Annotated in this window: 53 protein-coding genes and 1 other RNA gene (2 of these 54 cut by a window edge); 27 read left to right on the forward strand and 27 right to left on the reverse strand. The window is 53.7% G+C overall.

The features are described from left to right. Together COO92_RS07205 and nudC are read right to left on the reverse strand one after the other, a co-directional pair. A protein-coding gene (locus COO92_RS07205) for a transporter substrate-binding domain-containing protein (RefSeq protein WP_101301050.1) crosses the window boundary here: on the reverse strand, positions 1 to 746 show its 5' portion. Its footprint begins 19 nt before the window's first position; 746 of the gene's 765 nt are visible here — the first part of the coding sequence; the start codon lies at positions 744 to 746; its stop codon lies beyond the left edge, outside the window. A 127-nt stretch (positions 747 to 873) separates the two neighbouring features. After that, the gene (gene nudC / locus COO92_RS07210; RefSeq protein WP_101301052.1) at positions 874 to 1,800 is read right to left on the reverse strand and encodes an NAD(+) diphosphatase; all 927 of its coding nucleotides are present in this window, start codon (positions 1,798 to 1,800) and stop codon (positions 874 to 876) included. Positions 1,801 to 1,993: 193 nt separating this feature from the next. On the opposite strand from nudC, the gene ffs reads away from it, so the two are divergent. From ffs to recR, 4 genes are all read left to right on the forward strand, one after another. Continuing rightward, positions 1,994 to 2,088, forward strand: an RNA gene (ffs, locus tag COO92_RS07215) — signal recognition particle sRNA small type. A gap of 157 nt (positions 2,089 to 2,245) precedes the next feature. After that, entirely contained in the window at positions 2,246 to 4,144 is a 1,899-nt protein-coding gene (locus COO92_RS07220; protein WP_101301054.1) for a DNA polymerase III subunit gamma/tau, read from the forward strand. Next, positions 4,141 to 4,464 carry a YbaB/EbfC family nucleoid-associated protein gene (locus tag COO92_RS07225; RefSeq protein ID WP_101301056.1) on the forward strand — a complete coding sequence of 108 codons (324 nt, stop codon included), beginning with the start codon at positions 4,141 to 4,143 and terminating at the stop codon, positions 4,462 to 4,464. The genes COO92_RS07220 and COO92_RS07225 overlap by 4 nt, the downstream gene beginning before the upstream one ends. A 118-nt stretch (positions 4,465 to 4,582) precedes the next feature. Next, the gene (recR, locus tag COO92_RS07230; RefSeq protein WP_101301057.1) at positions 4,583 to 5,176 is read left to right on the forward strand and encodes a recombination mediator RecR; all 594 of its coding nucleotides are present in this window, start codon (positions 4,583 to 4,585) and stop codon (positions 5,174 to 5,176) included. 115 nt (positions 5,177 to 5,291) lie between these two features. Here recR and aroQ read toward each other — a convergent pair whose 3' ends face one another. The 7 genes from aroQ to COO92_RS07265 all read right to left on the reverse strand — a co-directional run bounded on the left by aroQ (position 5,292) and on the right by COO92_RS07265 (position 12,141). Continuing rightward, positions 5,292 to 5,744: a type II 3-dehydroquinate dehydratase gene (aroQ, locus tag COO92_RS07235; protein ID WP_101301058.1), complete on the reverse strand. Its 453-nt coding sequence runs from the start codon at positions 5,742 to 5,744 to the stop codon at positions 5,292 to 5,294. A gap of 23 nt (positions 5,745 to 5,767) precedes the next feature. Continuing rightward, positions 5,768 to 7,645: a bifunctional sugar phosphate isomerase/epimerase/4-hydroxyphenylpyruvate dioxygenase family protein gene (locus COO92_RS07240; protein WP_101301060.1), complete on the reverse strand. Its 1,878-nt coding sequence runs from the start codon at positions 7,643 to 7,645 to the stop codon at positions 5,768 to 5,770. Between the two features lie 88 nt (positions 7,646 to 7,733). After that, on the reverse strand, positions 7,734 to 8,387 hold the full coding sequence (locus COO92_RS07245; RefSeq protein ID WP_101301062.1) for a GntR family transcriptional regulator: 654 nt from the start codon (positions 8,385 to 8,387) through the stop codon (positions 7,734 to 7,736). A 9-nt stretch (positions 8,388 to 8,396) separates the two neighbouring features. Continuing rightward, the gene (locus tag COO92_RS07250; RefSeq protein WP_101301063.1) at positions 8,397 to 9,245 is read right to left on the reverse strand and encodes a shikimate dehydrogenase family protein; all 849 of its coding nucleotides are present in this window, start codon (positions 9,243 to 9,245) and stop codon (positions 8,397 to 8,399) included. An 11-nt stretch (positions 9,246 to 9,256) separates the two neighbouring features. Beyond that, the gene (locus COO92_RS07255) at positions 9,257 to 10,525 is read right to left on the reverse strand and encodes a TRAP transporter large permease (RefSeq protein WP_022733882.1); all 1,269 of its coding nucleotides are present in this window, start codon (positions 10,523 to 10,525) and stop codon (positions 9,257 to 9,259) included. Then, positions 10,522 to 11,004, reverse strand: coding sequence for a TRAP transporter small permease (locus COO92_RS07260; RefSeq protein WP_101301065.1), 483 nt, complete (start codon positions 11,002 to 11,004; stop codon positions 10,522 to 10,524). The genes COO92_RS07255 and COO92_RS07260 overlap by 4 nt, the downstream gene beginning before the upstream one ends. A gap of 111 nt (positions 11,005 to 11,115) precedes the next feature. Further along, positions 11,116 to 12,141: a DctP family TRAP transporter solute-binding subunit gene (locus tag COO92_RS07265; RefSeq protein WP_101301066.1), complete on the reverse strand. Its 1,026-nt coding sequence runs from the start codon at positions 12,139 to 12,141 to the stop codon at positions 11,116 to 11,118. 387 nt (positions 12,142 to 12,528) lie between these two features. Between COO92_RS07265 and COO92_RS07270 the strand changes: the two genes are divergently transcribed. The 4 genes from COO92_RS07270 (at position 12,529) to COO92_RS07285 (ending at position 16,916) form a co-directional block, all read left to right on the forward strand. Then, positions 12,529 to 13,263: a Crp/Fnr family transcriptional regulator gene (locus COO92_RS07270; protein ID WP_101301067.1), complete on the forward strand. Its 735-nt coding sequence runs from the start codon at positions 12,529 to 12,531 to the stop codon at positions 13,261 to 13,263. Next, on the forward strand, positions 13,247 to 14,620 hold the full coding sequence (locus tag COO92_RS07275) for an adenylate/guanylate cyclase domain-containing protein (protein ID WP_101301068.1): 1,374 nt from the start codon (positions 13,247 to 13,249) through the stop codon (positions 14,618 to 14,620). The genes COO92_RS07270 and COO92_RS07275 overlap by 17 nt, the downstream gene beginning before the upstream one ends. A gap of 110 nt (positions 14,621 to 14,730) precedes the next feature. After that, positions 14,731 to 15,219: a flagellar assembly protein FliW gene (gene fliW / locus COO92_RS07280; protein ID WP_101301070.1), complete on the forward strand. Its 489-nt coding sequence runs from the start codon at positions 14,731 to 14,733 to the stop codon at positions 15,217 to 15,219. A 215-nt stretch (positions 15,220 to 15,434) separates the two neighbouring features. After that, positions 15,435 to 16,916, forward strand: coding sequence for a DUF4139 domain-containing protein (locus COO92_RS07285; protein WP_101301072.1), 1,482 nt, complete (start codon positions 15,435 to 15,437; stop codon positions 16,914 to 16,916). A gap of 65 nt (positions 16,917 to 16,981) precedes the next feature. On the opposite strand, the gene COO92_RS07290 is transcribed toward COO92_RS07285, so the two are convergent. Beyond that, positions 16,982 to 17,611, reverse strand: a complete 630-nt coding sequence (locus tag COO92_RS07290; RefSeq protein ID WP_101301073.1) for a hypothetical protein — start codon at positions 17,609 to 17,611, stop codon at positions 16,982 to 16,984. A 193-nt stretch (positions 17,612 to 17,804) separates the two neighbouring features. On the opposite strand from COO92_RS07290, the gene COO92_RS07295 reads away from it, so the two are divergent. Together COO92_RS07295 and COO92_RS07300 are read left to right on the forward strand one after the other, a co-directional pair. Continuing rightward, positions 17,805 to 18,380, forward strand: coding sequence for a hypothetical protein (locus tag COO92_RS07295; RefSeq protein WP_101301075.1), 576 nt, complete (start codon positions 17,805 to 17,807; stop codon positions 18,378 to 18,380). A 45-nt stretch (positions 18,381 to 18,425) separates the two neighbouring features. Further along, positions 18,426 to 19,382 carry a 2-hydroxyacid dehydrogenase gene (locus tag COO92_RS07300; protein ID WP_101301077.1) on the forward strand — a complete coding sequence of 319 codons (957 nt, stop codon included), beginning with the start codon at positions 18,426 to 18,428 and terminating at the stop codon, positions 19,380 to 19,382. A 119-nt stretch (positions 19,383 to 19,501) separates the two neighbouring features. On the opposite strand, the gene COO92_RS07305 is transcribed toward COO92_RS07300, so the two are convergent. Next, entirely contained in the window at positions 19,502 to 22,048 is a 2,547-nt protein-coding gene (locus COO92_RS07305) for a sensor histidine kinase (protein ID WP_240626355.1), read from the reverse strand. A gap of 76 nt (positions 22,049 to 22,124) precedes the next feature. On the opposite strand from COO92_RS07305, the gene COO92_RS07310 reads away from it, so the two are divergent. Next, positions 22,125 to 23,570, forward strand: coding sequence for an HD domain-containing protein (locus tag COO92_RS07310; protein ID WP_240626356.1), 1,446 nt, complete (start codon positions 22,125 to 22,127; stop codon positions 23,568 to 23,570). 38 nt (positions 23,571 to 23,608) lie between these two features. Here the strand turns inward: COO92_RS07310 and COO92_RS07315 are convergent, their stop codons facing one another. Then, the gene (locus COO92_RS07315) at positions 23,609 to 24,493 is read right to left on the reverse strand and encodes a GntR family transcriptional regulator (protein WP_133125051.1); all 885 of its coding nucleotides are present in this window, start codon (positions 24,491 to 24,493) and stop codon (positions 23,609 to 23,611) included. A 122-nt stretch (positions 24,494 to 24,615) separates the two neighbouring features. On the opposite strand from COO92_RS07315, the gene COO92_RS07320 reads away from it, so the two are divergent. From COO92_RS07320 to COO92_RS07345, 6 genes are all read left to right on the forward strand, one after another. Then, positions 24,616 to 25,608 carry a sialic acid TRAP transporter substrate-binding protein SiaP gene (locus tag COO92_RS07320; RefSeq protein ID WP_101301081.1) on the forward strand — a complete coding sequence of 331 codons (993 nt, stop codon included), beginning with the start codon at positions 24,616 to 24,618 and terminating at the stop codon, positions 25,606 to 25,608. 85 nt (positions 25,609 to 25,693) lie between these two features. Continuing rightward, positions 25,694 to 26,206, forward strand: a complete 513-nt coding sequence (locus COO92_RS07325) for a TRAP transporter small permease (protein ID WP_101301083.1) — start codon at positions 25,694 to 25,696, stop codon at positions 26,204 to 26,206. Next, positions 26,206 to 27,486 (forward strand): TRAP transporter large permease, encoded by a 1,281-nt coding sequence (locus COO92_RS07330; protein WP_101301085.1) that lies wholly within the window; start codon positions 26,206 to 26,208, stop codon positions 27,484 to 27,486. The genes COO92_RS07325 and COO92_RS07330 overlap by 1 nt, the downstream gene beginning before the upstream one ends. A 29-nt stretch (positions 27,487 to 27,515) precedes the next feature. Then, on the forward strand, positions 27,516 to 29,042 hold the full coding sequence (locus COO92_RS07335) for a UxaA family hydrolase (RefSeq protein WP_101301087.1): 1,527 nt from the start codon (positions 27,516 to 27,518) through the stop codon (positions 29,040 to 29,042). A 91-nt stretch (positions 29,043 to 29,133) separates the two neighbouring features. Next, positions 29,134 to 29,799: a potassium channel family protein gene (locus tag COO92_RS07340; protein WP_101301089.1), complete on the forward strand. Its 666-nt coding sequence runs from the start codon at positions 29,134 to 29,136 to the stop codon at positions 29,797 to 29,799. Positions 29,800 to 29,804: 5 nt separating this feature from the next. Further along, positions 29,805 to 31,148 carry a TrkH family potassium uptake protein gene (locus COO92_RS07345; RefSeq protein ID WP_206186373.1) on the forward strand — a complete coding sequence of 448 codons (1,344 nt, stop codon included), beginning with the start codon at positions 29,805 to 29,807 and terminating at the stop codon, positions 31,146 to 31,148. 3 nt (positions 31,149 to 31,151) lie between these two features. Here the strand turns inward: COO92_RS07345 and COO92_RS07350 are convergent, their stop codons facing one another. Continuing rightward, positions 31,152 to 31,481 (reverse strand): DHCW motif cupin fold protein, encoded by a 330-nt coding sequence (locus tag COO92_RS07350; RefSeq protein ID WP_028791786.1) that lies wholly within the window; start codon positions 31,479 to 31,481, stop codon positions 31,152 to 31,154. A gap of 178 nt (positions 31,482 to 31,659) precedes the next feature. On the opposite strand from COO92_RS07350, the gene COO92_RS07355 reads away from it, so the two are divergent. Beyond that, positions 31,660 to 32,595 carry a DUF294 nucleotidyltransferase-like domain-containing protein gene (locus tag COO92_RS07355; protein ID WP_101301709.1) on the forward strand — a complete coding sequence of 312 codons (936 nt, stop codon included), beginning with the start codon at positions 31,660 to 31,662 and terminating at the stop codon, positions 32,593 to 32,595. A gap of 20 nt (positions 32,596 to 32,615) precedes the next feature. On the opposite strand, the gene COO92_RS07360 is transcribed toward COO92_RS07355, so the two are convergent. From COO92_RS07360 to COO92_RS07400, 9 genes are all read right to left on the reverse strand, one after another. Then, positions 32,616 to 32,987: a 5-carboxymethyl-2-hydroxymuconate Delta-isomerase gene (locus tag COO92_RS07360; RefSeq protein ID WP_101301091.1), complete on the reverse strand. Its 372-nt coding sequence runs from the start codon at positions 32,985 to 32,987 to the stop codon at positions 32,616 to 32,618. A gap of 116 nt (positions 32,988 to 33,103) precedes the next feature. Then, positions 33,104 to 34,399, reverse strand: coding sequence for an adenosylhomocysteinase (gene ahcY / locus COO92_RS07365; protein ID WP_101301711.1), 1,296 nt, complete (start codon positions 34,397 to 34,399; stop codon positions 33,104 to 33,106). 253 nt (positions 34,400 to 34,652) lie between these two features. Then, positions 34,653 to 36,404 carry a phosphoenolpyruvate--protein phosphotransferase gene (gene ptsP / locus COO92_RS07370; RefSeq protein WP_165792298.1) on the reverse strand — a complete coding sequence of 584 codons (1,752 nt, stop codon included), beginning with the start codon at positions 36,402 to 36,404 and terminating at the stop codon, positions 34,653 to 34,655. Between the two features lie 116 nt (positions 36,405 to 36,520). Next, the gene (locus COO92_RS07375; RefSeq protein WP_022733907.1) at positions 36,521 to 36,796 is read right to left on the reverse strand and encodes an HPr family phosphocarrier protein; all 276 of its coding nucleotides are present in this window, start codon (positions 36,794 to 36,796) and stop codon (positions 36,521 to 36,523) included. A gap of 76 nt (positions 36,797 to 36,872) precedes the next feature. After that, positions 36,873 to 37,277: a PTS sugar transporter subunit IIA gene (locus tag COO92_RS07380; protein WP_022733908.1), complete on the reverse strand. Its 405-nt coding sequence runs from the start codon at positions 37,275 to 37,277 to the stop codon at positions 36,873 to 36,875. A 19-nt stretch (positions 37,278 to 37,296) separates the two neighbouring features. Further along, on the reverse strand, positions 37,297 to 38,253 hold the full coding sequence (gene rapZ / locus COO92_RS07385) for an RNase adapter RapZ (RefSeq protein ID WP_240626357.1): 957 nt from the start codon (positions 38,251 to 38,253) through the stop codon (positions 37,297 to 37,299). 18 nt (positions 38,254 to 38,271) lie between these two features. Further along, a complete protein-coding gene (locus COO92_RS07390; RefSeq protein WP_101301717.1) occupies positions 38,272 to 38,712 on the reverse strand; it encodes an HPr kinase/phosphorylase in 441 nt (146 codons plus the stop codon). A 111-nt stretch (positions 38,713 to 38,823) separates the two neighbouring features. Next, the gene (locus COO92_RS07395) at positions 38,824 to 40,476 is read right to left on the reverse strand and encodes a stimulus-sensing domain-containing protein (RefSeq protein ID WP_240626358.1); all 1,653 of its coding nucleotides are present in this window, start codon (positions 40,474 to 40,476) and stop codon (positions 38,824 to 38,826) included. A 54-nt stretch (positions 40,477 to 40,530) separates the two neighbouring features. Next, positions 40,531 to 41,247, reverse strand: coding sequence for a response regulator transcription factor (locus COO92_RS07400; RefSeq protein WP_022733912.1), 717 nt, complete (start codon positions 41,245 to 41,247; stop codon positions 40,531 to 40,533). Between the two features lie 315 nt (positions 41,248 to 41,562). Between COO92_RS07400 and COO92_RS07405 the strand changes: the two genes are divergently transcribed. The 6 genes from COO92_RS07405 (at position 41,563) to COO92_RS07430 (ending at position 50,339) form a co-directional block, all read left to right on the forward strand. Further along, positions 41,563 to 43,278 (forward strand): sensor histidine kinase, encoded by a 1,716-nt coding sequence (locus tag COO92_RS07405; protein WP_101301092.1) that lies wholly within the window; start codon positions 41,563 to 41,565, stop codon positions 43,276 to 43,278. After that, on the forward strand, positions 43,275 to 44,669 hold the full coding sequence (locus tag COO92_RS07410; RefSeq protein ID WP_276307556.1) for a sigma-54-dependent transcriptional regulator: 1,395 nt from the start codon (positions 43,275 to 43,277) through the stop codon (positions 44,667 to 44,669). Before COO92_RS07405 ends, COO92_RS07410 begins: the two co-directional genes overlap by 4 nt. A gap of 686 nt (positions 44,670 to 45,355) precedes the next feature. Next, positions 45,356 to 46,321, forward strand: coding sequence for a TAXI family TRAP transporter solute-binding subunit (locus COO92_RS07415; protein ID WP_101301093.1), 966 nt, complete (start codon positions 45,356 to 45,358; stop codon positions 46,319 to 46,321). Continuing rightward, the gene (locus COO92_RS07420) at positions 46,318 to 46,827 is read left to right on the forward strand and encodes a DUF1850 domain-containing protein (protein WP_101301094.1); all 510 of its coding nucleotides are present in this window, start codon (positions 46,318 to 46,320) and stop codon (positions 46,825 to 46,827) included. Before COO92_RS07415 ends, COO92_RS07420 begins: the two co-directional genes overlap by 4 nt. A gap of 5 nt (positions 46,828 to 46,832) precedes the next feature. Then, positions 46,833 to 48,848 carry a TRAP transporter permease gene (locus COO92_RS07425; protein WP_101301096.1) on the forward strand — a complete coding sequence of 672 codons (2,016 nt, stop codon included), beginning with the start codon at positions 46,833 to 46,835 and terminating at the stop codon, positions 48,846 to 48,848. Between the two features lie 183 nt (positions 48,849 to 49,031). Further along, positions 49,032 to 50,339 (forward strand): MFS transporter, encoded by a 1,308-nt coding sequence (locus COO92_RS07430; protein WP_101301097.1) that lies wholly within the window; start codon positions 49,032 to 49,034, stop codon positions 50,337 to 50,339. Positions 50,340 to 50,548: 209 nt separating this feature from the next. On the opposite strand, the gene COO92_RS07435 is transcribed toward COO92_RS07430, so the two are convergent. After that, complete coding sequence (locus tag COO92_RS07435; protein WP_101301098.1) at positions 50,549 to 50,731, reverse strand: hypothetical protein; 183 nt, start codon at positions 50,729 to 50,731, stop codon at positions 50,549 to 50,551. Positions 50,732 to 50,871: 140 nt separating this feature from the next. On the opposite strand from COO92_RS07435, the gene COO92_RS07440 reads away from it, so the two are divergent. After that, positions 50,872 to 51,855: a LysR family transcriptional regulator gene (locus COO92_RS07440; protein ID WP_022733921.1), complete on the forward strand. Its 984-nt coding sequence runs from the start codon at positions 50,872 to 50,874 to the stop codon at positions 51,853 to 51,855. 5 nt (positions 51,856 to 51,860) lie between these two features. Here COO92_RS07440 and COO92_RS07445 read toward each other — a convergent pair whose 3' ends face one another. Together COO92_RS07445 and fmt are read right to left on the reverse strand one after the other, a co-directional pair. After that, positions 51,861 to 52,418: a GNAT family N-acetyltransferase gene (locus COO92_RS07445; RefSeq protein WP_101301099.1), complete on the reverse strand. Its 558-nt coding sequence runs from the start codon at positions 52,416 to 52,418 to the stop codon at positions 51,861 to 51,863. Then, positions 52,418 to 53,344 carry a methionyl-tRNA formyltransferase gene (gene fmt / locus COO92_RS07450; RefSeq protein ID WP_101301722.1) on the reverse strand — a complete coding sequence of 309 codons (927 nt, stop codon included), beginning with the start codon at positions 53,342 to 53,344 and terminating at the stop codon, positions 52,418 to 52,420. Before fmt ends, COO92_RS07445 begins: the two co-directional genes overlap by 1 nt. Before the next feature lie 74 nt (positions 53,345 to 53,418). Between fmt and COO92_RS07455 the strand changes: the two genes are divergently transcribed. Further along, on the forward strand, positions 53,419 to 54,438 hold the full coding sequence (locus COO92_RS07455) for a methyltransferase type 12 (protein WP_101301101.1): 1,020 nt from the start codon (positions 53,419 to 53,421) through the stop codon (positions 54,436 to 54,438). 20 nt (positions 54,439 to 54,458) lie between these two features. Here COO92_RS07455 and def read toward each other — a convergent pair whose 3' ends face one another. Continuing rightward, entirely contained in the window at positions 54,459 to 54,977 is a 519-nt protein-coding gene (gene def, locus COO92_RS07460; RefSeq protein WP_022733924.1) for a peptide deformylase, read from the reverse strand. Positions 54,978 to 55,177: 200 nt separating this feature from the next. Beyond that, positions 55,178 to 56,683, reverse strand: coding sequence for a DNA recombination protein RmuC (locus COO92_RS07465; RefSeq protein ID WP_101301102.1), 1,506 nt, complete (start codon positions 56,681 to 56,683; stop codon positions 55,178 to 55,180). Between the two features lie 505 nt (positions 56,684 to 57,188). Between COO92_RS07465 and acs the strand changes: the two genes are divergently transcribed. Further along, a protein-coding gene (acs, locus tag COO92_RS07470; RefSeq protein WP_101301104.1) for an acetate--CoA ligase crosses the window boundary here: on the forward strand, positions 57,189 to 57,671 show its beginning. Its footprint extends 1,461 nt past the window's final position; the window shows 483 of its 1,944 coding nt (coding positions 1-483); it begins with the start codon at positions 57,189 to 57,191; its stop codon lies beyond the right edge, outside the window.

Here is a 57,671-nt window from a genome sequence, read left to right on the forward strand (position 1 = left end):
TGAATTTTCTGCCAAAGGCGCTGCACCTCACCAGTTGCCTGCAATTTTTCAATCATCTGATTAAAATCAGCAACAGAAATGACCGATTGATCCGCAATGACCGACACTAGGTCATGCATGGCATCGGGTTGCGGGCCAACGGCAATAAGGTCGCCCAATCCGGGAGTAGCGGCCAATTCACGGGCAAGAAAACCTGCTGAAACAATACCGATTGGCGCTTCGCTGGCCAAAACACCGTTCAGGACTTCCTTTTCGTTATAGCGCAGCAGCACATCATAAGATCGTTTCAGGAATTCCGGGTCAGAGTTGAACTTGGCGAAACCGTAATGGAACCCCAGCACACAAAGAATCGACTGGCTGGTAACATCGGTAAATGGATCGACTGTTTTCGCCGTGCTGCTTTGGGTTACATAAACGTCTTTCTCTGTGACGATCTTGTCAGAAAATCGCACGGCGTAGTCCTGCCACTCCCATTGCGCACTTTCGAGCAACAGAAGGTCAACAACCCCATCCGCCAGAGCCTTATAGCGCCTGCGTGACGATGTTTCGACAAGCTGAAACTCATAGTCATCCTGCAACCCGTTCAGAAGCCCTATCAGCAAGGGAACCATGCCATTTGGTTTGCCGTTTTCGAAATAATAAACAACACCGTATTCATACGCGCCGACTTTAACCGCAACAGGCTCGGCCGCCTTTGCCGGTGCACCACCATCGGAAACAAACGCCGCCAGAAGTGCTGCAAGCATGATGCAAAAATGTCGAATTATTCGAAAAGCTGCCACGACATCTTTCCCGCTATTCTCGGATCAATGAACCGTACGCCCCCGGCGCCCCAACCATTTGGCCACCGCGCATGCGCGTAATGCGTCCCTTTTATATACGGCGGTCCTGCCAGTTTTCCAGAAGGTAGCGTGCAATAGAAATTGGACGCGGCAAATTTATGCCCTTTTCTGGCAGGTTCGGCACCTCATCACGATGCACCCACATGGCAAATTCAATTTCATCCTGATCAATGGTGATATCTGTGGTTTCCGCCTCTGCTACAAACCCCAGCATCAATGATCCGGGAAACGGCCAAGGCTGGGATGCTACATATTTCGGGCGTTTGACGCGAATGCCAACCTCTTCATAAACCTCACGCGCCACCGCCTGCTCAAGCGTTTCGCCGGGTTCCACAAACCCTGCCAAAACCGAAACCATATTGGGTAAAAATTGCGGTGACCGGGCCAAAAGCACGTGATCTTCGTGATGGATCAGCATGATGACAGCCGGATCCGTGCGCGGGAAATGTGATTTTCCACAATCAGGATTGCTACATTCAAGACGATACCCGGCCTCGGCAACACGGTTCGCATGACCACATGCCCCACAGAACTGATGCCCGCGATGCCAGTTAAAAAGGGCGCGCGCCTGTGCGGCAAGGGCAGCCTCGTCACTTGAAAGAGCCGCCATACGGGTGCGCATATCGCCAAACCCGCCACCAAGGCGGCGCACGGCTTCCTCCCGATCCGAAATGACCGATGCAATATCCACGGCCATCACAGGGCCATTGCGATCGCGTCCAAGATAAATCCATTGGGCGGCCTCAAGATCGACGTCCAGATGCGGAACCGCCAAACCACCAATCACCACAAGCTCATGCGTATCCATGTCTTCGGGCCAGGCAAAAAGCGGATCACCGTCATAGCAGATCAAAATACGTAACGAGTCTTCGGCTAGTAGACTCTGTCGCCAGTTTACTGACTTTCGCAGCACCGCATCACGATCAAGATCAACGGATTCGTAAAACAGCCTGTCCATAAGATCGCGTATCCTTAAATTCCATTTACCAACCAACATCGCAGGCAAGCTGCTGTCCGGGCGGTATTTTCCGGGGCAACGGTGCCCGACATTAGCGCGCTGGCAGCCCGGTAAAAAGCCACGATTGCGCGAGGATCGAAAAAATCCAAGCCAACACTTGCGTTTTACTGTCTGCTGCGCGATATAGGGGGCGAGAGGCTGGCTGCGGACGGACCGCTCGCCAACCCGGTCAGGACCGGAAGGTAGCAGCCGTAACGAGTTTTTCCGGGTCGCGGTTCAGTCTCTCACCCTTTTACCTCTCCCCTTTGAATGTCGGCGATCCTCCATGCAACTGACCCTGTCAGGCATGATGTGGTTTTGTGTGGGAAATTTCCCACTTGGCCTTTCCCATGCGGGACTGAAACTGCTAAAACCAATCCAGTTTACAATATGTCGGACCGGATGAATGACGGATCAGATCGAGACCGCCAGCCAAGATACGCCCGAAGGTGAAGCCCCTGCGCCAGACGCAGCGACATCCCCGAGTGATGCCGCACCGGCAGCCAGTGCAACCAAGGCCGTGACCCCGAAAAGCGAATATCAGGTTCTGGCGCTTAAATACCGCCCGAAAACCTTTGATGAGCTGATCGGTCATGGCCCGATGGTCAAGACACTTTCAAACGCGCTTGAAAGCGGTCGTCTTGCCCATGCATTTGTTCTGACCGGGGTGCGCGGGATTGGTAAAACCACAACCGCCCGTATCATTGCACGCGCGCTTAATTGCATCGGCCCCGATGGTAACGGTGGCCCGACGATTGAGCCGTGCGGGGTGTGTGAACATTGCCGCGCGATTGCCGAAGACCGCCATGTCGATGTTCTGGAAATGGATGCTGCGTCACGTACCGGTGTTGATGACATTCGCGAACTGATCGAGGGGGTGCGCTATCGCCCGACCTCGGCCCGCTACAAGATATACATCATCGATGAAGTGCACATGCTGTCGAAAAGTGCGTTCAACGCGCTTCTCAAAACGCTTGAAGAGCCGCCAGAGCATGTGAAATTCATCTTTGCCACCACCGAAATTCGCAAAATTCCGATCACCGTCCTGTCACGCTGTCAGCGGTTTGATCTGCGCCGGGTTCAGATTGATGAACTGAGCGCGCATTACACCCGCATTGCCGGGTTGGAACATGCCGACATCGAAGAAGAAGCCGTCGCCCTGATTGCGCGTGCGGCAGATGGTTCTGTCCGTGATGGCATGAGCCTTCTTGATCAGGCGATTTCGCACGGGGCAGGCAAAGTCACCACCCAGCAAGTGCGTGATATGCTGGGTCTTTCGGACCGGTCACGTATTTTCGATCTGTTTGACTTCACCATGAAGGGTGAAATCAACGAAGCTCTTGAGCTGCTAAGCGCGCAATACGCCCTTGGCGGTGACCCGGCAGTAATGTTGCAAGACATGCTCGACCTGACCCATTGGTTGACCCGTGTAAAACTGTCGCCCGATGCTGCCAATGATCCCGGCGTGTCCCAGATCGAGCGTGAACGCGGTAAGGAAATTGCCGCCAAGCTTGCCATGCCGCAATTAACCCGCGCGTGGCAGATGCTGCTTAAGGGGCTTGAAGAAACCCGGATTGCACCGTCGCCCATTCAGGCGGCTGAAATGATCCTGATCCGGCTGGCCTATGCTGCGGAAATGCCATCGCCCGGTGACCTGATCAAAAAACTGCGCAGCGACATGGCCAATACCGGTGCGAACGCACCACAAGGTGGTGGCAATGGCGGCGGTAACGGCGGTGGACCCGGTCCACGTATGCAGGTTGTTAATGGCGGCGGCAGTGCCGCTGCGGTGGCGCAAAGTCGCCCCGACCCGCTTGGCGCCCCTGAACAGGTTGAACAGCCGGTTTACGCCAAAATGCCCGAAAGCTTTGTCGAGGTCGCCGACCTTCTGGCAAAGGACCGGGAAACGACCGGTATCGCCATGCAGGTCAAAAACTATATGCATCTGGTGAAGTTTGAGCCGGGCCGGATCGAATTTCGCCCGGCACGCGGTGCGCGTTCAGACCTGTCGACGCAACTGATCAAGGCAATGAATAGCCTTACGGGGCAGCGGTGGCTTGTCAGTGTTTCGGAACGCGAAGAAGGTGCACCGACCTTAAAGGAACAGGAACTCGAAGCCCTTGAGCAGCGCAAGGCAGATGCCTCGCACGACCCGCTGGTCAAGGCGATCATTGAAGGTTTACCCAAAGCCAAAATCGTTGCCGTCCACCTACCACCCGGCCAAGAAGAAACCGCCGGTGAAGAGGACGAAAGCGGTTCAGTATATGACGATGCGTTTTATCTCGAAGGAGACGACGAGCTATGAAGAATCTTGCAGGGATGCTCAAACAGGCCCAGCAAATGCAGTCCAAAATGCAGGACATGCAGGAAGGTCTGGTTGAACTTGAAATCGAAGGTCAGTCCGGTGCGGGCATGGTCAAGGTAATGCTGAATGGCAAAGGCGAAATGCGCGGCCTTTCGCTTGATAAAAGCATTGTCGACCCCAACGACACCGAGGTTCTCGAAGACCTGATTGTGGCTGCCTACAACGATGCCAAGGTCAAGGTTGAAGCCGCGGTTCAGGAAAGAATGAAAGACGTTACCGGCGGCATGAACCTGCCGGAAGGTTTCAAACTTCCGTTCTGATATCCCATCGGATCATTTAAAAATTTCGCGCATTCATCGCGCAAAATGAAGGGTGGCATTGCGCCGCCCTTTGTTTTTGATACAAGCTAAAGCATGTTGCATTAAGAACGGGGTCACGATGACCGGACGGGAAATCGAAAATCTGATCAAACTTCTGTCGCGCCTGCCGGGCCTTGGCCCGCGATCCGCACGCCGGGCGGTGTTGCAGATGCTTAAAAAACCCGAAATGCTGATGCTCCCGCTTGCCGATTCCCTGCGTGCGACGGCAGAGGCCATGACCACATGCAACAATTGCGGCAATATCGATGTCACCGACCCCTGCCACATCTGTGCCGATTATAACCGGGGACCCGATATCATTTGCGTCGTCGAGGAAGTCCAGGACCTTTGGGCGCTGGAACGCGGTGCGTCTTTCAAGGGGCAATACCATGTCCTTGGCGGCACGTTATCGCCACTTGATGGGGTTGGCCCGGACGACCTGAAGATTGATCAATTGATCAACCGGGCGCGCGCAGATGCAGTAACCGAGGTCATCCTTGCCACCAATGCCACAGTTGATGGCCAAACCACCGCGCATTACATCACCGAACGGCTGATGGAAACCGGGGTCAAAGTCACCCGTCTTGCCCATGGCGTGCCGGTTGGGGGCGAGCTTGACTATCTTGATGATGGCACGCTGGCCGCAGCCCTTCGATCCCGCAGCGTGGTTTAACCGCCCCATCCGGCAGCATTGCAATAAAAAAGGCAGCACCCCATGCTGCCTTTCGAATTCTATTCGGTCTGGGCGCGATTATTCAAATCAGTTATGCCCTCAAATCCAAATCAAATTAGGATTTTGCCGCCGATGTTTTTTCCGCCGCCAAACGGGTTGCCAGTTCATAGCCATAGGCACCTGCCCCGGCCATCACTGCATCGGCAACCGGGCTGATCCAGCTTTTATGACGGAATTCTTCGCGCGCATGCGGATTGGAAATATGCAGTTCGATGATGTAGCCATCGAAGGTTTTTAGCGCATCGTGAATGGCCGCCGACGTATGGGTATAAGCCCCGGCATTGATAATGATTGCGGCTGATTTTTCACGGGCTTCGTGGATCAGATCAATGATCGCACCTTCATGGTTCGACTGACCGAACCGCACAGTGACATTCAAATCCTTGGCCAGGGCCGCACATTTTGTTTCGATGGTTTGCAGCGTGTCATAACCATAAATCTCAGGCTGGCGTTGCCCAAGCAGGTTCAGGTTCGGTCCATTGATGACAAGAATTTCCGGCACGCTCATGTGTATTCCCCTGAATCCAATTTTTATTTCGCACCGTCGCTGCGACGGTTCATCCGTGTCTGGGACGCCAGTCTGATCGGTGCATTGGCCGCCCCGAAACCACGATACGCCCGACGCTCCACCAGTTCAAAGAAGAAACGGTTGGCAAAGGTCTTGGTATAGGCCTGATAATATTCACCTTCGTCGTCGCGGTCATACAAAATATTACCCGCGCGCAGCCGGTCAAGCAATTGTGGCTCAAGCCCGAAACGCGCTTCGATGTCGTCATAATAGTTTTCAGGGATCGGTAAAATTTCAACACCGTTTTTCTGACAAAAAGCTACGGTTTCGAAAATATCGTCGCTTGAAAATGCCAGATGCTGAACCCCACTCCCAAAGAACTCGTTTAAGAACTGGGAATGCTGAGTATTGGGGCTTTGCGACCCATTGAGGATCAAGCGCAAGGCATCGCTTTGCACCACCTGACTTTGCACAAGCCCGCCGGGATCAGGAATATCAAGAGTTGGCATTTTCCCCAGATCAAAGATCGAAGTGAAATACAGAACCCAGGCCAACATTTCCTCATATTGCATCGAATAGGAAACATGATCGACAGCGCGCAGTTTTGCTTTTGCACCGTCTTTCGTCGCTGGTTGGGCAGAATCAAATTCGACATCCCAGATACGCGAAAGTTCGCTATGGTCATCAAGGAAATAGACCAGACTGCCGCCAACACCGCGGATGGCTGGCATTTCAATTTCGCCCTCGCCAACCGCCTGACTAAACGGTGCCGCCAGCAAGGATTGCGCCCGATCAAGGGTTGCCTTGGCATCATCAACCTTAAGCCCGACCGCACAAACCGACGGGCCATGCACGATGTTATAGGAATGCGCGAACCCGTCCTTGTCGCAGTTGATCACAAGGTTGATATCGCCCTGCTTCCACCAACTAACCGCCTTTGATTTGTGGCTGCCGCGTTTTTCAAAGCCAAGCCCGGTCAACAGATTTGCCAGCTTTTCTGCGGTATCTTCCTCAACCGCGAACTCGACAAAGGCGACTTCCTTGGCATGCGCCTTGGGCGGCAGAATGGCCGCCTTTTCACCGACCTTAACGCCTTCAACCCCATCGCCAAGATAGATCAACGACCGCAAACCATCCTTCGCGACAGTCTTGGTCGAACTGGACCGGAATTGATCATTAAAGATTTCAAGGGATAACGGGCCGTCATATCCCGTCATGGCAAGATTGCGCATAAATTCACCCAGCGGGAAGTCCCCCTGACCCGGGAAGCATCGGAAATGGCGGCTCCATGACAGCGGATCCATTTCAAGGATCGGGGCATCAGCCACCTGAACCAGAAAAATCTTATCCCCGGGGATCGATGAAATCGCATCAAGCGGCACCTTGCGCGCAATGATGTGGAAGGTATCAAGCACCAGACCGACATTGGGATGATTGGCGCGGCGCACGACTTCCCAACTATCGCGATAGTCACTGATATGCTTGCCCCATGACAAGGCCTCAAACGCGATACGAAGTCCGCGTTTGGCCGCACGATCCCCAAGTTCCGCCAAATCCTTGGCCGCGCGATCAAGGCCGCCCAGTGACTGGGGCGAGACGTTCGAACAGACCATCAAAAGGTCGGTACCGAGTTCTTCCATAAGATCGAACTTACGCTCGGCGCGTTCAAATGCGCGGGTACGCTGAGGCTCAGGCATACCTTCAAAATCGCGGAACGGCTGAAAGGTCACCAGTTTCAGTCCCAGATCGCGAATTGTCTTTCCAACATCGGCGGGCGATCCATCAAAGGACAGAAGATCATTTTCAAAAATCTCGACACCGTCAAAGCCGGCAGCAGCAATGGCATCAAGTTTTTCCTGAAGATCACCAGACAACGAAACTGTTGCGATCGAGGTCAGCATATTATCCCTCCGGGATGCACGTGTAAGGCACCGGGTCATTCACCGCAGGGATTTAAAACGTGATGCGCCGTGACGGCGCACGGCCAGTTTAATCCTGCGGACGACGCCGGTAGGTTTCGATATGGTCGGTCAGTTTTGCAATCGCGCCATCAAGGTCACGCGCCAGCGCGAGGTCATAAATCGCGCGATGCTCGTCGATAATGTCATGGGCGCGAAAGCCATGCGTCTTAAGCTCGATCACCACATACCGGCGGAATTGATCGAAAATTTCGCGGTGCAGCCGCATGTGCAGATCCGATCCGCACGCCGATATCAACGCCTGATGAAACTCGCGGTCATACTGGCTCCAGCGGACCGTAAGCTCGCGGCTTTCTTCGGAAAGCATCTGCTTTTCAATCGAGGACAGTTTGTGATGGGCACCCGCAACGCGGGCTTCCCACTCGACATCCCCTTGGTTGATCGATGCGGCCAGACCTTCGCATTCAAGCAGCAACCGCATCGACGTCAATTCCTTGAAATTGGACGGCGATGTTTCAACAACACGAAACCCCTTCTGGCCTTCGACAAAGACAAACCCAGATGCGACAAGGCGGTTTAGCACTTCGCGCAGCGTATTGACCCCGGCGTTATAACGTTCGCGCAGGGCATCAAGCTTAAGCTTCACGCCGGGCTGTAACTCGCCATACAGAATGTCATCGCGAATTTCGTTATAGACCGTTTCGGCAACTGTGCTGCTGCTCATCGTGTTCCCCTAACCGGTCAATGCCTCGGGATAGGCATTGAAATAATCCTGTCTTGCAGCATCGGCATCAATTTCCGCCCCGCTGAAAACCTCGAATGCTTCAATACCCTGAAAGAAGAAGAGTTCAAAGCCGGTCATGACCTCAATCCCCGATTTCGTCGCTGTGCGCAGGAACGCCGTCTCGACCGGGGTATAAACCGCGTCGAACGCCCATTTCTGACCGCCCAGCAAGTCGACGTCAAACGGACACCCCGGATACTGGTTCATCCCAACCGGCGTACAATTGATCAGTCCATCGGCACTGCGCACCGCATCCGACAGGTTTTCTGCGCTGACAAATTCGGCCTGCGCATCCGCCGCCGTTAACGTTGCGACCAGTTCTTCCCCACGCGTGATGTCCTTGTCATGGACCAGGATTTTATCAGCTCCCAGCCCACGCAAACCAAACGCGCTTGCAAGGCCAACACCACCCGCACCAAGCTGCAAGACCGTTCCCGGCTTTGCATCCCCGAACTGCTTTTTATAGCCGCGCATAAAGCCAACAAAATCGGTGTTGTCGCCTCGCCAGCCATCTTCGCGAAACACAACCGTATTCACCGCACCAAGGGCTGCTGGCAAACGTTTACGCGGTGTGATCAGTTTGCGGGCACTGGTTTTATATGGATGGGTGACATTGACCCCCGCATAACCTTTTTCCGAGCAGGTGGTCAGCTGTTTGATCAGATCGAAATCCTCAATCTGGTCGCTGTCGAGATAGTCGTAACTAACATCCATCCCGCACATACGGCCGAGCAACACGTGCAGTCGGGCCGACTGGCTGCGTGAAATGCCTTTACCGATAAGACCGAGTTTCAACATGGGACGGTATCCTAAAATCCAAACAGTTCCGGCAAGAAGGTGACAATGCCCGGAACAAATGTGATGACCAGCAACACAAACAATTCAACAAGGAAGAATGGCATAATCGCCTTGATCATTCGGGCCATGCCAACACCGGCAATCGCATCGGCAACAAACAGGCACAAGCCCATCGGCGGTGTGATCAGGCCAATCATCAGATTGAAAATAACAATGATGCCAAAATGGGTCGGATCAATACCAAGGCTCAGCGCAATCGGATGCAGGATTGGCACCAGCACCAGCATCGCTGCAATGCCCTCAAGAGCAAGACCAACCACCAGTAACATCAGGTTGATCAGGATCAGGAACATGGCCGGGCTGTCGACATAGCCCAGAACAAACTGGCTGACCGCCTGTGGAATACCGGCAAACGTCATGAACCAGTTGGCCGCAGCCACCGTCCCCATAATGATCAGAATACTTGAAGAATCACGCATCGCACCGGAAAATATCCCCGGAAGGTCGCCCGGTTTGAGTTCGCGAAACACAAACAACCCGACAACGAGCGCATAAAACACCGCAAAGCTGGCCGCCTCGGTCGGTGTGACAATCCCTGCAAGGATCGACCCGATGACAAAGATCGGCATAAACAGCGGGATCACACCGTTCCAAAGCGCACTCAGCTTTTCACGGAAATTCATCCGTTCGCGCGGGGTGGCATAGTTCTTTACAAAGAACCGGACATAAATCGACAGCGCCATCGCCAGTAACAAGCCCGGAACAATCCCGGCAAGGAACAGGGCGGGTACCGACACATTGCTTGTGATCAGCGCATAGATGATCACGGGAATACTTGGCGGAATGATCGGGCCAATCACCGAAGATGCTGCCGTAAGCGCGGCGGCAAAATCACGCGGATAGCCTTCCTTTTCCATCGACGGGATAAAAATACGGCCAATGGCCGAGGTGTCCGCCACCGCCGAGCCGGACAGTCCGGCAAAGATCACCGATGACCAGATATTGACCTGCGCCAAACCGGCCTTGGCATGACCAACAAGCGCGTTGGCCAGATTAATCACACGCGATGTAATGCCACTGGCATTCATCAGTTCTCCGGCAAGAACGAACAGCGGAATTGCCAGAATGGTAAAACTGTCCATGCCAGCGAAAATGCGTTGGGGCAGCAAATCGATGCTAAAGGTGCCAGACCCGATATAGGCGGCAATGCCAAGCGCAATCGCAAATGCGACCGGTGCGCCAATCGCCAGTAAAACAAGCAGGGTAACGCCGGTAATCATGCTTCACCCCCGGTCGGCACGGCCTTAAAGAACGAAATAATGCGTAAAATAGCTGCGATCACGAGACAGATACCGCCAACGGTGATCGCGATTTGCGCCCAATACATTTGAATGCCAATACCAGATGCGACAATGCCACCACGTTTTCCGGCAAAAATCAGCCCGGCATAGGCAAGGATGCCGCCCAGCACCAATGTGGCGACATCAACCAGCAAACTGATCTTGCGCCGGAACTTCTCGGGAACGGTATCAATGACAATGCTGAAAGTAATCTGTTTGCCCTGCAGATAGGCATAGGCAACGCCAAACATGCAGCCATAGATCATCGCATATTTTGCGACCTCCTCGCTCCATTGCAGGGGGGCGGAAAACAGGTAACGGCTCACACTGCCAGCAAAAACAACGCCAAAAACAACGAGGATACTGATCCCCGAAAGTCCGGCGAGCAAACGCATAAACGCAATTTCGACGCGTTGCATGGGGGTCCCCCGGATCATCGCGGACAACGGAATGCTTTTAGAAAAAGCATGGTGGCGGGAGAAAAGGACGGACCAGGCTCAAAGGAGAAACACCCGGTCCGCCAAAACCAATTACATCGAGGCTTCTGCTTTGGTAACAGCGGCCTGCAGCTTTTCAATCCACTGCGCATCAATCTGACCCGAAAGCCATTCGATCACAGCCGGCTGTGCCGCATCACGGAACGCTTTGAGCTGCTCTGCGGTCGGCGTGGTCACTTCCATGCCTTCCTCTGCCAGTTTGGCAACGCCTTCTGCGGAATTGAACTGCTGAATTGCACGGCCAACGTTTGATGCAACACCCGCAGCACGACGCAGAAGCGCCTGATCTGCTTCGGACAGATCCTGATAGATCGCTTCGTTTACGACAATAAAGTCGGTGCCATAAACGTGACGATCAAGTGTGAGGTACTTCTGCATTTCGTAGAATTTGTTGGCATAGATCACGCTGATCGGATTTTCCTGACCATCAACCGTACCGGTGGTAAGGGCGGTCGGAACTTCCGGCCACGGGATCGGGGTTGGCTCACCACCAAGTGCCTTGACCATCTCGACAAACAGCGGAACGGTCATGACACGAATTTTCAGACCTTCCATATCCGACGGCTGGGCAACAGCACGTTTGGAGTTGGTAAAGTTACGGAAACCAGTTTCACCATACGCCAAGGTGCGCAGGCCGGTTTTTTCCAGGCAATGTGCAGCAAGTTCCTTGCCGAAATCACCATCCAGTACGTTCCACGCCACATTGGCATTCGGGAAAACATACGGCACATCAAGGACGGCCGCTTCTGGGCAAACCTTTGAAAACGGGCCTGAAACCATCGACATGGCCAGCGTACCGTCCTGGGTATTTTGCAAAAGGTCAGTTTCGCCGCCAAGCGAACCGGCGGGGAACAGGGCAACCTCAATACGGCCACCGGATTCTGCTTCGACAATGTTTTTAAAGACCTGCGACGCGGCCCCTTTTTTTGAGGTGGTCCACTCTGCCGGATCAACGTGGGCAAAGTTCAGCGTTACGTCAGCAGCATGCGCCGAAAACCCAAATGACGCAGCAGCCATAGAAACGGCACCAAAAAGGGCACCCTTGGAAATCATCTTCATTACGTCCTCCCGATTAAACAAAATTCCGTAGACCTTGGTTGCTTCAAACAGTCTTGTTGTTTTGCGGTCCCTTTTCGGAATTAGGATAATTTAAAAAATATAGGAGATTTTGTCAAACATTCTATATTTTTACCAAAAACAGCCACTTACCCCGTCAAACGACACAGAACCGATGATCAAAACCCTCATCAAGGTTGCCGATTAGAGATTGGAATTTAAGGATGGGAATGCGAATCGGCTCGGTAAATGAAGCCGGATCATTTCGACAATCATGCCAATAACATGACCCTCGAAAACTGCTTGCTGTAAATTCCTGTATTTGTGCTAGTTTAACTGTGAAATTGATCCGATGAACGCTGACATAAAACCATTTCCAAAGTGAATTCTGTGAACACTCTCACCGGCCCCACATCACCCCAGCTTGCAAAAATTGCCTCGCGTATTCTGGCGGGCAGCTTCCTGTTTGAGGATCTTGATCCTGAACTGCTTGAACAGCTGTCTGCTCAGGCCACTGTCCGCCGCCTTGAAGACGGTCAGTTGCTGTTTGAAAAGGGGGCTGCGGCAGACGGCCTTTATGCTGTCGAAGCTGGCAAGGTTCGCATTTCATCGGTGTCGGAAACCGGCAAGGAAATCGTTTTGAACGTGCTCGCCCCAGGTGCGGTGTTTGGCGAAATCGCCCTTTTGGACGGCGAACCGCGCACCGCAACCGCACGCGCCGTTGGTCCGACGCGCTTCCTGTTCATTTCGCGTGATGCCTTCTTTGAAATATTTGACCGCGAAGCACCGTTGCGCCGCCATATCACGGCTCTTCTGTGTCGTCGTTTGCGCTGGGTCAGTGATCTGCTCGAAGATGCCAACTTCCTTGATCTTATGGCGCGCCTGATCAAACGCATCCTGTGGCTTGCCGAACGCCATGGCGGCCCGGACCCCGAAGGCATTCGTATTGCCCTTCCGCTGTCACAGCAGGAGCTTGGCCTGATGCTTGGTGTGACGCGCGAAGCCGTCAACAAGAAACTGCGCGAACTTGAAAAGCGCGACATGATCACGCGCCGTGACGGACGTCTGGTGATCAAGGATGCAGACGGGCTCAAACAGCTTCTTGCTGATGCAATCAAGAACTGACCCCACGCTCTCATTGTTTGACCGGCTTGTCGCACGTGAAGAAAAGCGCGGACTGATCCTTGTTGCGTTTTTGCGCATCTGCATGCTGGCCTTCATCCTGCTTTTGTTCAGCAAACCGGATTCTCCAACCGGCACGCTTTATACCCTGCTTGAGGTTCTCGGCTGGTTCGTTCCCGGTGTTTTCATTCAGTTGCTGGTCGCAGCACGTGGCGGCAAATGGGTCTGGCTACTGTATCTTTTGGCGGTCGTTGATGCTGGCCTGATTGTCTATGTTTCGGTCGTACCTGATCCCCTTAATCCGCTCACTGACCATCCGGCATGGCTGTATGGCTTTGTTGTGCGTGATCGCGGCGTTGTCTTTTCAATGATCATGATGGCGCTTGTCATCATGACCTTTTCGCCGCGCCTGATCCTTTGGTTCGGTTTTTGGCTGTTTATGGCATGGGTCGCTGCAATCGCCTGGTTGATGCACCGGCCCGGCGTTATCGTTTCGCAGCATTTTGGCGATGACTGGAACCCGACAAAGCAGGAACTGATCGATACCTACAATCTACCGGAATTTGTCGATATCTCTGCCTTGGCCGAACAAGTGGTCATTGTTGTCGTGTTTACGTTGGCCTGCGCTGTAATGGTTTCGCGCTTGCGTGTTTTGATCAACCAGTTTGCCGCTGCCGAACGCGCACATGGCAATCTGGCGCGCTATTTCCCCATCGCACTTGCCGACCGCCTTGCCGACCGCGACGAACCCATCCGGGTTGGTGAACGGCGTGAATGCGTCATCATGTTTGCCGATATTATCGGGTTTTCCGGCTTTGCCGAAAAACGCGATCCGCAAGACGTCATGAAATTCCTCAACCAGTTTCACCAGATCGCCACCACACAGATCGGTGCCTATGGCGGCATTGTCGAAAAATATATCGGTGATGCGGTGATGGCCAGCTTCGCCGCCTTTGATGACCTCCCGTGCCCCGCATCAAATGCCCTGTGCGCAAGTCAGGCCATCGTGTCGCAGGTTTCTGAATGGCAAGCTCGCGAACCCGCAGATGACGGCTTACCGCTCCGGATTGGTGTCGGGCTTAATTTTGGCCCCGCCGTTGTGGGGGACATCGGACAGCGCGAAGCCGTAACACCGGCGGTAATCGGGGCGAGTGTCAATCTTGCCGCCCGGCTTGAACGTGCAACCCGCAAGCTTGAGACCGATACCGTGATGAGTGAAAGTTTCGCCAACCAGATACGCAACGAAAGTTCCGTTTCGGGATCTGTTTTATTGCGTCATTATCAACAGCATGAATCCATTCGGGTAAAAGGATTTAGTGACCCAATATCTGTTCTGTTTCATCGTGAACTTGAAAACTAGCTAACTTCCATAGCCGTTATTGCAATAAAGCCTTGAAATCGGGCGATACAGCCCCAAAATGCGTTTTATCTCATGCACATGTGCTGACAACTGATCAGCAGGAGGAAGCGATGGCTACACCCGAAGCACCGAGTACCCCAACATCTGGAACGGTGCCGTCATCTGTACGGTTAAAGACCCTGTTTGGTGATCGAGAATTTGAATGGGACAAGGCCATTTATTTCCCCACCGGCCTAAAAGGCTTCCCTGATCACAATGTCTTTGCGCTCGCAAGTTTTCCTAGTGATGGCACAACCAGTTTTCTGTTGATGCAATGCCTGACCGAGCCGGAACTGGCCTTTATCGTCGCCCCCTATAACATGGAAAGCGATACAATCAGTCCGGAACATCTCGCTCAGGCCTTCACCATTCATGGCATCAAAAAGAATGACGGCGCTGTGCTTTTGATTGTCACTTTGCACAAACCCGAAGATGGTAGCGATGTTTCAATGTCGGTCAATCTTCGTGCACCGATCATTATCGATACCGAACGTCAGTCGGCTTATCAGCACCATTTACCCGAGGCCGGGCGGTATGACTTCCACCACATTATCAAATAAATCGTAACGATCGGACAAACCCGCACCGATGTCCTGATAAGTCAGCAGGGCATCGGATTTCTGTGCCAGAGATTGGACTGGTCGCGGCAAGACCACAGCCGTAACCAACCAGCTGAGAACAAATTTAGGTTGGCCCATTCCCTTCCTTGATCCTGCCATGTTTTCGCGTGAAAGTGGCATTCATGAAACCACATTAACCGGACAAGGGATCGGGAATGTCTGTAACACTGCGAAACCGTTTTGCACTTGCCGCACTTTTGGGTACGGCTGTTTTTTTTGGTCCGGATATCGAGGCCGCGCGCGCGCAAGACGCCTCTGAAAACCGGGCCAAGCTCAATACATCAATTCCCGTTTCGGCCACCAACCGGACAAAATTGCAGCTCAGCGTCTATCCCGGAAATCTGGCGATGGTTGCCGAACAGCGCACCGCCGCCATCCCCGAAGGCCAAAGTATCCTTCAGATTGACGGTCTTGCGCCCACGGTGATGGATGACTCGTTTCTGATCGGCACGCCCAACAACAGCGACCTCGTCTGGACGTCGCTTCGCAATTCGATGAATGGTGCTGATACCATCACCGCCCTTCTGCGCAATCAGATCGGCAAGGAAGTCATCATTCGTCGCGATGATGACCTGATTGAAGGCACCTTGCTGTCCCTGTCGGGCATGGCGCTGGTGCAAACCGATGCCGGAATTGAACAGGTCCCGGTCAGTCAGATTATCATCAGTAAGCTCCCCGATGGCTTTTCCCCCGATCCATCAATTGAGGCTGAAATTGCCACCACATCGGCCCTTGATCATCTTTCGATGGCCTATCTTCTGGGCGGGATTGGCTGGAGCACGTCCTATGTCGGACACTATGACAGTGATGCCAACAACCTGACACTGTCGGCCATTGCACGGGTAACCAATCAATCCGGGACGGCGTTCGATGATGCGCAATTGCGCCTGGTGGCAGGTGATCCCAACCGGGTCAGTCAAACACCGATGTATGCTGCCAAGGCTGCGCGTTCTGAAATGATGATGTCATCAATGGCCGATTCATCTGGTGCCGCACCGGACCGCGAAAGTTTTGAAAACCTGCATGTCTATGGCCCATTTGACGGCCTTTCGATGCAAGATGGTGATACCGTAATCTTGCCGTTGATTGATAAACAATCCCTGCCGGTCACCCGTCGCGCCATTTTCAATGGCTCAAGCAATGCTTATAATATGGGCCAAAATGGCGAACCGGACTTTGTCCGCCCTGATCTTGAAATCAAGATAACCAACAAAGGCGGGGCGGATAATCAAAGCCCTTGGCCAGCGGGCATCGTACGCATCTTTGCCAACAGTCAATCGGGCGACACCCGCTTTGTCGGTGAAGATAACCTGTCGTTGACCCCGGTTGAACGCGAAGCCACTCTTCGCCTTGGTAAGGCCAGTGATGTTTCGGGTACGCGCCATGTAACATCCTTTACCCGTAAGGCACGCCCAAACATGCCCGATGCGGTCACAGCGGACCTTGAATGGAAAATCAGCAACACCAGTTCGCGTTCAGAAACGATCACAATTTACGAGAACATGCCAAGTGACTGGGTCGTTAATGCCGAAAACCACAAGCATGTCCTTGTGCAGCCCGGCCTGATCCGTTGGGACATCGACGTCCCGGCCAATCAGGAAATCACCGTCAGCTGGTCGGTCAGCAGCATCAATTAAGCCATCAAGGGCGCAACCTTGTATGTAAGGTTGCGCCTTGATCTTCTTGAAGGGCCCGCTTGCCGTCACAACGGCGCATCATCGCTCTGTGGTCCTTTGCTGTTGTAAAACGCCTTTGCCAGCGGCAACAGCAACGCCGCATCGGGAACCTGACCGGTGTCATCACACAATTCGGCATAAATACAAATCAGTTTGGTCAGCAAGACAAAAGCTTCCTGATCATTCATCCCGGCAAACCGGCCGAGGATACGGATCGCCTCACCCGCCGCATCGCGTGCCAAATCCAGTTGACCCGCACCGCGCATGGCCAAAACCAGTGCCGCCAGTGAATAGCCAAGATCCAACCGTTCCAGATCATCCTTGCGTCCGACACAGCCATTCAACCGATCCCGACGCAGTGCAACCGCCTGAGACGCTGCATCTATCGCCCATTCCCATTGCCCTGCATCTAGCTCAAGGGCCGCGCGGTTGTTCAGGCTAAGTGATAATCCGGCAATCGCCGCATCGCGCGCCTTGGGTAAATGGCTGGCAAAAAGCTGATCGGCCTTATCAAACAGGCTCAGGGCATAATCCCGTTTACTGTGATGCTGACTGGTCGCCATCTCCAGATACAACCTTGCCAAGGTCAGGGATCCGGGCTCTGTCGCCTCAATGAAGGACAAACGCAACGCATATTCGTCTGATTTGTCCTGCATGTTTTTCCCGCCACCCCGTGTTTGCTGTCTTATTTTCGCGCCCCACCGCCCAATACCGGTGTTACAAGCAAAGACGTTCGGGCAAGGTGCCTTGTGAAGGAGGGTCAATCAGCGATAAGCTGTTTGCGGACCATGAACGGCCTGATACATAATCTGTTTTTACATTTGCCCCACAGTCGGAAAACAGCCCCGCATGAACATGTCGAGTGAAACCCTGCGTGCCCTTTACGGCACTTGGCGCATTGCCCGTGGCGATGCCAACGGGCTGACATTTTTTGATTTTTCCCTAAACGGATTTTGGCGATCCTTTTTGGCCGCCATCATCGTATTCCCGGCTTTTGCCTTTTTACGCTGGCATGATTTGCTTGACGCACCGGAAGATTTCCCGGTCGGACGCTATATGACCGTCGAAGTTGTTGCCTATGTCATTAAATGGCTGGCATTTCCGGTCTTGATGTACCAAGTGATGCCAATCTTGGGGCGCACCGAACGATATATCGGCTTTATCACGGTCTATAACTGGTCAAGCGTCCTGCAAATGGCGGTGTATCTTGTCGCACTGTTGCTGGGCGTTTTGTTCCCCATGCTGGGACCGGGCGGATTTGTCATGGTCGCGGTCATCGCGATGCTGGTCTACGGCGTTTATATCGCGCGTTTGACCCTGTCTGTTCCGATCCCGACGGCCAGTGCGATTGTCATGGCCGATTTCCTGTTATCCATGGTGATCACATCCATCGGTATCCGACTGGCACTTGGACAGTTATTCTAAAACCATAAACCGCAAAAAAATCATCCTCATCAGGGAGAAACACACATGAAACCGGTTCTTGCCGTCACCCGCCGACTGCCCGACGCCGTCGCGAAACGGGCTGCGGAACACTATGACATCCGAACGCAGGAAGATGACGATCCGCTGTCGCGCAATGAAATTCTGACCCTGTGCCATGGTGCGGATGCCGCCCTTGTATCGGTTGGTGACCCGATTGATGCGGCGTTTTTTGACGCCCTGCCAGAAAGCGTCAAAATCATCGCCACCTTCTCCGTCGGGACCGATCATATTGATCTGGCCGCGGCGCGCAAAAAGGGAGTGATCATTGGCAATACGCCGGGCGTCCTGACCGATGCCACCGCCGATATTGCGTGGCTACTGATTCTCGGTGCCGCACGCCGCGCCAGCGAAGGCGAGGCCGAAGTCCGCAACGCCACATGGTCAAGCTGGCGCCCGACCCATTTGATGGGCACACAGGTCACCGGCAAGAAGCTGGGCATCATCGGCATGGGCCGCATCGGACAGGCGGTTGCCAAGCGCGCCCGCGGTTTTGATATGGACATCCATTATTTCAACCGGAGCCAACTGCCCAAAGATCAGGAAAATGGTGCCACCTATCACAGCAGCATGGATGATCTGCTGCCCCATTGTGATTTCCTGTCACTGCATTGCCCGTCGACCCCGGAAACCAAGGGTATGGTTAATACCGACTTCATTTCCAAACTGCCCGACGGGGCAATCATTGTGAACACCGCACGCGGCGATGTCGTCAATGACAAGGACCTGATTGCCGCATTGAAATCGGGCAAGCTGACAGCGGCGGGGCTGGATGTATTTGCCGGGGAACCGAATATCGAACCGGCTTATCGCGATCTTTCCAACACGTTTCTGTTGCCCCATCTCGGCTCAGCCACGGTTGAAACCCGCAATGCCATGGGCTTCCGTGCGCTTGATAACATTGATGCCTTTGTTGCCGGCAAGGACGTACCCTTCACGGTTTAACACTGCGCACAAACCTCTAAGACATCATGCAAAAGGCGCCGAAATCCGGCGCCTTTTTCCGTGATCGGGAAAGCGATCCGCACAGCACCTATCCGTGACGTAACGCAAACATCAACAGATCAAAGATCGCTTTCTTCGCCCGCAGGCAAGATACAGGCGATTTCACGCCCGTCGCGGCTGATCTTGACCCGACCACCGTGTATCTCGACCACTGCGCGCACCATCGCCATGCCAAGAGCGCGGCGGGCTGAAGGGCTTTCGCCGTCGCGCAATCCTTCAAACAGCATCGGCTGCGGGGCTTCATCCGACAGCGATATTGAAATTTCGATATCCTCACCGCGTCGGCGCGCCATGACGGAAACTTCACTGCCTTCAGGGGCGGAGCGCAGGACATTGGTCACAAGGATGAACAGGGCCTGTTTCAACCGGCGTTCATCGGCCACCATCCAGCCAATATTGCGCGAACAATACAGCCTGAGTGACACATTCAATTCGGCCAACCGCGCACGGGTCAGGGCTTCAAGCGAACGTAGCAACCGTCTGGGATCAACCGTATCCAGTTCAAGCGCGACCTGCCCCGATCCAAGGGTCGCCAGATCGCGCATATCATCGACAAGGGCCAGCATGCTTTGGGCTTCGGACCGGATGGTTTCAACCGACCGGGCGACATTGCCGTTTAAATGCGGGATCAATCGATCCGACTCGCCATTAATATGATCAAGCGGCTTGGTCAGTTCGCGCGATACGGTGGAAATGAAGTCTGATTTCATCTGATCGGCAGTGCGCAGCGCCTCGTTGCGTTCACGCAGCGCACGTTCCACCCGAATGGTATCGGTAACATCAATATAGGACATCATCACCGCCCCATCGGGCAACGGCACAATGGCAAAATCAACAATGGAGTTATCAGACCGCTCAAGCCGCCCATTCATCGGTTCGTGGTTGGTGATGCGGGCCACCATCCGGCTTTTGAATTTGTCCCAGTCATCGCGTTCACGCCAGTATTCACGCGACTTTTCAACCACCTCGGCCAAATGCGGGGCCGCATCAAGAAACGCCGGATCAAGCCCCCAAAGATCGGCAAAACCATGATTGTGCAGCCGTAAACGACCATCCCCACTGATCACGCCAACCGCTTCATGCAGGCTTTCAAGCGTTTCACGCTGAACCGCAATCAGGGTGTTATAGCTGCTTTCAAGCACCAGTTTGTCCGTGACATCTTCATAAACAAACATCAGCCCGCCAAACGGATGGGGTGATGTAAACCGGCGCAGCGTCATGCCATTTGGCAAATGCATCAGATCTTCTTCTGATTTCAGAAGATCGGTAAACCGTTGATTTTCAGTATTGCGGAACTGGTTGAAATCGGTGACTTCGGGCAATTTACGTTCATCGCGCAAGCGCCGCAAAACATCATCATGGGTCGGTTCGGACCACAGCCATTCGTCATCAAGATCCCAAAGCTTGGTAAAGGCGGTGTTAAAGAAAATAAGCCCCTTGTCTCCGCCGTAAACCGCAATCGCCGTTCCAAGGTTTTCGAGAACTTCGGCATGTGCGCGAATATGACGCGACAGATCAGACTGCAATTCCTCGACCGATGTGCAATCAATCGCAAACCCGATCAGTTCATCCGACGCATCGGGGTTTTGTGACAGCATTTCGGTAATGCGCAGCAATTTGCGATCACCGCGAATAACCACGTGATAATCACGTGTCAGATCCTCGCCATTGCGCTGCACCGATGCGGCAAGCGAACGCCCGTGATCGGGAATGATACCTGCACCAATTTCCGCCTGATTTTCAAGCACGTCCTCGATGCTGGACCGCTCAACCGCATCGGCATAAGCCGCATTGCAATCAATCAGCCGCAATTCACTGTCACGCCGCCAGACAGGGAACGGCAAGCTATCAAGTAACAACCGAAGTCCGGAAACCTCATGTTTAAGAACCTGAAAATCACCAAACTGGTTTTCGCGTTCACGGGTATGGCGGGTTTCATCACGGAACCACAATCCGTGTGCCAACACATCGGCCGATCGGTCCTTGCGCGCGGACATCCCCGTCACATGGTATTTGCGCTCATCAAGGGTGTTCACCCACTGTTCAAACCGTTCATGTCCGGTTTTAAGGCCGCGCACCCGTTCCTTAAGGAGCTTGGCATCCTCATCGCGCAATTGATCAAGCAAATCGGGAAAACGTCCATCCGCGCCAAGGCTAAAGGCCCGCTTTAACCCCGGGCTTGCTCCCTCAGCAAATCCTGTATGGCTCCAGTAATAAACCGGGTCCGGACCGGCAAATAAAAGCTGGGTGAAAAGTTCTGTTTCACCGGCCAGTTCATGTTCGTGATCTTCGACTTCTTCAAGATGGCGGCGCATGCGCAAAGACAGTCGCCAGCCAACCCAGGCTGCAATCGCCGCACCGATAAATGCGGCCAATCCAACCACCAGCCAGTCGCGGTCGCTTAACCCCGCAAGGCTGCCAAAAATCGTCGCACCAATACCGGCATTGCCATCCGGTTCCGATACAATCGCCGGGGCATTATCAAGTCGAAATTTATCCTGCGCATGAAGTTGCGTCGAAACAACAAGCATGGTCAGCGCACCGCACGCCCACTGCCAGACTGCCGACAGCCGAAATCCGGGATATTTGCGCGAAAATACCTTCACCTGTTCCTTTCGCCGAACTTGATCAGAAGCTTGATCGGATGCCTGCCGTGTCACGTGTTGTTAACCGTTTGTGTTTATGAGCTATTATTATGGTGAAAACGGGGTGCTTTTACCACCGTTTCGCATCATTGCAGCAACAGCCTTGGCTGGAGCCGCATTTCACGGGGTCATCCCATGGAAAAACCGCGATGACATGGCGTATGAATCGGGCTATGTCTGCGGTGTCGTCGTTAACAACAGATACAGCGTACCCGTCCCGAATATGAGTCTAAAACCGCAGCTAGATCTTTTTGCGAAGCACGCGGAGGCAAAGCCTGCCGCGTCACAGAAGGAATCCGCCGCGCTCAAGGCTTCCAAGGATGCCGGACCGGAAATTCGCGACCTGTTCGATACCAATTTCAATGCCGCTGACATCGCCGAATGGGAACTGCTGTTTCGCGATGCACCGCAGTATAATTACCATTTCAAACGATCCCAGATCGCCTCGGCCTTTGACCGTCCGCTGCACAAAAAGCTGATTGCATCGCACGCCTTTGAACGGTTGCGCGAAATCTCGTTTTTGGGGGCGATTGATTATCTGTTCCACCCCAATGGACGTCCGGCCAATATCCGCCATTCGCGCTATGATCACACCATTGGTGTGGCCCTGCTGTCGCAGCAATATTGCCGCTTGATGGATTTGTCGGAGGCTGACCGCGACCTTCTCGGTGCGGCCGCCCTTTTGCATGATATTGGCCATGGTCCGTTTTCCCATACGCTGGAACCGGAATTTGCCCGGCGGTTCAACCGTAATCACCACCAACTGACCAATCAGATCATCACCGGCGAGGTCCAGCTTGATCTGTCGGTCAATCATCTGCTGGTCAAACATGGCGTTGATCCCGACGAGGTGATCGCGCTTCTGTCGAAAAAATCGACCCACCCGCATGCCAGCCTTTTGTCCGGGCCGGTCAATATCGACACGCTGGAGGGCATCAGTCGGACCAAGACATATGTCCATCCGAACTATGTCCATTGTCATCCGCGCTTACTGCTTGAAGCCGCCGTCAAACTTGATGACGAATCGCTCAAACGGCTTGATAAGTTCTGGCAGCTTAAAGAAGATATCTATCGCAATTTCATTTTTGGCCCGATGTGCTTTGCCACCGACCATTTATGCCGTGAGTTTGTCGTCAATAATGCCCCGGACTTTGCCGCCGATGACTTCCTGTTGACCGAAAAGGCGTTCTTGCAACGCCACCCGACCTTTAAAAAATTCCTGTTCAGTTTGAAAAACCGGATTGAGCTCGACGGGGTTGTTGATGCGGTTGATCAGAACAAATTCAGTGCCGCCGCCGCCATTCTTGAAGACAACAAAACCAAGGTGCCCAAGCGCGAATTTCACATCAACGCCGATGTCGATGTGAAATGCTTCGCCGACCTGTCAAAACGCTATTACGAAGAAAAAAATTCGTTCCTGCGCCGCGTCGGCAGCCTGACAGACCCGGCTCAACAGGCCGCCGCAGCCAGCCTGTTTGACTAGAGCTTTTTGACGAGAGCCTTCCCGGCCAATGACGCCCCCTAATCGCGCTGCAAAGATGCAATAAATGTCTGGTGGGCTGTTTCCAAATGCCGTTCAAGTGCAGCCGTCGCAGCCCCTTGATCCTGCCGAAGGATCGCATCAATAATCTCAAGATGCTCTTGCACTGCAAATCCATTGCGCCCGACCTGGTTCTTCTTCGACCAGCGATAGTGAAAATGGAAAATCACCGATATTGAATCCTGAAAGCCATCCATAAACCGGTTCCCGGCGGCAGCATTCAAGGTCCGGTGAAAACGGGTATCAAGCTCTGAAAACTCGGTAAACCGCGTATCGATTTCGCTGCGCAATTGAATGTGTTCCTGACGCAGGCGCAACAGCTTTCCCCAGAACGGCTCATCTTCGGGAATGTCAAAAATTGCACGGATGGCACGACATTCAAACATCCTGCGGACTTCATGAAGTTCCAGCGCATATTGCTCGGTGAAGCCTTCAAGGATCCAGCTGCGTTGTGGTTCCTTGCGGATAAAACCTACCCGGCTCAGCCCGATCAGAAATTCACGGATGGCAGTATTTGAAACGCCGAACCGCCGGGCCAAAGCCGCCTCGCTCAGGCGGCTGCCCGGGGCTGGTTGCGCGTCTTTCAGCCACATCATGAAATCGGTCTCAAGCCGTTCTTCAAGGCTTCTGATTTCTGAAATCGGAAAGTAATCGGACTTCTGAGGTTGGCGTAATAATACAATCGGAAAACTGTTTGATGAAATGAGGTTAATCTCGATTGCGCGCTCCAAAACGCGGCGCGCCAAAGTCCGGCTCACAACCAGTAACCGCGCCAAACCCGATATCGTATCAGGAGAATTCCCGATCGATACACTGTCGAGCCATGTGTTGAAGCTGGTCTTAAATTTTCGGTCTGAACGGGCCACGGCGATAACTGTCTTTTAAAGTGTTTTTTAAGCATTAAAGACAGTTGAGATGAATGGCAACTGTTCCCTAAGATGAAACCGAAAATAGAACAAAAAAAGAGTTCAAAATCATGGAGGTTACAATGTTCACCCGGAAACTCATCCGTGGCACCGTCATGGGCCTGACGGCCCTTGTTGCCCTTGCCGGAATGCCCAAAATTTCCAGCGCCGAGGAAGTTCTGAAATTCGGCCACGTCTATGAGGTCGACACACCGTATCACCGTGCGGCTTTAAAAGCATCCGAGCTGTTCGCCGAACGTACCGATGGCCGCTATAAGATCGAAGTCTTCCCGGCATCCCAGCTCGGCAAGGAAGCCGCCATCAACGAGGCGCTGACCCTCGGTTCAATCGACATCATCTATACCGGCGTTGCCTATCTCGGGCAGACATACCCACCGATTTCGATCTCCGATTATCCGTTTACGCTGCGCGGTTACGAACACTGGCTGAACTACACCAAGTCGGACCTGTTTGCCGAACTGTCGAAAGAATATACCAGTGTCACCGGCAACGAGATCGCCGGACTGGTTTATTACGGCGCACGTCATGTGACTTCGAACAAACCGATCCTGACACCGGCCGATATGAAGGGTCTTAAAATCCGCACCCCGAATGCCCCGGCCTATCAGATGTTCCCCAAGGAAACCGGTGCTAACCCGACGCCAATGGCCTTTTCCGAGGTCTATCTTGCTTTGCAACAGGGTGTCGTCGACGCACAGGAAAATCCGCTTCCGACCATTAAGTTCAAGAAATTCTATGAAGTGCAGTCGAACATCAATCTGACCGGCCACATCATCAACTCGTTGATCATGCTGGTGTCGCCTTCCACCATGGACAAACTCGGCGATGAAGACGGCAAAATTCTGCTTGAAACCCTTCAGGAAGCCGGGATCGGCGCATCCAATGAAATCGTGAAAAACGAAAATGAGTTGGCCGACTGGTTCCGTGAACAGGGTGTCACGGTCAATGAAGTCGACCGCGGCCCGTTCATTGATGTCATCGCCCCGCGCCTGAAAAGCGACGACATGCCTTGGGATCCAGAAATCTTTGAGCGCCTGGAAGCCATCAAAGGGTAACCCTAGCGTAACCTTTTTCAGCTTCCAGCCGGGGGAATTTTGTTTCCCCCGGTTGCGCCATGTTCGATTTCCGACGGAGACACACATGTCCGACATTAACGGGGATCTTTTCACCGAACAGGAAAAGCAAGAGGCCGACACACATGCCAGCCTCAAACTCACATGGGCCGATATTCCCGCGCTCCTGATTTTCTGTGCTCTGTTCGTGACCGTATTCCTGCAATTCTTTACCCGCTACGTGCTCAATGACTCCCTTGCATGGACCGAAGAAATCGCGCGCTATCTGCTTATTCTGGTGGCCTTTGTCGGGGCGGTGAAATGTCAGCTCGTCGACAGCCACATCCGGCTTGAAATCATCGACAAACTGGCCGGTCGGGCCCTGCCACGGCTTAAAATCATCGCCCTTACCCTTTCGGCCGGGTTCTTTGGGTTTGCCATCTATTCGCTCAACGAACTGATGACCAAAACCTCCTATCAGAAAATGGTCTCTCTCCCATTTCCCAAATATTACTTCTACGGGCTGATCATGGTCGCCCTTGGTGTGCTTGTCGCCGTCCACGTGCGGCAGATTTATGTGCTGCTGCGGAGTAAACCCTGATGAGCTTCCTTATCCTTCTGATATCGCTGGCTGTTTTTATTGCCGTGCGTGTCCCGATTGCCGTTGCACTTGGCCTTTCATCGCTCATTTACATCCTGATCGAAGGCATGCCGTCGGTTGTGCTGCTTCATAACATGATCAATGGCATGAACAGTTTCCCGCTGCTGGCCATTCCGTTCTTTATTCTGGCCGGTGGGTTGATGAATTCTGCAGGCATCACAAGCCGTATTTTCGCCTTTGCCCGCGCGCTTGTCGGTTGGTCCCATGGCGGACTGGGACATGTTAATATCGGGGCCAGCATTGTGTTTGCCGGCATGTCGGGGGCGGCGGTCGCCGATGCGGGCGGGCTTGGCGCCATTGAAATCAAAGCCATGCGCGATGCAGGATATGATGACGACTTTTCGGTTGGCATCACGGCTGCCTCCTCGACCATCGGTCCAATCATTCCCCCATCCCTGCCACTTGTTATTTTCGGGGTGATGGCATCGGTATCCATCGGTGAACTGTTTGTGGCCGGGATCATTCCCGGATTGCTGATGGCCGCATCCTTGATGGTGATGGTCTGGTGGATAGCGCGCAAACGCAACTACCCACGCGATGTCGCCTTTAGCCCAAAGCTCGTTGGATCGACGTTCCAGACCGCTTTCCTGCCGCTATTGACCCCGGTGATCATTGTTGGCGGTATTGCATCGGGGATCTTTACCCCGACCGAGGCTGCTGTATGTGCGGCAAGCTATGCCATCATTCTCGGCATGCTGGTCTATCGCACGCTCAGCTGGCAAAAACTGGTGCGCGTATCTGTCGAAACCATCGAAACCACGGCATCAATCATGTTGATCGTCGGCACGGCCAGTGTCTTTGCATGGATTCTTGCCGCCAATCAGGCCGCCGTCGTGTTTTCCGAAACACTTCTTGGCCTGACCCAGGACAAAACCCTGATCCTTTTGATCATCACGCTGATTGTTCTGGTGGTCGGTCTGTTTATGGAAACGATTGCCGCGATTTCAATTCTGGTCCCGGTGCTGCTGCCAATTTCCATGCAGCTTGGCATCGATCCGGTCCACCTTGGGATCATCGTGATCCTGAATTTGATGATCGGGCTTTTAACCCCGCCCATCGGTATGGTGCTTTATGTGCTTTCCAAGGTATCAGCCGTACCGTTTGAGCAATGTGCGAAGGCAACCATGCCGTTCCTCGTGCCGCTGATCGCGGTGCTGCTGCTTCTGACCTTTGTGCCGTCCATAACGCTGTTCCTGCCCGATCTTCTGTATCGGCAATAATCCACCCATCCAGACAGAGGCCCAAGCACATGACCACTTCATCCCCAGACAGCATTCTGTTGCATCCCGGCGACAATGTTGAAATTGCGCTCGGCAATCTGGCCAAGGGCACCCGGATTTCCCAAAGTGGGGTTCTCTTGAGTGCACCGGTCACACGCGGGCATAAAATCGCCACCCGCCCGATTGCGGCTGGCGACCCGGTGCTGCGCTATGGTCAGATTATCGGGGCGGCCACCACCGATATTGCGCCGGGCGATCATGTTCATACCCACAATATCGGCATGAGCGAACATCGTCAGGACTATGACTTTGCCAAGGATATCGCAGCACTGCCGGCGGCCACCGAGCAGAAATTCTTTATGGGGTATCCGCGCAGTGACGGACGGTTTGGCACCCGTAATTATATCGGTGTGCTGACCTCGGTGAATTGTTCGGGCAGCGTCGCGCGCTTCATGGCCGAACAGGCGGAAAAAACCAGTTGGTTTGCCGAACTTGAAAATGTCGATGGCATTGTGCCCATCGTCCATGGCAGCGGCTGTGGCATGGGCCGCCATGACGAAGGCTATGACACCCTGTTTCGTACCCTGTCGGGCTATGCCAAGCATCCGAACTTTGGCGGCATTTTGCTTGTCGGGTTGGGGTGCGAGGCCATGCAGGTCGAAGATTTGGTCGGGGCGGAAAAACTGCGTCATGATGGCAACTTCCATTACATGACCATTCAAAACAGTGGCGGCACCCGCCAAACCGTCGAACGCGGTGTGGATATCCTGCGCGACATCGCCCTTCGGGCCAATAAGGTCAAACGCGTGCGTGTCCCGGCATCCGAACTGATCGTTGGATTGCAATGTGGCGGGTCGGATGGATATTCCGGCATCACCGCCAACCCTGCCCTTGGATATGCTTCCGACCTTCTGGTCCGGCAGGGCGGCACCACCATTTTATCGGAAACACCGGAAATTTATGGCGCAGAACATCTTCTGACCCGACGCGCCATAAGCGTGGAAGTCGGCCAGAAACTGGTAGACCGGATCAACTGGTGGGAAAACTATACGTCTGTGCGCGGCGGTGAAATGAACAACAACCCATCACCCGGCAACAAACGCGGCGGCCTGACAACCATTCTGGAAAAGTCACTCGGGGCCGTTGCCAAGGGTGGCACCGCACCGCTGACAGACGTTTATCAGTTCGGCCAGATCATCGACAAGAAGGGCTTTGTCTTTATGGACAGTCCCGGATATGACCCCTGCTCGGTGACCGGTCAAATCGCCAGTGGCGCAACCCTGATTGCTTTTACCACCGGTCGTGGATCGGTGTCGGGATATATCCCAAGCCCGTGTATCAAGCTTTCGACCAACACGGCGATGTATGAAAACATGCACGAAGACATGGACATCAATTGCGGTGACATTGCCGACGGGAATGTCACCATCGAAGACAAAGGCCACGAAATATTCGAAATGTTCCTGCGCGTCGCATCAGGAACCGAAAGCAAAAGCGAAGCCCTTGGCTTTGGCAATGCCGAATTCGTCCCGTGGCAAATCGGCGCTGTGATGTAGGACGATATTGCTTGCCTGTTTGACTGATAACGATGCCCCGGCGTAGCATCGCGGGCATAAACCCACATCGGTTAAAAAGGACACAGCGGACATGGCTCGGAACCACAATCGGACTTTCGTGATCATCGGGCTTGGCACCGTGGGCAGTACGGTTGCCTCTGATCTGGTGCGATATGGCAATCACGTCATGGGCATTGATATCAACGAAAAATCGGTGGCCGCCCTGTCTGATACCCTGTCAGAAGCTGTCATTGCCGATGGCCGGGATGAAGAAGCCCTTCGCGAGGCCGGGGTCGATAAATTTGATGTGGCCCTGATTGCGATTGGCGAAGATCTGGAAGCCAACATTCTCTGCACGATGAATGTCAAAATGCTTGGCGTCAAAACCGTCTGGGTTAAGGCGATCAACAAGACCCATCACCGTATCCTGACAAAACTCGAACCGGATCGGGTTATCCTGCCCGAACAGGAAATCGGCCAGCACATCGCCCAGAAACTTCATAACCCCGCAGTCCGCGATTACCTGAGCCTTGGCAACGGCACGCATGTCATCAATTTTCAAACGCCCGACTCACTGAATGGGCAAACTGTCGATTCCCTTGATCTGGAAAAGACCTATGATCTGCGCTGTCTTGGCCTGTCACGCGGATCGGACTTTATCAGTTGCGAATCCGGTGCCGTCACCATCGCAGAAGGCGACAGGCTCCTGATACTCGGACGCCGTGAAAACTTGCGCAAATTCAGCGACGGCGTCTAAAAGCCATGCAAATCTTTTTTCCGAACCGCCCCGGAACGCCAATCCGCATTCCACCGCCGCTTTTGCTGTCGGTTCTTTATCTTGCCCTCATCCTCATCGGGGCGGGTGTTCTGTCTTTACCGATTTCGGTCACCACACCAACGACCTTTTCTGACGCCCTGTTTACCGCCACATCTGCGGTCACGGTCACCGGGCTTTCGGTGGTTGATACCGGCACAAACTTCACCCTGTTTGGTCAGGCCGCTATTCTGATCATGATACAGCTTGGCGGGTTGGGGTTGATGACCTTTGCCGCCCTTGTCCTGTCGGTTCTCGGCCTGCCGATCGGGCTTAGCCATCACACCTATTTGCGCGAAGACCTTAGTCAGACGTCCCTTGATCGGCTGGTCGGGCTGGTCAAAACCATCCTGCGGGTTGTTTTGATCTGCGAACTGATCGGGGCGGCTTTGTTACTTCTGGTTTTTGTGCCTGAGTTTGGCCTTATCAAAGGCCTGTGGTTTTCGGTTTTCCATTCTGTTTCGGCCTTTAACAATGCCGGTTTTTCCCTGATGCCCGACAGCCTGACCCACTGGGCCACCAACCCGGTCGTCAATCTGGTTATTCCCGGTCTTTTGGTAATTGGCGGCATCGGGTTCAGTGTCATTTCCGATATGTCACAACACCGCACGTGGCAGCGCCTATCAATGCACAGCAAAATAATGCTGTCGGGCACCGCCATTCTGACAATCTGGTCGGTGACGGTCTTTGCCATTCTGGAATGGAACAATCCCGGCACGCTTGGCGCCTATCCCAATATTTTCGACAAACTGCAAATCAGCTGGTTTCAAGGGCTGACCACGCGCACCGCCGGGTTCAATACTGTCGATATCGGCTCCATCCACGACACTACGGCATTGATGTTTGTACTTTTGATGGTGATTGGTGCGGGTAGCACATCGACCGCAGGCGGGATCAAGGTCACCACCTTTATCGTTCTTATTCTGGCGACCATTGCCTTTTTCAAACGCCACAATCAACTGCATGCCTTCGGGCGCAGCATTGGACTTGAAGAAGTCATGAAGGTGCTGGCTCTAACCATGATTTCCATCTTCGTCATCATGCTGGGCATTTTCCTGATCACCATTTCACATGATGGCGATTTTCTTGATCTGGTATTTGAAGTCACATCCGCATTCGGGACTGTCGGCCTATCGCGCGGCACGACCGGCGAGCTTGACACCGCCGGGCGCATCATCATCGGGGTGATCATGTTTATCGGCCGTGTCGGCCCGCTAACCCTTGGCTTTTTCCTCGCCCGGCGTGTTCCGCCACGGATTTCCTATCCCGCAAGTCAGGTCTATCTCGGCTAAAGTTCAATCAACGACAAACAAAGTCGCACCAGTTTGCGTTGATGACCGGTGGGCTTCGGCGTTGTCGGCCACCTGATAACTCATCCCCGGTTTCAGGGTATAGGTCCGGCCATCTTCAAGTTCGGTGACCAACTCGCCTTCGAGACACAACAAAATATGCCCTTTGCTGCACCAGTGATCAGCAAGATAACCCGGCGAATATGTCACCATCCGGACCCGGATCGGGCCAAAGTTCTGGGTGCGCCATGTCGCCATACCCGTGTCACCGCGATGCTCGGTCGGCTCAATACGCGACCAGTCAGTGGTCCCAAAGGGCAGATTGGCAATATCCATGGGGGTATCTTTCAAAAGGAAGGTAAGGCAGAACGCCATGCCAAACTATGCGCCCAACCCCCGCCCAGTCAATCACCTCAAACGCACATCCGCCATATCAGTTAAACGCGGTATTAATCTTTACCCTATAGGCAGATAGTGGGTGATCAACGAGTCGCACCAAAGGACTGACCGCATCTTGTTACCGGCAACCATCGCAACCAACCAAAATTACTCTGCACACCGTTTGGCGGAAATGCGCGACGCATTGGCTAAACGCCTGCATGGCGATACCTTTTGCGTGGTTGTGACCGGGTCCTATGGACGGCACGAAGCATCGGATCAATCCGACCTTGATTACTTCATCATCGGGCGTGAAGCCGAACGACGCCAAGCCCCGCACCGTGAAGTCGCCGATATTCTGGGCAAGATGGTCACCAAGAAACCCGCAGTAAACGGCCCGTTTTCATCTTATATCACCGCCGAAGAACTGGTGAACCGGATCGGGCTTGATGGCGACACCAATTCCATCACCACCAGGCGCTTGCTGTTTTTGCTGGAATGCGAATGGCTCTATAACGAGGCGGGTAAACGTAAATTCTTTGACGACCTGATTGCCAATTACGTCACGACCACGGTGACACGCGAGTCAATCGCGCGCTTTTTGGTCAATGACGTCATCCGCTATTACCGCACCATCAGCGTTGATTTTGAAATCAAAACCCGCGAAGGCGACGCCAGCAAGGCATGGGCACCGCGCCGCTTAAAACTCGTATTCTCACGGAAAATGCTTTATTTCGGCGGTATTATTGCGGCCGCTGAAACCGCAGACCGTGATTATGCGGGAAAACGCGAAAAACTGTCCGAACTTTTGCAGCTCCCGCCAATCACCCGTCTACAAACCGTGTTTGGCGAAAAAAGCCTTCCGGCACTCGACCTTTATGATCGGTTTTTGCGCGAACTTTCCGATCCGGACGTGCGTGCGCGGCTTGAAAAAGTCGGCCCCAATGACCGCAATGATGCCGAATTGCGATCCTTGCTTGATGCAGGCAAAAACTTCTCACACGAACTGATCACGCTTTTAAAAGGGCGCTATGGCCCGGATCACCCGATTCATGAAGCGTTGCTGATGTAGTCGGCGGCCCAGCTTGGGCTTTAACGTTTCTCGGTCACATGCTTGTGGTAATTCGACCGATCAAGGTCATGGACCTCGACACTAAATTGCACCGCATAATCCCCGACCAACCATTCCAGACGGTCACACAGGGCGGCAAGGGCTGCTTCGCCGGTGGCAAATTTCACCGCCTCACTCCGCCCCGACAGCAACCGAATATCAAGATGCACCATGGCACTTTTGTCATCACCATCCGCAATCACAACATTTTTAAGCGGTGATATCCGGGTTTTGAAGGACGCCAGTTCGGCGTCGGTTTCTCGTGCAATGACATAATGAAGATCGACCGCGAGCTTGCGCAACTCATCGGCAATCGGAAGTTTGGCAGAATATTCGATTTCAAGCTGCGGCATGATTTCTATCTCGTTGGTAGCGGCTTGCTCCTTCTAGCAAGGAACCTTGCCTGCTGAACACAAAAAAGCCGACCCGAATGAACGGGTCGGCTTTGATGCAAATTGGCAAAAACCAATTAGTAACGATAATGATCCGGCTTGAACGGACCTGCCTGCGGCACGCTGATATACTCAGCCTGTTCCTGCGACAGCTTGGTCAGTTTCACGCCAAGACGGTCAAGGTGCAGGGCTGCAACTTTCTCATCAAGGTGTTTAGGCAGGACATAAACTTCGTTTTTGTAGTTGGCGAAGTTTTTCCAAAGTTCGATCTGGGCCAACACCTGATTGGTGAAGGATGCCGACATTACAAAGCTCGGGTGACCGGTCGCACAACCAAGGTTCACCAGACGACCTTCGGCCAGAACGATCAAACGTTTGCCATCCGGGAATTCGACTTCGTCGACCTGCGGCTTAACATTGTCCCATTTGTAGTTCTTAAGCGAACCAATCTGGATTTCGGAATCGAAGTGACCGATGTTGCACACAATTGCGCGGTCTTTCATCGCACGCATATGGTCAAGCGTGATGATGTCGATGTTGCCCGTGGTGGTGACAAAAATATCGCCAACCGGTGCTGCGTCTTCCATCGTGGTGACTTCGTACCCTTCCATCGCGGCCTGCAATGCGCAGATCGGATCGATTTCGGTCACAAGAACGCGGGCACCCTGACTGCGAAGTGACGCAGCCGAACCTTTGCCAACATCACCAAAACCGGCAACAACACCGATTTTACCGGCAACCATGACGTCGGTTGCCCGTTTGATGCCATCGACCAGAGATTCACGGCAACCATAGAGGTTGTCGAATTTCGATTTGGTGACCGAGTCATTGACGTTGATCGCCGGGACCATAAGGGTGCCTTTTTTCGCCATTTCATAAAGGCGGTGCACACCGGTGGTGGTTTCTTCCGACAGACCTTTGATGTCTTCGAGAAGTTCCGGGTATTTTTCGTGGATCAGCTGCGTAACGTCGCCGCCATCATCAAGGATCAGGTTCGGTTTCCAGCCGTTCGGGCCGGTAATGGTCTGCTCGATGCACCACCAGAATTCTTCCTCGGTCTCACCTTTCCAGGCGAATACCGGGATTTCAGCCGCTGCCATTGCTGCTGCTGCCTGATCCTGGGTTGAGAAGATGTTGCATGAAGACCAGCGAACTTCTGCGCCAAGTGCCGTCAGCGTCTCGATCAAAACCGCCGTCTGAATGGTCATATGCAGGCAACCAACGATGCGGGCACCCGCAAGCGGCTGGGCAGCACCATATTCTTCGCGCAGCGCCATCAGGCCCGGCATTTCGGTTTCAGCAATCGCGATTTCCTTGCGGCCCCATCCGGCCAGCGAGATGTCTGCGACCTTGCAATCAGTAAAGTTCGACATGTCGTCTCCAATCAAACACAAATTGCGCATCCGCAATGACATCTGTCTTGCAGCTACGCCGATAAATTCTTTGGCAGTCGTTTCTTCGGCTGCGATGGAAGACATATAAAGATTTCTTTATATCTTTTTCAAGTCTTTTCTTGCATCAAATTTCAACGCGCAAAATTACATCCTGCTTTCGACCGACAAAAGTCGAGCAAGATCAAAAGGTCACCATAAATTGTATGAGGATAAAAACCGTCGTGAGTTTCGATCAGGCCAGATCGTTGAAATCATCAAGCATCATGGCGATGCGGGCCTGATCCCATTGTTCCATCACACGATCCGCCTGATGTTTGGAATTGCGCGTATCAAGACGCCGCAGACGTTGCTTAACCAGCAACAAATTCACCGGCGACATCGACAGATTGCGCAAGCCAAACCCAATGAATAATGGAATATAACGCGGATCACCGGCCATTTCGCCGCAAACACTGACCGGAATACCGCGTTCGTTTGACAGTTTGATCACATCGCGGATCAGACGCAGCACCGATGGATGCAACGGATCAAAAAGCCCCGCCACCTGATCATCGGTACGGTCAATCGCCAGCGTATACTGGGTTAAATCGTTGGTCCCAATGGCAAAGAAATCACATTCGCGTGCCAGCGTATCCACCGCAATGGCCGCGGCCGGGATTTCAATCATCGCCCCAAGTGGGGGCAGATCATCGGGGATTGCGTGGCCCTGTTTGCGCAACCGTTTGGCCACCGCCTCATAGATATGGCGTGCCCGCGTCATTTCATGAACACTGACCACCATCGGGATCAGGACACGCACCTGACCATGAAGGGACGCACGCAAAATTGCGCCAAACTGGGCTTCGAGAAGTTCCGGTTTGCGCAGCGACAGCCTAACACCGCGCAATCCAAGGGCCGGGTTCGGCCCGGTTCCCATATCCGCCTGAAGCGCAACCGCAAGCTTTTCACCCCCGATATCAAGAGTCCGGATCGTGACGGGCTTGCCATCCATGCGTTTTACGATATCGGCGAGTTCTGCGTATTGTTCGTCCTCATCGGGCAGGTAATCCTTGTTCATAAACATGAACTCGCTGCGCAAAAGGCCAATTCCGCTTGCCCCGTTTTCAAGGGCGGCGGAAAGTTCGATTGGCAATTCGATGTTGGCGTGCAGATCAATATCAACCCCGTCGCGGGTCGCCGACGGCACATCGCGCAAGGATGCAAGCTTGTTGCGCGCCGCCAGCCAATCTTCGCGACGCTGGGTATAATGGGCAATATCGGCATCAGTGGGTGCGAGAATGACTTCACCGCGCCCCCCATCGACAATGATCTGGTCGCCCCCTGAAACCCCGCGAATGATATCGGCCGCCCCAAGGACGGCGGGAATACCAAGTGAACGCGCCATAATCGCGGTATGCCCCTCGGCCCCGCCAAGGGCGGTGACAAAGGCGGTCAACTGTCCGGGTTCAAACCGGGCCATGTCCGCCGGGCTGACATCCTCGGCAATCAGGATCGCGCCGGTGGGTGCCATGTCGGCCGCCCGATCAGTTTCCCCGATCAAACAGCGCATAAGGCGCAAGCCAACTTCGCGGATGTCAGATGCCCGTGCGGCGATATACCGATCATCAATGCCCGAAAACTGATTGGCGATAACGTCAATGACTTCACTGACCGCATGCACGGCATTAAGCTTGCGCGACACAATCAGTTCTTCCGCCCCGCGCACCAGACGCGATTCGGTCAGCATATGAACATAGGCATCCAGCAGGAAACCAAGTTCCTCAGACGCCGCACTTCCAGCATTGGCAGATTGTGATTTCAGACGCTTGAGCTGATCAATACTTTGCGCAACGCCATCATGAAGACGTTTGCTTTCGGCCTGAACGGCGTCATCGGCAATCGGTTTACGGCTAACCTGAATATATTGGCGGTCCAGAACAAACGCCCGACCAATCACAATCCCGCCAGATGCCCCCAGCCCGGTTATAATCCGGCGGCCGGCCATTGCGTTTTCATCGGATATGGATTGGTCTTTTGGGGGAACTGTCAAACCAGATCTTCTGCCAACTCGTTCTTGTTATTTCCTGAAAGCCATCAGTTCTTTATACCGCAAAAAAGCAGTTATTCTTCGTCAAACTTGTCATCGACAAGCTCGTTTAAGGCTTCAATCGCCTTTTTGGCGTCAGGTCCGACAGCCTCGACCTCGATCTCGGTGCCGATGGATGCGGCCAGCATCATAAGACCCATGATCGAAACACCTGAAACCTCGGTACCACGGTTGCGCACCATGATCGCCGATTCAAACTCACCCGCCAGTTTAACAAATTTCGCCGCAGCACGGGCATGCAATCCGCGCTGGTTACTGATTGTTAAAATGCGTTTTTCCTTCTGCGCCATCTATGTCCCCGCGGTATGTCCCCACTGGCCGGACACGCATTTTTCACGTCCGGCCCTGATTTTATTGTTTTAAGTCTTATTCTTCGCCGCTGAGCAAACGCGATGCGACATTGATGTATTTTCGGCCCGCATCCTGGGCGGCATTGACCGTTTCGGCCAAGGTGCCTTCAACGCGAACAGATGCCAGCTTAATCAACAAAGGTAAATTTACCCCTGCGATCACTTCGACATGGGCCTGTTCCATAATCGAAATCGCCAGATTGGACGGGGTTCCGCCAAACATGTCGGTCAACAAAACAACGCCTTTACCACTGTCGACTTTTTCGACACTGGCCAGAATATCCGCACGACGTTGTTCCATGTCGTCATCCGGTCCAATACAGACCGCTTCGACATTTTCCTGCTCGCCCACAACGTGCTGCAAGGCAGATACGAACTCTTTCGCGAGATCGCCATGGGTGACAAGCACCATCCCGATCATGCAGTTTTCTCCATCTTCTTCACTCCCCCGAATTCGGTTCATCCGGCTTGTCACGATGACTGAGATGAACGTCATATCCCAGATCGGCAATCCAGTCATTGAGTATCCGCGCAGTATAAACCGAACGGTGTTGGCCGCCCGTACACCCGATTGCGATGGTCAGATAACTCTTACCTTCGCGGGCATAGCGCGGCAAAATCGGCTCAAGCAGGGCCCGCAGCCCACCGACAAATCCGGCAAAATCCGGATCTTCTTCGATGTAGTTTCCAACCGCTTTATTGAGCCCCGTCAAAAGACGAAGCTCGGGATCATAGTGCGGGTTGCGCAGAAAGCGAACGTCAAAAACCAGATCGGCCTCCGCAGGCACCCCTTGGCGGAACGAAAAGCTTTTGACAAAAACGGCCATGCCTTCGGTTTCACCGATGTGAAACTGGTCTTGCAGGATCTTGCGCAGTTCGGCTGATTTCAGGCGCGATGTTTCGATGGTCATGTCCGCCGTTGCGGCAATCGGCGCCATCAGGCGTTTTTCATGCTCGATCGCATCAACAAGCGGTCGATCATGCGCCAACGGATGGGGGCGGCGCGTTTCGGTGAACCGGCGCTGCAAAACCGATGTTTCGGCGTCCAAGAAAACCACAAGCGGATCAACGCCTTGTTGGTCGCGAAGCTCGGCAATGATTTTGACAAACTGATCAACACCAAAATCACGGGTTCGGATATCAAGCCCAATCGCGGTGGGTTGTTCCGGGTGCTTGGCCCCGGAAATCAGCGCAGGCAACAATCGAAGCGGCAGGTTATCCACCGCATCAAACCCGAAATCTTCCAAGATCTTAAGCGAGGTCGTCCGTCCAGCACCAGAAACCCCTGTCACCAGAACCAGCCGGTTTTTGGCATCAGTATAATCAGCAGCAAAACCGTCACGCATATCGGATCGATCTTGCGGATTTTCTGGCGATTTTTCTGAACGTTCTTGCAAAGCGATTTCCTGTTGAACTTAGGGTTCGAGCTGCATCTGACCCGTTGCGAGCGCCAAAGCTACCCCAATCTTGGCCTCAACCGCCAGATCAGATACGCAAAATTTCCACTTTGAAATTTCAATACCACACATAAGCTCGGTTTCCGGGACCGGCATGCGTTCGACATCCCCCGGATCATCAACCAGATCGACGACCAGCCGAACGTCGCCTTCAGGTTTGGTGGGCAGTCCACGCACCACACCAATCCCACGCACTTCGCACAGTCCGGCGATCTGGGAAGGGGAACGTGCAATCAACCGTCCGTCACGCGCAACTAGGTCGGTTCTGTCATCGGAGATAAGCACCGCCCCCTTTGACATCAGGCGCAGCGACAAGCTGGATTTTCCGGCACCCGATGCCCCGCGCACTAAAACAGCATGCGCGCCGATCAGGATACAATTTGCGTGAATTTGGGACATAATGGAAAACGATGCTTGGCTCATACCGCCTTGTCAAACCCCAAACGCCGGGCCCTATCCACACGCATAGATAAATGACCGATTACTGAGGGTTTTCCACCCCGTCACAGATCAATCAAGCGGCAACCGAATGGTAAAAACCGCCCCTTTGACCTCATTATTAAGCACCCGATTCTGTGCGCTCAGTTCGCCATTATGGGCCGACATAATCCGCTTGGAGATTGATAAACCCAATCCAGAATGCTGACCGAACTTCTCGGTCGATGGGCGCTCGGTATAGAACCGGTTAAAGATCGCCTCTTCCTTGCCCGGCGGAATGCCCGGTCCGTCATCCTCGATCGTGATGATCGCCTGATTCTTATCCCGCCATGCCCGCACGCGCACTTCCCCACCTTCGGGGGTAAAGGTAATCGCGTTTGAAATCAGGTTTCTAAACACCTGCGTCAATCGGCTTTCAAGGGCGGGAACAATCAGGTTTTCCGGCACCGCAACCTTGATGCGCGGCCCATCGGGGTTGGCATTGTAAAGTTCGCCCATTGTTTGCAGAAGCGGGCGCAGGTCAACCTCTTCGGATTCGGTCCGCGACAGTTCGGCATCCATCCGCGAATAATCGGAAATATCGCTGATCAGTCGATCAAGACGCTGCACGTCTTCGGCGATGATTTCCATCAGTCGGCGTTGTCGTTCCGGGTCCTTCAAACGTGTTGCGGTTTCCACTGCACTTCGAAGCGACGTCAGCGGGTTTTTAATCTCATGCGCGACATCGGCGGCAAACCGTTCAATCGCATCCATACGATCCCACAGCGTTTCGGTCATATCGCGCAATGTCGTCGACAAATCACCGATTTCATCGTTGCGATCCGACAAATCGGGGATGGCAAACTGACGGTTTTTACTGCGTCGGACCCGCTCGGCCGCGCGCGCCAACCGGTTCAGTGGCCGTGTAATCACTCCGGCCAGATAGATCGACAGAAGAACCGTGATCCCAAAGGCAAAGACAAAGATTTTAAGGATATCCAGCCGCACCGCATGCAGGGCGGTTTCAATCGTATCGCCACTTTTGGTCATCATCACCGATGCCAAAACCTGTTTGAACCGGGCGACCGGCACCGATACCGACAACACCCGCCGTCCTTGCCCATCCACCCGGACAACCCCGCGTGAATAGCCTGCAAGGGCGGCGCGCACTTCGGGGTAATCGGCCGCACTGGCAACCGGCGGATCGACATAAAGCGGCAAGGGTTGATCGCCTTCAAACAGGGCGAGCAACCCATCGGTCAGATTGCGCATGACTTCGGCGAAAAAATCGTCTTCGCCCGGTGCGGGAAGTTCTTCGGCCTGAATGGTACCGGCCCCAAACGACTTGATATTGCGACTGTCGGCAATCAGGTTGCCATTAACCGCAAACAAACGTGTGCGCGCACCGGTAATGCCGACAAGACGCCGCACCATTTCACGCGCAACTTCAAGCTTCACCTGATTGGTCGCATCATCACCGGAACTGACGGCAGATGTGGAAAGGGCTGCGGCATACATTTCCGCCTGAACCGCCATCGCCTCAAGCTCGGAATGGATCAATTCCTGCTTATAGCGGCCAAGATACAAGATCCCGGCAACGAGCACGAACAACGCCAGCGCATTTACCGCCAGAATACGCCACGTCAGCGGGGAAAAAAGTCCGTGACGTTCTTCTATGCGTGCTGTGCGCGTTTCGTGCTGGACCGTTGTTTGGTCGTCGTTATCTTCGGCGGCAAAGTCGCTCATTCAAACCCGCAAATTTGGTCGGGCCGGGAAAAACCCGGCCCGAAAAACGTGGTGTCAGCCCGCTACTGTGGCTGTGTCACGATAACGATATCCCACGCCATACAAGGTTTCGATTTCCTTGAATTCGTCATCGGTTTCGCGGAATTTCTTACGCAGGCGTTTGATGTGACTGTCAATGGTACGGTCATCGACATAGATATGTTCGCCGTACGCCGCATCGATCAGCTGATCACGGTTTTTAACGTGCCCCGGATGCTTGGCCAGCGCCTGAATAAGCAGGAACTCGGTCACCGTCAGGTTCACATGCAAGCCTTTCCAGCTGCACATGTGGCGCGACGGATCAAGCACAAGGTCACCACGCTGGACAACGTCATCCGATCCATTTGGACGAACGCCCCCCGCACGCATGATTTCCGCGCGCCGCAACAAGGTGCGAATACGTTCGATCAGCAAACGCTGGGAAAACGGCTTTTTGATATAATCATCCGCCCCCAGACGAAGGCCGGTCAATTCATCAACCTCGTCATCTTTTGACGTCAGGAAGATCACCGGCATCTGCGTTTTCTTGCGCAGATGGGTCAAAAGCTCAAGCCCATCCATACGGGGCATCTTGATATCCAGGACCGCCAGATCTGGCTCTTCCTTGGTCAGGGCGTGCAACGCCTCAGAGCCATCAGAATATGTAAGAACCTCATATCCTTCTTCTTCCAACGCCATCGATACAGACGTCAGGATATTCCGGTCGTCATCTACAAGTGCGATCTTGCTCACCTGAACCTCACCCTTTGGACAGATAAAATTTTCTCGTAACTCTCATAACTATACAAGTTACACCCCAATGTGGCGAAAAAATAACCACCTGAGGCATAATTAAGGCCTCTTCTCTTATGGCTTTGCCAGCCCTGCCCATACTTGTATCAGTTGACTTTCCGCTGCGGGGACAAATAACAATCATTCGTTCGGAACGGGCATGCCAACCAATCACAAACGCGCCGAACACCAAAATGATCCCTGACCCGCCGGGAGGCAGCCATTTTTTACTGGTTAAGCACCTATAGCCGCGTAACGCTCAGTCTGGCCGGGGTCATGATCGCGGGGCTTGTGGTATGGCTTGCCGTCAGTTCCACCGGCAATCTGACAATCAATGAACTTGAAAAAACCGCACAGGCCCGTCTGGCCCTTTATGACAGTTCATTGCGCGCCGCCATCGACCGGTATCGCTATTTACCCTATGTCGTCTCCCGCCATCATCAGGTCATTGATGCCGTCGCTGGCACCGGAAATGCCCACACTGCCAGCCTGTATCTTGAAAAGGTTAATGACCGGGCGGGTGCAGCAGCCCTTTATGTTCTTGATCAAAGCGGCATGACGATTGCGTCAAGCAACTGGAACACCGCCGACAGTTTTGTCGGCGAAGATTACAGTTTCCGCCCCTATTTCAATCAGTCCCTTGCCGGGCACGAGGGCTTCTTTTTCGGGATCGGTGTCACAACCGGGCGGGCGGGGCTTTTCATTTCCACCCCGATAAGCCGCAATGATCAGATCATTGGCGTTGTCGTCGTCAAACTGGAACTTGATGAGCTGGAAAAGAACTGGCAGGACGGCGGCGAGGTTGTCTTTGTCGCCGATGCCGATGGTGTGATTACACTGACCAGTCGGGGCGATTGGAAATACCGTACCTTGCTGCCTCTGTCGGCTGCGGATCGCGAACGCATTACACGCAACCGTCAATATGTTGGCGAGGACCTCAATAGCCTCGATATCGGCGGGCAAATTTCGGATGGCAAAGGCACGCTTGCGATTGGGTCGGAACAGTTTCTCTATGATGTAAAGAAAATCGACGGCAGCGATTGGCGGATTTTCTATCTGACCTCCATGAGCGACGTCACCGCCCGTCAGGGCACGGTGATGTTGATCACCATCATTGCATCCGGATTGATCATGTTGATCATTCTGTTCTTGCGCGAACGCGAATTAAAACTGGCTTCCCAACGCGAAGCCCTTGAATTCGAACGCATTCAAAGTCTCAACACCCGCCTTGAAGAAGAAATCACCGAACGACGCAAAACCGAAAACGAATTGCGCGGCACACAAAACGAACTGGTTCAGGCCGGGAAACTGGCGGCATTGGGCCAAATGTCGGCCGCCATCGCCCATGAAATCAATCAGCCGATTGCCGCCATCCGCACATTTTGCGCCAGCGCCAAACTGATGATCGAACGCGGCAAGACAGAGCAACTTGATCAGAATATTTCACAAATTTCGTCTTTGACCGAACGCATGGGTGCCATCACCGGGCAGCTTAAGACATTTTCGCGCAAATCAACCGGGGTTCTCGAACCCGTTGACCTTAAGGTCGCCCTTGATAACGCCCTGCAGCTGCTAAGCCCGCAATTGGAAACGGAAAACTGTCAGCTTGAACGCCATGAACTTCGCATGCCGTTAATGGTCCATGCCGATCTGGTGCGGATCGAACAGGTTTGCGTCAATATCATTCGCAATGCGCTTGATGCCATGATCGACAGCCCGAAAAAACGTCTTCGCATTGATCTGACAACGGCGGAGTCCAACGTGATCATGCGCATTTCCGACACCGGACCGGGCATGGAGGATGATGCACTGGCTCTTCTGTTTGATCCGTTCTTCACCACCAAGGACCCGGGACAGGGTGTCGGGTTGGGGCTTTCGGTGACATATGGCATTGTGCGTGACTTCGGCGGCAGCATAAAAGCCTATAACATGACGTCGGGTGGTGCGTGCTTTGAAGTCCGCCTGCCACTGCTTAGGGAACAAACATCGTGACGACCGACAATCAGACACCCCCGAAAAGTCAGGCACACATCATCATTGTTGATGACGATGAAGCCATGCGTGTGTCGCTGGCGCAATGGCTGGAACTGTCTGATTTTGATGTCACGGTCTATGCTGACGCCCGTGATGCGCTTGGCGATATGACATCTGATTTCGCCGGTGTGGTTCTGACCGATGTGAAAATGCCCAAAATGGACGGCATCAGTTTCACCAAATCGGTTCTTGCCACCGATGGCGACATACCGGTGATCCTGATGACCGGGCACGGCGATGTGCCCATGGCGGTCGAGGCGATGAAAAGCGGCGCCTATGATTTCGTCGAAAAACCGTTTGAGCCCAAAGACATTGTCGAAAGCCTCGAACGCGCGATTGAAAAGCGCCGCCTTGTCATTGAAAACCGCCAACTGCGCCGCCAGATTGCCCATCGCGGCAGCCTTGATGGCCGCCTGATCGGCAACAGCAAACAGATGTACGCGTTAAAGGAAGAAATCGCCAATATCGCCGCAACCGAAGTGCCGGTTCTGATTTCTGGCGAAACCGGCACCGGCAAGGAACTGGTCGCGCGTGCCATCCATGACCTTAGTGACCGGCGCGATGAAAAGTTCGTCGCGGTCAATTGTGCCGCCATCCCGGAAAGTACTGCTGAAAGTGAATTGTTCGGCCATGAAAAAGGAGCCTTCACCGGGGCTGCTGGGCAGCGGATTGGCTGGATTGAACATGCCATCAAAGGCACGCTTTTTCTCGACGAGATATCAAGCATGCCACTCGCCCTTCAGGCCAAACTACTGCGCGTGATCGAGCAGCGCGAAGTCGTGCGTGTCGGATCAAATTCACCGGTTAAAGTCGATTTTCGCCTGATTTGTGCCACCAACGAAAACCTGACCGACGCGGTTTCCGCCCGCCAGTTTCGCGAAGACCTGATGTTTCGCATCAATACGTTCGAACTGGCAATCACGCCTTTGCGTGATCGCACCGATGACATTGCCCTTCTGTTTGATATTTTTGCCGAACGTGCCGCTGAACGGTTTGAACGCCCCTATGACCGACCGGCACCATCCTTGATCGGGCAGCTTAAAAAACATGAATGGCCGGGCAATGTCCGTGAACTCAAAAACCTCGCGGAACGCTATGTTCTGCTTGTCGGCAGCCCCGAAGACAGATTCCAGCGGCTGTTCAAAGGCGGCTTTGATCTGGCAGAACCGGTTGCAACCGCGTTGGCACTTGCCGATCAGGTCAAACATTTTGAAGAACGCCTGATCCGCGATGCACTGGACCGTCACGATGGCAACGTCAAATCGGTGATGGAAGAACTCGATATTCCCCGGCGCACGCTCAATGAAAAAATGAAAAAACTGAACATTCGGCGCGACAAAATCGTCTAGGGTCTGAACCCACTTGAATGTTTAAAATGGCATCAGAACAAGCAAGACATGCAAGGAAGTCTCCGCCGCGCGGGGTATTGCCCCGGGCAAGGGGATTGACGCAGCAGGTCGCAGAGTGTCCTGATGCCATTTTAAACATTCAAGTGGGTTCAGACCCTGGCACAAAGATCATTCAGATCAATCGTTTGCCCCAACACCCGGCATCCAAGCGGCGCAAACATCGGCAATAATCCGCCGATCAAATACGGAAAATCAGCAAGATTTCGCCGATTTGGCAAACTCGCCCAATTCAAGCAATTGATTTATAACAGTAATTTTAATTCTCTTATTTGGCATACACATTGCACATTCGAGTACCAAAATGATAAAATAACGAAAATAAGGGAGGATACCTGACAGCCAGCCCACAATGGGCGGTATGCTATTGGCTGTTGCGCATTTCACCTTTTTTCATAAGATTTCAGCGATCTGCCTGTTGAACAATGCGTTGATGCATGTCCTTCTGGCAGGGTTCCGTTGGCTGGCGCACATTGTGCGAAACATGTCAGCATTTCACGGTGTCGCGATTGAAATCCAAAAATAACAGGCCCCGAAAAAGGGTCGTTTTCGATCCCAAAGATCAATAGTTTTGAAATGATCTTTTGAATATCTCGACGCACCACGCGTTAACCTAAGGGAGGACTACCATGAAGCTACGTAATCTGCTTTCTGCAGCAGCCGCAGCCATGATTCTCGCCGCTGCACCCGCATCGGCACAACAGCTTTCGATCGCAACCGGCGGCACCGGCGGTGTCTATTACCCCTACGGCGGTGGCCTGGCCGAACTGATCAGCAAATATATTGATGGTTCCACCGCAGTTGCCGAAGTAACCGGCGCATCTGTTGAAAACATGGGTCTGATTTCCCGTGGCGACAGTGACATTGCAATCGGTCTTGCTGACACCGTTTATGCTGGTTTCACCGGCACCGGTAAATTCGAAGACCGCAAACTTGACAACGTCCGCGCACTGGCATCGATCTATCCGAATGCTGTTCAGATCGTGACGATGGCAGACAGCGGCATCAACACGCTTGCCGACCTTAAAGGCAAACGCGTTTCTGTTGGCGCACCGGGTTCGGGCACCGAAGTTTCGGCCAAAACCCTGCTTGAAGCCAATGGCATCACCTATGATGACATCGAAGAACAGCGCCTGAACTTCAACGAAACCGCTGATGCGCTTCGTGATGGTGACATCGATGCCGGCTTCTGGAGCGTTGGCCCGCCGACCAGCTCGATCCTCAACCTCGCAACCACCCGCGACATCAAGCTGATTGCGCTGACCGACGAAGAAATCGTTGCAGCCCTTGATGCCGAACCGACTTTCGCACCTTATGCCCTGCGCAAAGGCATCTATGATGGGGTTGAAGCACCGGTCAACACCGTTTCGACCCCGAACGTCCTGTTCGTGAACGCAGAAATGGACGAAGACCTCGCCTATCAGATCACCAAAGCCCTGTTTGAGCATGTTGATGAACTGATTGCGATTCACCCGGCAGCCAACGACACCACCGTTGACTTCGCGCTGAACTCGACCCCGATTCCGATGCATCCGGGTGCGCTTCGTTATTACGAAGAAACCGGTTCACCGATTCCGCCGAAACTGTATCCATGATTTCGCTAAATTGGGGGCGGCCAGCATTGGCCGCCCTTACCATTCTTCTGTCGGCATGTGCGGGCCCGTCCCCGCGTACCGAAACGATACCGGGCACCGCAAACGACCAACTTAAGGTCATTGCGGACGATGGAACTGTTTTGGCCAGAACCACCATCCCACGCCAAACCGGCTGGTGCCTTTATTGGAACCATTCGGTAACCGGTGACGGGGTGATCGACTGTTACGTCGATGATCTGGGAAAAATGGTTCTACACCGTGCCTACCAACCCGATTTTGCCGCAGGTCTTGGCCATTTTCCGGGTCGTGGAATCCTCACCAGCGCCAAAGGTGGCGGTTACTGGATTGAGGATATCGACGAACCTGTGCCGGGCAATGCCTATGCCCTGCGCGTCGGAAGCCTTGCTGTTGATCATCGCATCGTCACAAATGATGGTGACGAAATCTATCTTTCAAAGATGGCTGAACACACCCGTGTCACCATCCGCCTTGATACCGGGGAATAAGTCTCATGTCTGAACCGGCACCGCTTCCATCCATGGCGGACAACCTGCCGCAGCCAAAACTGGTTGTGATGGCAATTTCTGTTGTCGCCGTAGCACTTTCCCTATTCCAGATGTATGGCGCGGGTATCGAACCGCTTGGCCTGTTCTATCAGCGCAGCATCCATCTGGCGTTTATCATGTTCATGTGCTTCTTGATGTTCCCGGTGTTTGGCGGCAACAAGAAGCGCGGCGTGCTGGGCTGGATTATTGATATCGCCTTCCTCGCGGGTGCCTTTACCACCGGCTTTTATCTTTCCTTCTATCTCGATGCGATTTTCAATCGCGCCGGGTTCTGGAGCGAAACCGATCTGATCATCGGCATCATAGCAACCATTACCGTGCTGGAAGCCAGCCGCCGTGCAGTTGGCCTTGGCATGACCGTCATCGGCATCGTCGCGATTGTCTATGCACTGTCGGGGCCACGCGGCGCACTGCCATGGGTCGGCGAATGGTTACCGGGTATTTTGTCGCATCGCGGGGCGGATGTAGATCGCCTTGTCGGTCAACTTTACCTTGGTCAGGAAGGCATTTACGGCCTGCCGATGGGGGTTGCTGCGACCTATATCTTCATGTTCGTGCTGTTTGGCGCGTTCCTTGAAGTTACGGGTGCTGGTAAATTCTTTATCGATATGGCCTATGCCGCCACGGGCAAAAAACCCGGTGGCCCGGCAAAGGCCGCTGTTCTGGCCTCTGCTGGCATGGGCTCGATCAGCGGATCGGCGATTGCCAACGTGGTCACCACGGGTGCATTTACCATTCCGCTGATGAAACGCCTTGGTTACCGTCCGGCACAGGCCGGCGGCATTGAGGCTGCGGCATCAACGGGTGGGCAGATTACCCCGCCACTGATGGGCGCAGGCGCGTTCCTGATTTCCGAATATACGCAGGTGCCGTACCTCGATATCGTCATGGTCTCGATCTTCCCGGCGATCCTGTATCTCGGCACGGTCTATCTGTTTGTTCACATCGTCGCTCTTAAGAACGGTATGCGCGGCATGCCGGTCGAAGAACTTCCTGATTGGAAACAGGTTCTCAAAGAAGGCTGGCAGTTTATTTTGCCGCTTGGGGTTCTGATTTACCTTCTGGTCCTGAACATTTCGCCCATGCGGGTCGGGTTCTGGGCAATCATTTCGGTGATGGCGGTTGCCGCCCTTCGCTATGTGCTTTGGTTCTTCATCGTCGCCCCGCAAAAGGGCGAAAAGCCCAGCCACGATGCGCTGAAATCTGCCCTTGCCAATGGCGTCAAAATCACCATCGCCGCCCTTGAGCTTGGTGCAAAGAATGCCGTTGCCGTTTCGATGGCCTGTGCCGTTGCCGGGATTATCGTTGGTGTGGTCGGCCTGACCGGTCTTGGCCTGAAATTCTCATCAATGATGATCGCGTTTTCCGGCGGTCACATTGTTCTGGCACTTATTCTGGTTTTGATTGCCAGCCTGATCCTTGGTATGGGTTTGCCGGTAACGGCATCCTATATCGTTTTGATCGTGCTGGTCGGCCCGGCATTGTCGAACGAATTTGGCATTCCGCTTCTGATCGCGCATCTGGTCGTGTTCTGGTATTCGCAGGACAGTAACGTCACACCGCCGATTGCCCTGGCGGGCTTTGCGGGGGCAGCGATTGCCAACGCCAGTCCCATGGAAACCAGTTTTCAGGCATGGAAATTTGCCAAGGGCCTCTATCTGATCCCCGCATTCATGGTGTTTAACCCGGAAATCATCGAAGGCGGTTCAATCCAGATCGTTCTTTGGACCGGCTTTACCGCGATCTTGTGTCTTGTGGCCTTTGCAGCCGCCCTTGAGGGTTATCTGTTTGCCCATATGGACATCGTTTCGCGGGTTCTGATTGTTCCGGCCACGATTGGTGTATTCTGGCCTGACCTTACCGCCGAGATTGCCGGGACGGTCGTCCTTCTCGCCGTTCTCGGTCTGAACTGGTGGAAAGGCAAAAAGGACGGCCCGACACCTGCCCCGGCGGCAAGTTAGAGCCATTCTGAAATCATCAGACAAATCATCTGGCAAAATGCCCGCAAGCTTATCGTTTGCGGGCATTTTTCGTTTACCACCCTACCCCCCCCCTACCCGACAGGGCAGTAGACAGGCCGTTTTTCGCGCGATAGTTTCCTCATACTATTAAACGCCACACCCAAAACCCCTGCTAGAAACCTCATGCAATTTATTCTTTTGCTTCGCCAAGCCCCAAGGCAGCTTGCCTTTGGCGCACTGCACAGTTTCGGGTCGTCCTTTGGACAGACCTTTCTGATTGCCCTGTTTGTGCCGTTCATTTCAGCCAGCCTTGCGTTGAATGAAACCGAATTTGCCAACATCTATGCCGGTATTACGATCGGCAGTGCGCTGTGTCTGCCAGTTGTTGGACGCTGGATCGATAAGGTCGACATCCTGTCTTACAGCTTGGCGACCATGGGGTTGCTGGCCCTTGGCTGTCTGATGATTGCCACCGCCAGCAACGTCTGGTGGTTGATTGCTGCCTTGTTTGTCTTGCGTCTGGCCGGGCAGGGTTTGATGACCCACGTCAGCATGACCGGCATTGCGCGGTATTTTAGCCGCCATCGCGGACGCGCACTTGCGATTGCCAGTTTTGGTTTTCCCCTGGCTGAGGCCATTTTGCCCGCAACCTTGCTGGCAATGATCGCGCTGTTTGGCTGGCGATATACCTATGGCGCGGCCGGGGTGTTTATCGTTCTGATCCTGATCCCGCTGGCCATCCTGCTGATCCGGTCCGATGCACGGTTTCGATCTGCACCAAGCAAAACCACACCCCAAACCCCTAAAGACTCGGCAACGCCGCACAAAACAGACAGCCTTACCGATACGGCGCAAACCGAACCAGATCAAACCAGTGCCGACACAGGTCATCCACGCCTGTTTCGCTCGGTCTATGTCTGGTTTTGCATGCCGATGCTGGCAACACCGCCACTGGTGATGACTGCGCTTTTTTTCCATCAGGGTGCCATTGCCAACCACAAGGGCATTGATCTTGGCTGGTTTGCCGCCGGTTTTACCGTCTTTGCCATTACATCCGTGCTGGGTGCCTTTGGCAGTGGACCATTGATTGACAAATATTCCGCCCGTCGCCTGTTTCCTTGGCATCTGATCCCGGTGATGATCGGGGTGCTGTTGCTGTCACTGGGGACACATCCGGTGATGATTTTGATTTATATGGGGCTGGTCGGCATCACAACCGGCTTTGCCACCACCCTTCGGACCGCCATCATCCCGGAATTGGTGCCACTTGATGAAATCGGCGCAGCGCGCAGCACATTAACCGCCATCATGGTTCTGGCATCCGCAATGGGGCCGGCGATTTATGGCTGGATGTTTGCCGCCGACATATCGATTGAGGTGATGCTGGGACTGACGATTGGTGGCATGGCGATTGTCAGTGTGATGTCGTGGATTTCCGAACGGCCGGGCTTTTACGTGCCGCCCGGTGTTAATCCACAAGGTGCTGAATAACCACCGCCAAGATCGAAACTAAAATTCAGCATCCAGACGGCCAAACAAAAAAATGGCCCGGATCACAAAAGTGACCGGGCCAGTCGGGAAAACAGCGTCAAAACTTGGGAGGAAGACGCTAGATAGAAATCAGTCTCAGCTTGCGGGAGCACCTCTTGGGGAGGAAAAATCAATCAGCGCTCAACCAGCAAGGTCGTAAGTTCAGTAGATTAGGCAGCACCGCCAACGGTACCGGCCGGATGTTTCGCGTCAGAAACCTGATCCGAACCTTTGAACAGGTTACGGAAGAAGGAACCGACGAACTCAGCGCGGAGCTGCTGACCTTTACGTACGCCAGCTTCGATTTCGGTGGCGGAGATGTAACGGGTGGTGATTTCTTCGTAAGTGGCCATGATGACCTCCTGATATTTCGGTGTGGGCGACAACCGTGTCGCTCTCGATGAACCCAATCTAATTTTCTTTACGGGGAAAGAGAATTACCTCAATATGCACATTACTTGTGAATGAACGTCATAAATAGGATCGTCGAGATATGGATCGCGCTGCTGAAATGGAAATCTTTGTCCATGCTGTCGAGGAGGGAAGCTTTTCGGCTGCTGCCCGGACAATGCGCCTGTCGCCATCTGCCGTGTCGAAATACATCTCGCGTCTGGAAGATCGGCTTGGCGCTCGTTTGTTGATGCGCACCACCCGTCAGCTCAGCCTGACCGAGGAAGGCCGCGCCTTTTACGAACGCGCACGCACGATCCTGACCGAGATCGAAGAAGCCGAAGAAGTCGTCACCCAGCTTTATGCCGCCCCGCGCGGCACCTTGCGGATCAATGCATCGGTGGCCTTTACCAAAATGCAGGTCGTGCCCCTGATCCCGGAATTTCTTGCGCGTTATCCCGATGTGCGCATTGAATTGACACTTGATGATAAATTCACCGATCTGGTCAACGATGGCTATGATCTGGCGATCCGATTGTCCGCTCTTGAAGATTCATCGCTGATTGCGCGTAAATATGCGGTCAACCGCCGCATGATCGTCGCATCGCCGGAATATCTGGAAAAGAACGGCATCCCGCGCAAACCGCAAGAGTTGGAAAACCACAACTGCCTGCATCTGTCATCACGCGAAAGTTTCAATGACTGGCATTTCGACACCCCCGATGGGCATGTGTCGTTCCGCGCGCAAGGGTCATTCTCGGCCAATGACGGGGACGTTTTGCACGAAGCCGTGGTTGCCGGTCTGGGTATGGCGCGTTTGGCCGAATATCTGGTGCATGAGGATATCCGGGCCGGGCGTCTGACCCCGGTTCTGACCGAATATGTGCACGATCTGGCATGGATTTCGGCGGTGTATCCGCACAAACGCCATCTATCGCCAAAAGTCCGCGCCTTTGTTGACTTTCTGGCCGAAAAATTCACCCCGGTTCCGCCGTGGGAGCTTGGTTTCCGCGATGCCCGTGCGGTTAAAAAGAACCCGGACGGCACCCCGGACACCCGCGCCATCCAAAACAATACCGCACGGTAAGAAGCCTATATCGCAAGAAATGTGCGGTAGGTGGCAAAATCAAGCCGGAATTGAAGTTCCGACGATTGGCTAAGGTCATCAAGAATGCGGTTTTGCCCGGTGCGGGCGAAGCCGCATTTTTCATAAAACCGGTGGCCTGCCTCAAACCGTGTGTCTGTCCACAGCATCACGGTTTCACAGTCGGAATGCTTGTCGCCAAGCCACGTCAGCGCCTTTGCCAGCAAACGCTGGGCAACGCCCTGCCCGCGACAGGATTGATCAAGATAAACCTTGTGAAGTTCGGCTTCGCGTGTCGGCGGATCATATTTGACGCCAAAACATCCCAAAATACGTCCATCGCGATCCTCAACCACCCACATCCGGCCATGTGACGCCCGAAAATCATCGGCAATGGCGTCGAGTTCAGGAAATTCGCCCGCCCGGTCAAACACGCAGCCGGGATACTGCGCAAACACCGTAGAAATCAGATCCGAAACACCATCCCCATCGGCATTGCGCGCCGGACGAAGAGCAAGATGTGCGATCGCACCCGCTCGTTTAGGGGCAATATCAGACCCGGTCATCAGCCCAGCACCACACCCTTGGCAAGCTTGTCATAGCCGCGCAGCACCGCGTCTGCATCCATCACCGCTTTACCAGGACGCTGAATACGGGTCGGGCGCAGCGCCCCGGTTCCACACGCAATCGAAAGCTTGTCATCGACAATCTCGCCAACCGGGCCGGTCTGATCGGTCACCTCAGCCGCCTGCACCTTGATCCGTTCCTTACCCAACTCGAAATAGGCCCCCGGCCATGGGGTAAAGGCGCGGATTTTACGTTCAAGCGCGCTGGCATCGTCATTGAAATCAAGTTTTGCCTCGGCACGTTCAAGCTTGGCGGCATAGGTCACGCCCTCTTCAGGTTGCTTGACGGGGGCAAGGTCACCGCTTTGCAATTTCGCCAGCGCATCAACAATCATCGTCCCGCCAAGGGTCGCCAAATCATCATGCAAGCCATTGGCATAGGTGTCCGCCGTGATCGGAATTTCGCCAACCGACAGCATATCACCAGTATCAAGCCCGACATCCATCTGCATGATCGTCACCCCGGTTGCCGCGTCCCCGGCCAGAATGGCCCGCTGGATCGGGGCCGCCCCACGCCAGCGCGGCAAAAGCGACGCATGAATGTTCAAACAGCCATATTTCGGCGCATCCAAGACCGCCTTTGGCAAAATAAGCCCATAGGCCGCCACCACCGCAACATCGAGATCAAGATCGGCAAAAGCCTGTTTTTCTGCATCGGATTTCAACGATACCGGTGTGCGAACTTCAATGCCCTGTTCTTGTGCCCATGCATGAACCGGCGTTGGTGTTTCCTTTTGTCCGCGCCCTGATGGTCGGGGCGGCTGGGAATAGACGCACACCACATCATGACCGGCGGCGACCAGATCCTTAAGTGCCACAAGGGCAAAATCCGGGGTTCCCATAAAGGCAATGCGCAGTTTGGTCATGTCATGCGTCCATTCATCGTCATATCGGTGGTATTTTTGATCGCTTGGCGGCAATTTGGCGCTATCTTGATCAAATGACAAGCCAAGCCTGCACCCAAACCAGCAATTCCGAGAAATACAGCGTCACCCACATCTGGCACGCCGATTGGAGCATGTCGGTCAAAGCCCGCTGGGTTGCCAAGGCCCGGAGATCCGATCATGGCTGGTTAATCCACGCGATTGAACCGGTCGGGATGCTCAATCAATTTCGCCAATCCCTGTCCGATCATGGCAGCAGCCAGTCAATCTGGCTGGGTCTTGATATGCCCATCGGGTTTGCCAATCGCTGGTATGAAGCCGCCGGTGTTGATGACTTCATCACCCTTCTCGGCTTCCTTACGACTCCCCAATGGCAGGACTTCTTTGACGTCTGTGCGACAAAGACCGAAATTACCCACAAACGCCCGTTTTACCCCAAATCATCAGGTGTCAAAGGCAGCGTCACACGCGACGACCTTGTTAAGCGCCTTGGCCTTTCTGAGTTCAAAGACCTCCACCGCCAATGCGAACATGCAACCGGTAACCGCAATGCCGCCTGCCCGTCATTCTGGACATTGGGCGCCAATCAGGTTGGCAAGGGCATGCTGCATGGCTTGAAAAGCCTGATCATTCCCGGCCATCAGGACGGCTTTAACATCTGGCCATATTCCGGTGATCTTGCCGCCTGCACGAACCGCCCCGGTACCACGCTCATCGAAACCTATCCGGCAGAGGTTTATGCCTGGCTGGGCATTGGCGATGTGACCAAGTCCAACCGCGACAGTCGGGCCATGGCCGTTGCCCGTCTCATTGCAACAGCACGCGACAGCGACATTGAAATCCTGCCTGCGGTGATTGACGATATCAAGGATGGCTTTGGCCCGGATCAAGGCAAGGATGATGCCTTTGACGCACTGGTCGGTGTCATGGGGCTGATCCTGATTGCCAATGGCAAACGCCCACAAAACCTGCCCATCGATGACATCATTCAAAATCGCGAAGGCTGGATTGTCGGCCTTGATGACTCAATGCTTCAGAAACAGCCAAAAGAAAAGGGCCGGAAAACCGGCCCTTGATCCATCGCAGCACTGATTGCTCAGGCAGACTTTTTGGTCTTCTGAAGCTTCTGAACCTTTTTCAGGATCATGTTGCGTTTAAGCGCGCTCAGATAATCGGTGAACAAAACACCATCAAGATGATCAACTTCATGCTGGATACAGGTCGACAGCAAGCCATCAGCTTCGATTTCCTGTTCTTCGCCATTTTCGTCAAGATAACGCACACCGACTTCAATTGGGCGCTCGACATCAGCATATTGGTCCGGGATCGACAGGCAACCTTCCTGATAGATCGAAGTATCCTCGGATTCCCAGATGATTTCCGGGTTGATCAGCTTCAAGGGTTCGGGCTTGTCCTTATCGTCGGACACATCCATGACCACCACGCGCTTCATCACCCCGATCTGCGGCGCTGCCAGACCGATACCCGGTGCGGCATACATGGTTTCAAGCATGTCGCTTAGAAGCTGTCTGATCTCATCATTCACCTCAGTGACCGGTTCGCACTCTTTCTTAAGACGCGGGTCTGGAACAATAAGAATTTCACGCAGGGCCATTGGTCTGTAATCCGATTTCGAACTGATATCTAAAACTGATCCCCATCCGGGGCGTCATCTGATTATAGCGAATTTCGCGCTTCGAGATAAGGTTTCCGTGACCGCAAGTCAAGCAAACTGCCCCGCACGACACAGACATCAGCCATGTTCGACGCCAGATTTGGGACCGGTTTGGGGCATATGCCGATCATGTAATCATATTATTCCGTGTCGGTTTCGCCGTCCGGACCGCCAATCAGCTCCATCTTGGTGATCTCGCGTACATGGGTTTCTGACGGCAAAGGTTCTTCGATCATGCGGTCGTCGGAAACGATGTGCTTTTCCTTCAATTTGCGCGCAGACACCAGTACCGAGCCTTCCAACGATCCCAATGTCTTGTTGTAATGCTTCACCGTGCTTTCAAGCGATTTACCCATCGATGAGAAATGCTTGGCAAGGGCCGCCAGACGGTCATAAAGCTGCAAGCCGATTTCACTGATATCGCGCGCACTTTCCGCCAGGGCTTCCTGTCGCCAGCCGTATGACACGGCTTTCAGCAACCCAAGCAAGGTGGTCGGCGTTGCCAAAATCACCCCATCGCGGAAACTGTCCTCGATCAAGCGCGGATCGCGTTCAAGGGCGGCTGAAAAGAAGCTTTCACCGGGCAGGAACAGCACAACGAATTCCGGACTGTCGACCGATTTCCAATAGGATTTTTTCGAAAGCTCCGAGATCACCTTACGCACGTTGGTCACATAGGTGCCCATCAAGGCTTCGCGGCGATCATCGTCATATTTTTCGTCAATCGCCTCAAGATAAGCCGATGTCGGCGCCTTGGCATCAACGACGATGTTTTTCCCGCCCGGCAGGTGAATAACCATGTCGGGTTTCTGGACACCTTCGTCGGTATTGAAATGCACCTGTTCGTCAAAATCGCAATGCTTGAGCATCCCGGCCAGCTCGACAATACGCCGAAGCTGCAACTCACCCCATTTCCCCGAGACCGACGAACTTGAGCGTAGTGCGGAGCTTAACGTCTGGGTTTCCTTGGTCAGCTTGGTTTGCGATTGCACCAATGTGCCGACCTGCTCGCGCAATTCGCCGTAAGCTTCCTTACGGTTTTTCTCAAGCTCATTAACCTTGGTGTCAAACGCCTCAAGCCGCTCACGGATTGGTTTGACCATGCCGTCAATTGCCTGCTGACGTTTTTCAAGGTCGCCTTTGGCCCCTTCTTGCATGCGCGAAAAGTTTTCGCGCGCCAGCTTCATGAACTCGTCGTTATTGACCTTAAGCGCATCGGACGACAGCGCCTTGAAACTATCAAGCAACTTGATTTTGGCATCTTCAAGCATCGCAAGCTTCTCTGCTGCGGCTTCGCGTTCTTTTTCTAACGCGGTTTCAAGTTCCGATCCCTTTTCGCGCCACTGATCAAGAATAGTGCGCAGTTCTTTCATCTCGGCTTCAAGGGTGGGCACCCGGTGGGCTGTGGTTTCGGCAATGGCGCGTTTTTCCGCCGCCTCGGCCAGTTTGTCGCGGGTGATCGCAAGCTCGCTTGCCAAATCACGACGTGTGGCTTCGGTTTGCTCAAGCTGCGACGAAACAAGGGCTGTGCGCGACTCTGTCTGGGCATCGGCGGCATCTTTGATGCGTTTGATCATTAATCCGCCAAATACGAGCGCCACCACAGAAGCCAAAACAGCCCCTGCGGCCAAAGATATCGGATCCATTGTCCCACCATTTCATTATCATCTGCGTTCTTTGTATCTGTTTTGTTCCGTCAAATCCACAACGCAACGTGAAAATAATCCGAAAGATCAGATGAAAATATTGTCGCACGGGCGCTGGCGAACGTCTAAAATTATACTATATTTCAAAGACATATATGGAATATGGCTTTAGATCATTGTCCAGGGCATCCCAGCCAACACCGTTCTCATGACAGCCCCGGCAAGACATGGGCGGGATACTTACCCCGGCAATCTGGCGATTTCTCGGTGAAATGCCCCCCGCCTTAAGTTGTATTCCATCAAGACCCCCGGCGCACTAGCATAGGCGCCAAGCGACAGGATCAGGTGTGCCATGCCGACGGGCCGTTACGGAACGGCCAGATGTGCATAACGTTCTGACCCTGAACCGCACCGGAATATCGTATCGATGCAAGACATCTATCTGCGAGCGGGCAGGTGTCCGGTACGAACGCACAGACAACAGGAAACGAACAAGAGGCCACATATGTCTGCGAACGTTTATCCCGTCCCCGACGACATCGCAAAAAATGCCCTGATCGACAAATCCAAATACGACGCTATGTACAAGCAGTCGATTGAGGATCCGGAGGGTTTTTGGGGCGAACACGGCAAGCGCATTGACTGGATCAAACCCTACTCCACAGTCAAAAATGTCAGCTATGACGCCAACGACCTTTACATCAAATGGTATGAAGACGGCACGCTGAACGTTTCGGCCAACTGTCTTGACCGTCATCTGGAAAAACGCGGCGATCAGACCGCCATCATTTTCGAAGGCGATGACCCCAGCGTTTCCGAATATATTACCTATCGCGACCTGCATGAGCGCACCTGCCGTTTTGCCAATGCGCTGAAATCGATGGGTGTCGGCAAAGGTGACCGCGTTGTCATTTATCTGCCGATGATCCCCGAAGCATCGGTTGCGATGCTGGCCTGCGCACGTATTGGTGCGATCCATTCCATCGTG

The organism is Thalassospira lohafexi (assembly GCF_002844275.1).
Classification (GTDB): domain Bacteria; phylum Pseudomonadota; class Alphaproteobacteria; order Rhodospirillales; family Thalassospiraceae; genus Thalassospira; species Thalassospira lohafexi.

Excerpts from the sequence above, each read along its gene's own strand:
- COO92_RS07225 (WP_101301056.1), top strand. The coding sequence starts at position 4,141 with ATGAAGAATCTTGCAGGGATGCTCAAACAGGCCCAGCAAATGCAGTCC.
- COO92_RS07320 (WP_101301081.1), top strand. The coding sequence starts at position 24,616 with ATGTTCACCCGGAAACTCATCCGTGGCACCGTCATGGGCCTGACGGCC.
- COO92_RS07430 (WP_101301097.1), top strand. The coding sequence starts at position 49,032 with ATGCAATTTATTCTTTTGCTTCGCCAAGCCCCAAGGCAGCTTGCCTTT.
- COO92_RS07335 (WP_101301087.1), top strand. The coding sequence starts at position 27,516 with ATGACCACTTCATCCCCAGACAGCATTCTGTTGCATCCCGGCGACAAT.
- COO92_RS07440 (WP_022733921.1), top strand. The coding sequence starts at position 50,872 with ATGGATCGCGCTGCTGAAATGGAAATCTTTGTCCATGCTGTCGAGGAG.
- COO92_RS07420 (WP_101301094.1), top strand. The coding sequence starts at position 46,318 with ATGATTTCGCTAAATTGGGGGCGGCCAGCATTGGCCGCCCTTACCATT.
- aroQ (WP_101301058.1), bottom strand. The coding sequence starts at position 5,744 with ATGAGCGTGCCGGAAATTCTTGTCATCAATGGACCGAACCTGAACCTG.
- COO92_RS07340 (WP_101301089.1), top strand. The coding sequence starts at position 29,134 with ATGGCTCGGAACCACAATCGGACTTTCGTGATCATCGGGCTTGGCACC.
- COO92_RS07360 (WP_101301091.1), bottom strand. The coding sequence starts at position 32,987 with ATGCCGCAGCTTGAAATCGAATATTCTGCCAAACTTCCGATTGCCGAT.
- COO92_RS07295 (WP_101301075.1), top strand. The coding sequence starts at position 17,805 with ATGAACATGTCGAGTGAAACCCTGCGTGCCCTTTACGGCACTTGGCGC.
- nudC (WP_101301052.1), bottom strand. The coding sequence starts at position 1,800 with ATGGACAGGCTGTTTTACGAATCCGTTGATCTTGATCGTGATGCGGTG.
- COO92_RS07380 (WP_022733908.1), bottom strand. The coding sequence starts at position 37,277 with ATGATCGGGATGGTGCTTGTCACCCATGGCGATCTCGCGAAAGAGTTC.
- COO92_RS07290 (WP_101301073.1), bottom strand. The coding sequence starts at position 17,611 with ATGCAGGACAAATCAGACGAATATGCGTTGCGTTTGTCCTTCATTGAG.
- ahcY (WP_101301711.1), bottom strand. The coding sequence starts at position 34,399 with ATGTCGAACTTTACTGATTGCAAGGTCGCAGACATCTCGCTGGCCGGA.
- COO92_RS07330 (WP_101301085.1), top strand. The coding sequence starts at position 26,206 with ATGAGCTTCCTTATCCTTCTGATATCGCTGGCTGTTTTTATTGCCGTG.
- COO92_RS07245 (WP_101301062.1), bottom strand. The coding sequence starts at position 8,387 with ATGAGCAGCAGCACAGTTGCCGAAACGGTCTATAACGAAATTCGCGAT.
- COO92_RS07265 (WP_101301066.1), bottom strand. The coding sequence starts at position 12,141 with ATGAAGATGATTTCCAAGGGTGCCCTTTTTGGTGCCGTTTCTATGGCT.
- COO92_RS07325 (WP_101301083.1), top strand. The coding sequence starts at position 25,694 with ATGTCCGACATTAACGGGGATCTTTTCACCGAACAGGAAAAGCAAGAG.
- COO92_RS07455 (WP_101301101.1), top strand. The coding sequence starts at position 53,419 with ATGACAAGCCAAGCCTGCACCCAAACCAGCAATTCCGAGAAATACAGC.
- recR (WP_101301057.1), top strand. The coding sequence starts at position 4,583 with ATGACCGGACGGGAAATCGAAAATCTGATCAAACTTCTGTCGCGCCTG.
- COO92_RS07275 (WP_101301068.1), top strand. The coding sequence starts at position 13,247 with ATGCAATCAAGAACTGACCCCACGCTCTCATTGTTTGACCGGCTTGTC.
- COO92_RS07260 (WP_101301065.1), bottom strand. The coding sequence starts at position 11,004 with ATGCAACGCGTCGAAATTGCGTTTATGCGTTTGCTCGCCGGACTTTCG.
- COO92_RS07310 (WP_240626356.1), top strand. The coding sequence starts at position 22,125 with ATGAGCTATTATTATGGTGAAAACGGGGTGCTTTTACCACCGTTTCGC.
- COO92_RS07350 (WP_028791786.1), bottom strand. The coding sequence starts at position 31,481 with ATGGATATTGCCAATCTGCCCTTTGGGACCACTGACTGGTCGCGTATT.
- COO92_RS07285 (WP_101301072.1), top strand. The coding sequence starts at position 15,435 with ATGTCTGTAACACTGCGAAACCGTTTTGCACTTGCCGCACTTTTGGGT.
- COO92_RS07395 (WP_240626358.1), bottom strand. The coding sequence starts at position 40,476 with ATGAGCGACTTTGCCGCCGAAGATAACGACGACCAAACAACGGTCCAG.
- COO92_RS07255 (WP_022733882.1), bottom strand. The coding sequence starts at position 10,525 with ATGATTACCGGCGTTACCCTGCTTGTTTTACTGGCGATTGGCGCACCG.
- COO92_RS07425 (WP_101301096.1), top strand. The coding sequence starts at position 46,833 with ATGTCTGAACCGGCACCGCTTCCATCCATGGCGGACAACCTGCCGCAG.
- COO92_RS07405 (WP_101301092.1), top strand. The coding sequence starts at position 41,563 with ATGATCGCGGGGCTTGTGGTATGGCTTGCCGTCAGTTCCACCGGCAAT.
- fmt (WP_101301722.1), bottom strand. The coding sequence starts at position 53,344 with ATGACCAAACTGCGCATTGCCTTTATGGGAACCCCGGATTTTGCCCTT.
- COO92_RS07250 (WP_101301063.1), bottom strand. The coding sequence starts at position 9,245 with ATGTTGAAACTCGGTCTTATCGGTAAAGGCATTTCACGCAGCCAGTCG.
- COO92_RS07375 (WP_022733907.1), bottom strand. The coding sequence starts at position 36,796 with ATGGCGCAGAAGGAAAAACGCATTTTAACAATCAGTAACCAGCGCGGA.
- fliW (WP_101301070.1), top strand. The coding sequence starts at position 14,731 with ATGGCTACACCCGAAGCACCGAGTACCCCAACATCTGGAACGGTGCCG.
- COO92_RS07435 (WP_101301098.1), bottom strand. The coding sequence starts at position 50,731 with ATGGCCACTTACGAAGAAATCACCACCCGTTACATCTCCGCCACCGAA.
- COO92_RS07465 (WP_101301102.1), bottom strand. The coding sequence starts at position 56,683 with ATGGATCCGATATCTTTGGCCGCAGGGGCTGTTTTGGCTTCTGTGGTG.
- COO92_RS07240 (WP_101301060.1), bottom strand. The coding sequence starts at position 7,645 with ATGCTGACCTCGATCGCAACAGTTTCGTTGTCTGGTGATCTTCAGGAA.
- def (WP_022733924.1), bottom strand. The coding sequence starts at position 54,977 with ATGGCCCTGCGTGAAATTCTTATTGTTCCAGACCCGCGTCTTAAGAAA.
- COO92_RS07415 (WP_101301093.1), top strand. The coding sequence starts at position 45,356 with ATGAAGCTACGTAATCTGCTTTCTGCAGCAGCCGCAGCCATGATTCTC.
- COO92_RS07300 (WP_101301077.1), top strand. The coding sequence starts at position 18,426 with ATGAAACCGGTTCTTGCCGTCACCCGCCGACTGCCCGACGCCGTCGCG.
- ptsP (WP_165792298.1), bottom strand. The coding sequence starts at position 36,404 with ATGGCCGGCCGCCGGATTATAACCGGGCTGGGGGCATCTGGCGGGATT.
- COO92_RS07390 (WP_101301717.1), bottom strand. The coding sequence starts at position 38,712 with ATGTCCCAAATTCACGCAAATTGTATCCTGATCGGCGCGCATGCTGTT.
- COO92_RS07345 (WP_206186373.1), top strand. The coding sequence starts at position 29,805 with ATGCAAATCTTTTTTCCGAACCGCCCCGGAACGCCAATCCGCATTCCA.
- COO92_RS07445 (WP_101301099.1), bottom strand. The coding sequence starts at position 52,418 with ATGACCGGGTCTGATATTGCCCCTAAACGAGCGGGTGCGATCGCACAT.
- COO92_RS07220 (WP_101301054.1), top strand. The coding sequence starts at position 2,246 with ATGACGGATCAGATCGAGACCGCCAGCCAAGATACGCCCGAAGGTGAA.